Annotated in this window: 34 protein-coding genes; 17 read left to right on the forward strand and 17 right to left on the reverse strand. The window is 68.8% G+C overall.

What is annotated here, in order from left to right:
- A partial coding sequence (locus ACAM49_RS17375; RefSeq protein WP_369636557.1) for a DUF222 domain-containing protein occupies positions 1–315 on the reverse strand: 315 nt, incomplete at its 3' end.
- A gap of 349 nt (positions 316–664) precedes the next feature.
- On the opposite strand from ACAM49_RS17375, the gene ACAM49_RS17380 reads away from it, so the two are divergent.
- The 3 genes from ACAM49_RS17380 (at position 665) to ACAM49_RS17390 (ending at position 4,707) form a co-directional block, all read left to right on the forward strand.
- Positions 665–2,362, forward strand: coding sequence for a protein kinase (locus ACAM49_RS17380; protein ID WP_369636558.1), 1,698 nt, complete (start codon positions 665–667; stop codon positions 2,360–2,362).
- Between the two features lie 129 nt (positions 2,363–2,491).
- Positions 2,492–3,895, forward strand: a complete 1,404-nt coding sequence (locus ACAM49_RS17385) for a polysaccharide pyruvyl transferase family protein (RefSeq protein WP_369636559.1) — start codon at positions 2,492–2,494, stop codon at positions 3,893–3,895.
- Positions 3,892–4,707, forward strand: a complete 816-nt coding sequence (locus tag ACAM49_RS17390; RefSeq protein ID WP_369636560.1) for a glycosyltransferase family 2 protein — start codon at positions 3,892–3,894, stop codon at positions 4,705–4,707. The genes ACAM49_RS17385 and ACAM49_RS17390 overlap by 4 nt, the downstream gene beginning before the upstream one ends.
- Positions 4,708–4,762: 55 nt before the next feature.
- Here ACAM49_RS17390 and ACAM49_RS17395 read toward each other — a convergent pair whose 3' ends face one another.
- Both ACAM49_RS17395 and ACAM49_RS17400 read right to left on the reverse strand, forming a co-directional pair.
- Positions 4,763–5,386: an MspA family porin gene (locus ACAM49_RS17395; protein ID WP_369636561.1), complete on the reverse strand. Its 624-nt coding sequence runs from the start codon at positions 5,384–5,386 to the stop codon at positions 4,763–4,765.
- 241 nt (positions 5,387–5,627) lie between these two features.
- Positions 5,628–6,725 carry a class I SAM-dependent methyltransferase gene (locus ACAM49_RS17400; protein ID WP_369636562.1) on the reverse strand — a complete coding sequence of 366 codons (1,098 nt, stop codon included), beginning with the start codon at positions 6,723–6,725 and terminating at the stop codon, positions 5,628–5,630.
- A gap of 14 nt (positions 6,726–6,739) precedes the next feature.
- On the opposite strand from ACAM49_RS17400, the gene rfbC reads away from it, so the two are divergent.
- Positions 6,740–7,309, forward strand: a complete 570-nt coding sequence (gene rfbC, locus ACAM49_RS17405) for a dTDP-4-dehydrorhamnose 3,5-epimerase (RefSeq protein WP_369636563.1) — start codon at positions 6,740–6,742, stop codon at positions 7,307–7,309.
- Here the strand turns inward: rfbC and ACAM49_RS17410 are convergent.
- From ACAM49_RS17410 to ACAM49_RS17425, 4 genes are read right to left on the reverse strand one after another with little or no spacing between them, the layout of a single operon-like run.
- Complete coding sequence (locus tag ACAM49_RS17410) at positions 7,293–8,321, reverse strand: NAD-dependent epimerase/dehydratase family protein (RefSeq protein ID WP_369636564.1); 1,029 nt, start codon at positions 8,319–8,321, stop codon at positions 7,293–7,295. The two genes, rfbC and ACAM49_RS17410, sit on opposite strands and share 17 nt — an antisense overlap.
- A gap of 3 nt (positions 8,322–8,324) precedes the next feature.
- Positions 8,325–8,975 (reverse strand): PIG-L deacetylase family protein, encoded by a 651-nt coding sequence (locus ACAM49_RS17415; protein ID WP_369636565.1) that lies wholly within the window; start codon positions 8,973–8,975, stop codon positions 8,325–8,327.
- The gene (locus ACAM49_RS17420) at positions 8,972–9,772 is read right to left on the reverse strand and encodes a glucose-1-phosphate cytidylyltransferase (protein WP_369636566.1); all 801 of its coding nucleotides are present in this window, start codon (positions 9,770–9,772) and stop codon (positions 8,972–8,974) included. The genes ACAM49_RS17415 and ACAM49_RS17420 overlap by 4 nt, the downstream gene beginning before the upstream one ends.
- Positions 9,769–11,034 (reverse strand): methyltransferase domain-containing protein, encoded by a 1,266-nt coding sequence (locus tag ACAM49_RS17425; RefSeq protein ID WP_369636567.1) that lies wholly within the window; start codon positions 11,032–11,034, stop codon positions 9,769–9,771. The genes ACAM49_RS17420 and ACAM49_RS17425 overlap by 4 nt, the downstream gene beginning before the upstream one ends.
- A 523-nt stretch (positions 11,035–11,557) precedes the next feature.
- Here ACAM49_RS17425 and ACAM49_RS17430 point away from each other — a divergent pair.
- Positions 11,558–13,054 carry a sugar transferase gene (locus ACAM49_RS17430; protein ID WP_369636568.1) on the forward strand — a complete coding sequence of 499 codons (1,497 nt, stop codon included), beginning with the start codon at positions 11,558–11,560 and terminating at the stop codon, positions 13,052–13,054.
- A gap of 13 nt (positions 13,055–13,067) precedes the next feature.
- Here ACAM49_RS17430 and ACAM49_RS17435 read toward each other — a convergent pair whose 3' ends face one another.
- From ACAM49_RS17435 to ACAM49_RS17450, 4 genes are all read right to left on the reverse strand, one after another.
- Positions 13,068–13,904 (reverse strand): polysaccharide lyase, encoded by an 837-nt coding sequence (locus tag ACAM49_RS17435; protein ID WP_369636569.1) that lies wholly within the window; start codon positions 13,902–13,904, stop codon positions 13,068–13,070.
- 79 nt (positions 13,905–13,983) lie between these two features.
- Entirely contained in the window at positions 13,984–14,913 is a 930-nt protein-coding gene (locus ACAM49_RS17440) for a GDP-mannose 4,6-dehydratase (RefSeq protein ID WP_369636570.1), read from the reverse strand.
- A gap of 83 nt (positions 14,914–14,996) precedes the next feature.
- Positions 14,997–16,151: a glycosyltransferase family 4 protein gene (locus ACAM49_RS17445; RefSeq protein ID WP_369636571.1), complete on the reverse strand. Its 1,155-nt coding sequence runs from the start codon at positions 16,149–16,151 to the stop codon at positions 14,997–14,999.
- A gap of 85 nt (positions 16,152–16,236) precedes the next feature.
- On the reverse strand, positions 16,237–17,469 hold the full coding sequence (locus tag ACAM49_RS17450; RefSeq protein WP_369636572.1) for a GNAT family N-acetyltransferase: 1,233 nt from the start codon (positions 17,467–17,469) through the stop codon (positions 16,237–16,239).
- A 141-nt stretch (positions 17,470–17,610) separates the two neighbouring features.
- Between ACAM49_RS17450 and ACAM49_RS17455 the strand changes: the two genes are divergently transcribed.
- The 6 genes from ACAM49_RS17455 to ACAM49_RS17480 are packed head-to-tail and all read left to right on the forward strand — an operon-like array spanning position 17,611 to position 25,485.
- Positions 17,611–18,996, forward strand: a complete 1,386-nt coding sequence (locus ACAM49_RS17455) for a polysaccharide pyruvyl transferase family protein (protein WP_369636573.1) — start codon at positions 17,611–17,613, stop codon at positions 18,994–18,996.
- Positions 18,989–20,668: an oligosaccharide flippase family protein gene (locus ACAM49_RS17460; RefSeq protein WP_369636574.1), complete on the forward strand. Its 1,680-nt coding sequence runs from the start codon at positions 18,989–18,991 to the stop codon at positions 20,666–20,668. Before ACAM49_RS17455 ends, ACAM49_RS17460 begins: the two co-directional genes overlap by 8 nt.
- Positions 20,665–22,080: a Wzz/FepE/Etk N-terminal domain-containing protein gene (locus tag ACAM49_RS17465; RefSeq protein ID WP_369636575.1), complete on the forward strand. Its 1,416-nt coding sequence runs from the start codon at positions 20,665–20,667 to the stop codon at positions 22,078–22,080. Before ACAM49_RS17460 ends, ACAM49_RS17465 begins: the two co-directional genes overlap by 4 nt.
- On the forward strand, positions 22,077–23,147 hold the full coding sequence (locus ACAM49_RS17470; protein WP_369636576.1) for a glycosyltransferase family 4 protein: 1,071 nt from the start codon (positions 22,077–22,079) through the stop codon (positions 23,145–23,147). The genes ACAM49_RS17465 and ACAM49_RS17470 overlap by 4 nt, the downstream gene beginning before the upstream one ends.
- Positions 23,144–24,280, forward strand: coding sequence for a glycosyltransferase (locus ACAM49_RS17475; protein ID WP_369636577.1), 1,137 nt, complete (start codon positions 23,144–23,146; stop codon positions 24,278–24,280). Before ACAM49_RS17470 ends, ACAM49_RS17475 begins: the two co-directional genes overlap by 4 nt.
- 5 nt (positions 24,281–24,285) lie before the next feature.
- Positions 24,286–25,485, forward strand: a complete 1,200-nt coding sequence (locus ACAM49_RS17480; RefSeq protein ID WP_369636578.1) for a glycosyltransferase family 4 protein — start codon at positions 24,286–24,288, stop codon at positions 25,483–25,485.
- Here ACAM49_RS17480 and ACAM49_RS17485 read toward each other — a convergent pair.
- The 4 genes from ACAM49_RS17485 to ACAM49_RS17500 are packed head-to-tail and all read right to left on the reverse strand — an operon-like array spanning position 25,482 to position 30,409.
- A complete protein-coding gene (locus ACAM49_RS17485; protein ID WP_369636579.1) occupies positions 25,482–27,047 on the reverse strand; it encodes an O-antigen ligase family protein in 1,566 nt (521 codons plus the stop codon). The two genes, ACAM49_RS17480 and ACAM49_RS17485, sit on opposite strands and share 4 nt — an antisense overlap.
- Positions 27,044–28,420, reverse strand: a complete 1,377-nt coding sequence (locus ACAM49_RS17490; RefSeq protein WP_369636580.1) for a hypothetical protein — start codon at positions 28,418–28,420, stop codon at positions 27,044–27,046. Before ACAM49_RS17490 ends, ACAM49_RS17485 begins: the two co-directional genes overlap by 4 nt.
- Positions 28,421–28,434: 14 nt before the next feature.
- Complete coding sequence (locus ACAM49_RS17495; protein WP_369636581.1) at positions 28,435–29,007, reverse strand: hypothetical protein; 573 nt, start codon at positions 29,005–29,007, stop codon at positions 28,435–28,437.
- A gap of 37 nt (positions 29,008–29,044) precedes the next feature.
- Positions 29,045–30,409 (reverse strand): phenylacetate--CoA ligase family protein, encoded by a 1,365-nt coding sequence (locus ACAM49_RS17500; RefSeq protein WP_369636582.1) that lies wholly within the window; start codon positions 30,407–30,409, stop codon positions 29,045–29,047.
- A gap of 185 nt (positions 30,410–30,594) precedes the next feature.
- On the opposite strand from ACAM49_RS17500, the gene ACAM49_RS17505 reads away from it, so the two are divergent.
- Genes ACAM49_RS17505 through ACAM49_RS17520 form a run of 4 tightly spaced genes read left to right on the forward strand, consistent with a single transcriptional unit; the run spans position 30,595 to position 35,201 of the window.
- Positions 30,595–31,971: a nucleotide sugar dehydrogenase gene (locus tag ACAM49_RS17505; RefSeq protein WP_369636583.1), complete on the forward strand. Its 1,377-nt coding sequence runs from the start codon at positions 30,595–30,597 to the stop codon at positions 31,969–31,971.
- Positions 31,972–31,987: 16 nt separating this feature from the next.
- Positions 31,988–33,004, forward strand: coding sequence for a glycosyltransferase family 2 protein (locus ACAM49_RS17510; protein WP_369636584.1), 1,017 nt, complete (start codon positions 31,988–31,990; stop codon positions 33,002–33,004).
- Entirely contained in the window at positions 33,001–34,635 is a 1,635-nt protein-coding gene (locus ACAM49_RS17515; RefSeq protein WP_369636585.1) for a lipopolysaccharide biosynthesis protein, read from the forward strand. Before ACAM49_RS17510 ends, ACAM49_RS17515 begins: the two co-directional genes overlap by 4 nt.
- The gene (locus ACAM49_RS17520; protein WP_369636586.1) at positions 34,632–35,201 is read left to right on the forward strand and encodes a YdcF family protein; all 570 of its coding nucleotides are present in this window, start codon (positions 34,632–34,634) and stop codon (positions 35,199–35,201) included. The genes ACAM49_RS17515 and ACAM49_RS17520 overlap by 4 nt, the downstream gene beginning before the upstream one ends.
- Here ACAM49_RS17520 and ACAM49_RS17525 read toward each other — a convergent pair.
- Positions 35,185–37,302, reverse strand: coding sequence for an alginate lyase family protein (locus ACAM49_RS17525; protein WP_369636587.1), 2,118 nt, complete (start codon positions 37,300–37,302; stop codon positions 35,185–35,187). The two genes, ACAM49_RS17520 and ACAM49_RS17525, sit on opposite strands and share 17 nt — an antisense overlap.
- Before the next feature lie 117 nt (positions 37,303–37,419).
- On the opposite strand from ACAM49_RS17525, the gene ACAM49_RS17530 reads away from it, so the two are divergent.
- A complete protein-coding gene (locus tag ACAM49_RS17530; protein WP_369636588.1) occupies positions 37,420–38,007 on the forward strand; it encodes a DapH/DapD/GlmU-related protein in 588 nt (195 codons plus the stop codon).
- Between the two features lie 118 nt (positions 38,008–38,125).
- Positions 38,126–39,967 (forward strand): asparagine synthase (glutamine-hydrolyzing), encoded by a 1,842-nt coding sequence (gene asnB / locus ACAM49_RS17535; RefSeq protein WP_369636589.1) that lies wholly within the window; start codon positions 38,126–38,128, stop codon positions 39,965–39,967.
- A gap of 50 nt (positions 39,968–40,017) precedes the next feature.
- Here asnB and ACAM49_RS17540 read toward each other — a convergent pair whose 3' ends face one another.
- Positions 40,018–41,526, reverse strand: coding sequence for a sugar transferase (locus tag ACAM49_RS17540; RefSeq protein ID WP_369636590.1), 1,509 nt, complete (start codon positions 41,524–41,526; stop codon positions 40,018–40,020).
- Between the last annotated feature and the right edge of the window lie 743 nt (positions 41,527–42,269).

Consider the following 42,269-nt stretch of genomic DNA (forward strand, 5'->3'; position numbering starts at 1 on the left):
CCCGAGCTGCTCGGCGGCATTCACGCGCGCACCGGCTTCGGCGTGGCCGAGGCGCAGCACCTGCTGCAGGTACTTGCCGGTGTGATTCTTCCAGCCCGCCTTCTCCGGCAGATTGCGCTGACGCACTTCGCCGACGAAGCGGTGATCGACCGCGGCCAGGCGACGCTTGGCGGCCTCGAATTCCTGCATCTGAACCACGAATTCGGCATCGGAGAATCCGCCCAAAGAATCGGTGAGCAGGATGTCGGTGACGGCAGCGAGCATCGCGATCGCGTCTGCGATCGTGCTGCCGGAAACACCTCCACCGCTGGTCATGCCTCCATTCTACGCTTCTCGATCATCCTTTCGAACCGAATTACCAAGTGATATAAGGGTTTTCACTAATTCGCATTTGCCTGAATCAATAATATGTCAACCCATTTCGCCGATGCCGGGCCGATGGCGTCCACGGCACTCCTCGGCGTATTGGTCAGTGCGCCCGCATTATCCACTCTCGGTAATGCAGATAAACAATTGAGGATAGTCGATAGGTAGTACCCTTCCGGCTGTCGCTCGGTAGCGGCCTCCACCTCCTCGCGGTGGTCCGCGATTAACGCCGGAGCCGCGTTGCCGGATCTGGGATACGGTGAGCGGCGAGCATGACGTGGTCGGAGGTAGGCAGGCTGTGGGGAGGACACTCGCGCAGGGGCAGGTATTCGCGGGCTACACCGTGGAGCGGCTGCTCGGCGTGGGCGGGATGGGGGAGGTGTACCTCGCTCGGGACAAGGATCTGCCGCGGCCCGTCGCGCTGAAGCTGCTGGCCGCGGGCAAGGCCGATGATCCGGAGGTGCGGGCGCGGTTTCTGCGGGAGGCGGATACGGCTGCGCGGCTGTCGCATCCGAATATCGTGGCCGTCTACGCGCGGGGCAATGACGAGCATCGGCTGTGGATGGCCATGCAGTACGTCGAGGGCACCGATGTGTCGGCGGTGCTGCGGGACGGGCCGGTGCGGCCCGATCACGCGGTGCGGATCATCGGGGAGACCGCGCGGGCCTTGGATTTCGCGCATCGGGCCGGTGTGCTGCACCGGGATGTGAAACCGGCGAACATCCTCCTGGCCTGGGGTCCGGACCAGCGGGTTTATCTGGCCGACTTCGGAATCGCGAAGGCGATTGATCACACCAGTGCGCTGACCCGCACCGGCGAGATGTACGCGAGTTTCCAGTACGCCGCACCCGAACAGTTCGAGCTGCGCACCGACACCGACCACCGCGCGGACGTCTACGCCCTGGGCTGCACCCTGTTCCACATGCTCACGGGCGAATTGCCGTACCCGGGGGAGTCGACCGCGCAATTGGTCGCCGCACACCTGGGCGCTTCGATTCCGCGTCCGAGCCAGGTGAATCCCGGAGTGCCCGCGGCTTTCGATCACGTCATCGAACGCGCCCTGGCCAAGAATCGGGACCAGCGCTACGGCAGCTGTGGCGAGCTGGCGGCCGCCGCCGCGCAGGCGCTCGCGGCCGGGTCGGGGTCGATCGGGCCGTGGTACCACCAGAGCGGCCCGGCCCAGCCGATCAGCGGACCGCTGAATGTTCCTGCGCCACACCCGCACGCGGGCCTCGATCCGAGCCGATTCACCGGGGCTACGACCAAACCAAGCATGCCCACCCAGTCCGGGATGGTGCCCACCCAGACCAACCCGCACCGGTCGGCCTTCGCCGTCCCGCCGACGCAGCTGAATTCCCAGCCGAATCACCTCCTATCGCCACCGCAGCGGTATCCCGACACGACGGGCCCCGGCCCGCGCCCGGTCGACGCTGCGCCCACCGAGCTCGCGCAGCAGAATCCACCGACCCACCGCGGCCGCAAACGGCTGATCGCGGCCTTCGTCGTGGTGCTCGGCGTAGCCGGTGGTCTCGGTGCCGGATTCGGCACCGGCGCAATCCACTTCGGGTCCGGTAAGACCGGCAACTCGATCGCGCAGCCGCCGACCGCCACGGACGAGCCATCCAAGGACGCCGCCATCAAGGCCGCCTGCGATTACGGGCAGCTGATGGAGACCTACGACTACAGCAACGGCGACGCCTGGCAGGCCAAGGTGGAGGCCGGGGCGACCGGAAGCTGGAAGAGCACGCTCCAAACCTTGCTGCCCGTCCTGCGGCTGATGGTGGAAGCCGGTACCCACACCCGATCCACCGGCGGCAAGTGCACCATTACCGAGGGCGGCGACAAGCATTACGAGCTGAGCGGGACCTTCGATCTGGTGGACACCGTGAACGGCAAGGACACCAATCAGCGCACCCAGACGGTGCCGATGGCCATGGACTACGTGGACGGCCGGTGGCTGTGCAGCAAGCTCGTCATGTCAGGTCTCCCGAGCTGACCCGCACTCCCGAATGATCTTGTGAGTACACTGCTTTCGCACGGCCGAGCCATCGCCAGCCTGGCGCGGATAACGGTCGTGCGATAGATTCGCGGCAGCTTGCTCGGGCCGTGTCGGAAGGAATCGAGCGTGGGGAATTTCGGCGCGGGGGACGGTGCCGGGACAGTGCGGGTGCTCATCGAGAACGGTGAGTACGCGCTGCGCAATCGGGGGGATATCGCCATGCTGGCCATGGCCGTCGAACATCTGCGGCAGCGATGGCCCAAGGCCCGAATCGGTGTGCTCACCGAGGAGCCCGGCATCCTGCGCGGCCTGCTGCCGGGTGCCGAACCCGTGGTCGCGAATACCGGCGGCCAATGGGGCAGAAGCGGTCTCGCCGGGCTGTTGGACGAACAGGCCGGGATCCGCCTGCTCGGTCCCGCCGCCCTGCAATGGCGGGCCGCCACCGAAGGTCCCAAGCACTACCTGCGCGGCCTCGCCGATCGGGCGCGACAAGAAGTCAAGCAGTACACCGGCATCGGCTCCGATGCCGCCAGCCCGCCGAGTCTCGCGCCGATACCCGCCGCGCTCGCGGAGTCGGATCTCGTGATCGCCCTAGGTGGCGGCTACCTCACCGACTCCGACCGCCACCAGGCACACCGCGCCCTCAATCTGCTGGAAGCCGCACAGCACCAAGGCATTCCGACCGCCATGATCGGCCAGGGCATCGGTCCGCTGCAGGACGGCGAGCTGGTGCGCCGCGCCGCCGAGGTGCTGCCCGGCGTCGACCTCATCGCCGTGCGGGAGCGCCGCCGCGGACCGGCGCTGTTGGACGAACTCGGTGTCGACCCCGAGCGGGTGCTGCTCACCGGCGACGACGCCATCGAGTTCGCCTACCGCTCGCGGCGGCCCGGTATCGGCGCGGATCTCGGTGTCTCCCTCCGCATTTCGAGCCGATCCCAGGTGAGCGACGCGGCCCGCGAAACCCTGGGCGAGGTGCTGCGTCGAGAGGCCGCCGCCCTCGATACCGCCCTGGCTCCGCTGATCGTCGCCGAGGGCATGGGCGGCGACCGCCGCCACACCCTGCCCCTGCTGCATGGAGCGCCCCGGGCCCGCGAGCCCATTGCCCGCACCGGTACCGCCCAGGACGTGGTCCGTCAGGTCTCGCGCTGCCGGGTGGTGGTGACCAGTGCCTACCATCTGGCCGTTTTCGCGCTGTCGCAGGGCATTCCGGCGGTGGCTGTAACGGCCTCGCAGTACTACGACGACAAATTCTATGGGTTGGCCGATATGTTCGACGCCGACACTGCCGACGCCACCGCTGAGTCCGGGCTGCGGATCGTGCACCTGGACGCGGACGATCTCGACACGGAATTGACGCGTGCGATTCGCCGGTTGTGGGAGTCCGCGCCGGAAGTGCGGGATACTCTGCAGCAGAGGGCAGTTGAGCAGATCGACGCCGGTCGCGCGGGTCTGGATCGAGTGTACGGACTCGTGGCGGGAGGTGATGGCCTGCCCACCCGAACCGTCCAACCAGCTCAGGGGGCTCGATGAAGAACCTCTCGGTGTGCGTCCCCGTCGACGACGGGCGCACCCTGGCCGCGACACTGCGCTCGATCCTCGTCCAGGACACCGACGTCGAGGTGATCGTGCTGGACAATTCACCCGGCCGCAACGGTCCGGCCGATGCCGCCGACGACACCGTGGTGGCCGTCGCGCGATCCTTCGAGGACACGCGGCTGCGCGTGCACCGCAATGCCGAGGCCCTGCCCCTCGGCGAGAACTGGAACAAGGCCGTCTCGCTGAGCTCGGGCCGCTTCGTGAAGCTGGTCCGGCCGGGCGACACCCTGCTCCCGGATGCGCTCGACAAGCAGCTGGCGGTCATGGGCGACAATGGAATCGCCCTGTGCGCGTCCAGATTTCAGCTGATCGACGAGCACGGCACGGTCGTGGCCACCGACCTCGGCCTGCCCGGCCTGCTGGGCCGTCGCGACGCCCGCGCCCTCATGCGCACCCTCGTGCACCGGGGCCCCGAACAATTCGGCCCGATCACCACCGCCGTCTTCCGCCGCCAGGACTTCGACCGCGTCGGCGGCTTCCGCGGCGGCCAACCGGGCTTCCCGATGGACGCCGACCTCTTCGCCCGCGTCACCGCCTTCGGCGATTTCCACGGGCTGCCCGAAATCCTGGTTGCCCGAAGCGATTCCACGGCCGATCCCGCGGCCTCCACGGTGACGGCCCTGACCGAGATGCTGCGTTTCCATCACCGTCTCGGTTCGGAATACCCGCAATACGTCGGCCGGGCCGCCGTGCTGGGCGGCGACTGGCGGCTGGCCCGCGCCGCCGCCGCACGGGTCCGGCGGTAGACAGCGGCGGGCCCGGGCGGTCGCTGAGGCGCGGCGACCGCCCGGGCCCGGTGGATCAGTTCTGCGACAGCGGACCGTACGCGACGACCACGTCGCCGCTCCCGCTCACCAGGCGCACGAACGGCCGGATGGTGGTGGTGCCCAGGACGCCGGTGACGGTGCCGTGGAACCCGGACATGGTGATGCAGCCCTCGTTGCCGGAGACATCGCCGCCAGCGGTGTCCACGGACTGGATGCCGGGCCCGAAGCCGACATCGAGCTGGATGCCCAGGGTAGGAATCAGATTGAAGAGGTCGACCTTCGGGTCATTGCCGATCTCCAGTTCCAGCCCGGGCGTCTGGTACTGGAAGGAGATCTTGCCGGAGAGCGTGGCCGGGTAGCCGACCTGGTAACCCATGGTGATGTGGCCGTTCCACGAATCCCCCGCGGGAACGTCCACCTTGAAGCAGGCCTTGCCGCTGTGGAACCACTCGCGGGTCAGCGGGTTCCCGTCCAGCGGGGGCACCCAGTCGATGCGGGTGTCGGCCGAGATGGCCTCGACCGCGCGACCCTTCTGGTCCACGATCGTATTGGTGGCGTCCACCGCGGCGGCGCCGGTGCCGGCGCTCATTACGAGTCCGATGGCGCCCGCAGCCGCGATAATGGCGGTGCGCGAAAGCGCAGTCTTGTTGTTGCGCATGATGAATCCCATTCCCTCATCAGGTATTGCTGCGTAATGCCTACGCGTGCTTGATGATTCCCCAGTACTACTGGAACGTGGGCATACGTCCCCCGTCCCCCTCGGTCGATGATCGACCCCACGCTGAGACTATCCCACTCAATTGTCCTGCGTGTGACCGCAATCGAATGATCGGTATCACAGGCCGACGAGTTGCGGACCCGGCGAAGTCATGCGGGTGCCGGGCTAAGGTCGCTGACTTTCATAGTCGTTCAGGCACTTCGGTCACCCACTTTCCGCTGAGTTCGGGCCACCGGGACGACACTTCCGGTAGTAGGTCGGGCAAGGTCAGGAACACCAGATCCGGCTGCGCGGCAACGAGTTCGGCCGGAGACAGGATCGGGATATCGGTACCGGGCATGCGGCGGCCCTGTTTGCCGGGCGAGGCGTCGGCCACCCCCGCCAGCAGCCCGCGATGCGCGCCCGCCAGATGCAGCAGGGCCACCGCCCTCGAAGCCGCGCCGTAGGCGTAAACCCTGCGGCCGGAAGCGTTTTGATCCTCCAACCAGCGGCGCAGCGCCCGCGCCTGCCGGTCGGCGGCCTGCTGGAGCCCACGCACCACCGCGGGATCCGCGACGGACGCCTCCGTCGCGCGAATGCGGGCCAGGGAGGCATCGGCCTCGGCGGGGGCGTGCACCGCCGCCACCAGGATCGTGCCGCCGTAGAGCGGGAACTCCCAGGCCGTCACCGCGACCAGGCCCGCCGACCGCAGCAGCTCCTGCAGCGCGGCCAGCGAGTAGTACGCGAAATGTCCGTGCCGCAAGGCATTCCACTGTCCCTGTCGCACGATGGCATGCAGCGAGTGGAACTGGAGTAACAGCACCCCGCCCGGGGCCGTGGCCGCCGCCCGCTGCGCGAAGGCCACCCGCTGGTGCGGTTCGTGCATGATGCCGAAGCAGTCGATCACCACATCGGCGGGCCGATCGGTCACGGTGTAGCCGCGCTCGGTCAGCAGCGGCAGCCAGGTGCCGCCGTGCGGGCTCCCGAACTCGCGCACGGTGCCGCCGCCGGGCAGCCAGCCGCCCGCCGCCACCCGCGACACCGCGTCGGCGGCCTGCTCCCGCAGCGCCCGCGGCTCCACGCCGCGCGGTTCCGCGGTGACCGTATCGTCCTCGGCCAGCTGCGCCAGCCCGCACATCGCGCACAGATCCATGGCGAGCGGATGCGCCGAATCTTCCGCCCCGCCGGCCGATTCGAGGCTCGGAAAGTCGTCCGCCGCAGGCATTTTCCCGAGATCCAGCACCCGCGCCAGCGGCCCCAGCCCGCACCCTCGACACCCGTACAATGGCTCCCCGCTCATGGCACGATGACCCGGTGCGCATCGAATCGACCGACCTCGCCGACGTCCTGCTGCTGACCCCGCAGCCGTTCCGTGACGACCGCGGCCTGTTCACCAGGACCTTCGACGCCGAGGAGTTCGACGCCCACCTGGGCGTCCCCGGCCTGTCCGCGAGCTTCGTGCAGGACTCCCAGTCGCGCTCGCACGCGGGCGTGGTGCGCGGCATGCACGGCCGCTCCGGGCGCGGCGAGGCCAAGCTGGTGCGCTGCGCGCACGGCGCGGTCCACGACGTCCTCGTCGATATTCGCCCCGATTCGCCGACCTTCGGCCGCCAGCAGGCGTTCCTGCTGGACGACACCGACTTCCGCCACCTCTACGTCCCGCCGGGCTTCCTGCACGGCTTCCAGGCGCTGACCGAGGTGGCCGACGTCTGCTATCGCATCGACCGCCCGCACGACCCGGCCGAGGACCTGGGCGTCGCCTACGACGACCCGGAGCTGGCCATCGCCTGGCCCCAACCGGTGACCCTGGTGTCGGCGCGGGACGCGGGCGCGGGCTCGTGGCGCGAGCTGCTCGCCGCCCTTCACCTCACACCCCGGTCCTGATCCGGCGCAATTCGTCGTCGAGCACCCCGGCCTCCTTCAGCGACTTCAGATGCGCCAGGCGTGTGAAGCGCTGGAAGAAGGCCTCGGAGGTGAGCCCGCGCGCGGTGTACTCCCGATACAGCTCGGCCGCGCCGTCGGGAATGCTCCACTTCGCCTCGAAGCCCAATTCCTTGCGGGCATACCCGAAGTCGACCCGGTAGGAGCGCGGGTCCGCGCCGCTCTCGCCGGTGATGACCAACGTGGATTCCGGCACCACGTCGACCACCGCCTGCGCGATCTGCGCCACGGTGAGGTTGTTGGCCTCGGTGCCGACGTTGTAGGCGCGGCAGTGGATGGCCTCGCGCGGCGCCTCCAGGCAGGTGGCGAAGGCGGCGGCGATGTCCTGCGCGTGCACCAGCGGCCGCCACGGCGTGCCGTCGGAGAGCACCTTCACCTCACCGGTGAGCACCGCGTACCCGACCAGATTGTTGAGCACGATATCGGCGCGCAGCCGCGGCGAGAAGCCGAAAGCGGTTGCATTGCGCAGGAATACCGGGGAGAAGCCGGAGTCGGCGATGGCGGCCACATCGTCCTCGACCCGTACCTTCGACTCGGCGTAGGGGGTGAGCGGACGCAGCGGCGCGTCCTCGGTCACCAGCCCGTCCCCCGCCGCCCCGTACACCGAACACGTGGAGGCGTACAGGAACCGTTGCACCCCCGCCTCTTTCGCGAGCAGCGCCAGCCGCACCGAGGCATGGTGGTTGATGTCGTAGGTGATCTGCGGCGCCAGCGCGCCCAGCGGATCGTTCGACAGCGCCGCCAGATGCACCACCGCGTCGAACCCGGCGAGCTGCTCGACCGTCACATCGCGCAGGTCCACGCTCAGCGTGGGCGGCGCGGGCGGGGCCTCGCCCAGTACGCATTCCGCGAAATACCCGCTGTCCAGGCCGGTCACGTCGTGACCGGCCGCCTGTAGCAGCGGCACCATGACGGTGCCCAGATACCCCTGATGCCCCGTGACCAGCACGCGCATGACTTATGCACCTCCGAAGGTAATGGTGGCCTTGTCCAGCAGGAACGCCTCGGCGTGCCGGGCGCGGCACTGCACCCCGCGCAGCCGGGACAGGCCCAGGAACGACTGCTCGTCGAACCAGTCGTGATCACGTTGCGAGGGATAGTGTTTCATCAGCAGTTCGGCCTTGCGCTCCGCGCAGCCCTCGGGCAGCGGATGGAACACCGTCGGCTGCGGGGTATCGCTCTCCCACTTGAGAATCTCGTAGCCGAGGATCAGGTGATCGCGAAATATGGTGGGCGCCAACTCCGCCAGCAGCCGATGATCCTGATGCGCGTCCCCGCGCTGCGGCGCGAACACCAGCTGGGCGGAGCTGCCCCGGCGCAAACCGGCGACCGCGTCCTTGGCTCGCTCCCAGTGGGCGGGCGCGTACCCGTCCGGTACATCGAGAATCCGCAACTCCAGATCCGCGCCGGGACAGAAGGCTTCGAGCGCGCGCTCCTCCTCGCGAGCCCGTTCGGTGCCCGCGCCGGTGAGGATCAGCGCCCGGACCCGCAGTCCCGGAACGGTTTCGGCCAGCGTGAGCAGCGTGCCGCCCAGCCCGATGGCGAGATCGTCGCAATGGGCCGCCAGCAGTGCGATCTCGGTGACCGCGCCGGTGTCGAGTCGGATCATGCGCCGCCCACACCCTCCGCCGCGGGACGCTCCCACACCATCCACGGGCGGTCGCCGGTCATATACCCGGCATCCAATTCGGCGCGCTCCTTGAAGGTGTCGGCCGGCTTCCAGAACCCGTGGTGCTGATAGCCGAACAGCCGCCCCTGCCCGGCCAGCGCGCCGCAGGCGTCCTCCACCAGATCGCCGCCGGGCGGCAGATGGTCGAAGATCTCCTGGGTCAGCACGAAGTAGCCGCCGTTCTCCCAGATGGGCAGCTGCGAGACCGGGGTGATGTTCTTGACCTCGCCCGCGGAGTTCACATCCACGCAGTGGAACGAGGACTGCGGCGGCACGATCATCATCGAGGCCGCGGCCCCCGACGCCTGGAACTGCGAGATCACCTGATCCAGCGGCGCGTCGGTCAGCACGTCGGCGTAGTTGGCCAGGAAGTACCGCTCGCCCTCGAGATGCGAGCGAACCCGGCGCAGCCGCTCACCGATGGGCGACTCCACCCCGGTGTCGACGAAGGTGATGGTCCAGTCGCTGATATCGGACTGCAGCAGCTCGACCTTGCCGCCGCGGATCACGAAGTCGTTGGACACCGACTCCTGATAGGTGAGGAAGAAGTTCTTGATGTGCGCGGCCCCGTAACCCAGGCACAGCACGAAGTCCTTGTGCCCGAAATGCGCGTAGTAGCGCATGACGTGCCAGATCAGCGGGCGCGGACCGACCATCTGCATGGGCTTGGGAACGACATCCTCGCTGCCGTTGCGCATCCGCATGCCGTAGCCGCCGCAGAACAGAACGACCTTCACTGGCCTTGCCTTCCTTCGGAAATGAGTGCGGCGGCATCGTCGGGCGTCGCATGGTGGAGATGGGGGAGCGGGTACACCAGATCGCCGCCGCGGGCGATGACCGGGCGCAGCTGGGCGGTGATCTCCTTCTCCAGATTCCAGGGAAGGACGAGCACCACGTCCGGGCGGTCGGCGTCGATCCGCTCCGGTTCGTGAATCGGGATCCGGGTGCCGGGTGTGAACCGGCCGTGCTTGTAGGGATTGCGGTCCACGGTGTACTCGAGCAGATCGGGCCGGATGCCGCAGTAGTTGAGCAACGTATTGCCCTTGCCGGGCGCACCGTAGCCGACCACGCGTCGCCCGGATGCCTTGGCGTCCAACAGGAATCGCAGCAGCTCCTGGCGCACCAGCTCGGCACGCGGGCGCAGCTCCAGGTATCCGGCCACCTCGTGCAGCCCGGCCTCCTGCTCCAGGCGCAGTGCCTCGGCCACCCGCGGCGAGGGCTCGGCGACGGCGTCGGGGCGCGCCCACAGCCGCAGCGAACCACCGTGCGTCTCCAGCAGTTCCACGTCCACCACGGTGAGACCCGCTGTGGCCAGGGCACGTTGGGCCGAAAGCACCGTGTAGTACTGGAAGTGTTCGTGATAGATGGTGTCGAACTGGCCCAGCGTCACCAGGTTCAGTGCGTGGTGCACCTCGATGGACAGCCACCCGTCGTCGGCGAGCAGGCCGCGCAGCGAACGGGTGAAGCCCAGCAGATCGGGGATGTGCGCGTAGACATTGTTGGCCACCACCAGGTTTGCCGGACCGTGCTCGGCGCGCACCGCGGCGGCCAGCGACTCGTCCAGGAAGGCGGTGCGGGTCGGCACGCCCTTCTCCCGCGCGGCCGCCCCGACGTTCACCGACGGCTCGATGCCCAGGCAGGGGATGCCGGCGGCGACCGCGTGCTGCAGCAGATAGCCGTCGTTGCTCGCCACCTCGACGACAAAACTATTTCCATTCAGACATAACTGATCAATAGCTTGGTCCACGAAGAGTTTCGCGTGCCGAACCCAGCTGTCCGAAAACGACGAAAAGTAGGCATATTCGGTGAAGGTTTCATCCGGAGTGATGAGCGCCGGAATCTGCAGCAGCAGGCAGCTCTCGCAGAGCCGCAGATGCAATGGATACGTCGGCTCCGGCAGATCGAGCTCCTCGGCGGTGAGGAATTTCTCGCAGGGCGGAGTGGCTCCGAGATCAAGAACGCTGATCAGCCGATCGGAGTCGCACAGACGGCAGTGCACGAAGATTTCCCCACCTTTCACCGAGACCGGCGCTGCCCCTGCAGCGCCCACCTGACCACAGGTCGGCTCGGTCCGGCCTTACGTTACAACAGCTTCGATCGTGTTCGGGGTGCCGATCTGGTGACGAACAGTGCCAAAACAGGCGAATTTCTGCGACCCGCAGAATCTGGTGTCCTGCTGGCAAACCCAAGAATCTTGCAATGCAAGGGTTTCGAACAGCAGACTCTGCGGAGTCTGTGGAGCGCAACCTGCGATGTTGCGAATAGGGGAATTAGGGGGAATCGGCCCGGGCGACGGTCTGGCTACCCGCCGTTAATTTCCGGAAAATCCGGCGCCGCACGTGATTCGGCGTTGGCGACGGTTTGGATGTGTAACATTCGGCATCTGGTCCCCGAAACATTCGGTGACCGCATCGGTTGTCATGGTCCTGAAAGCCCTTGGGAAACCGGCGTCAGCCCGTTCTGCGTAACTGATCAGTGGGGATCGGAACCGAGTTCTCCCGTGGGGGAGGTGCGTTCGTTTCATGAGCTTCGAAACTTCGGCCGTTCGCGCCCTGCGCGCGTATCGCCCACCTCGCCCCGAGCCGCGCTCGGATCGTGAGCGCTGGCAAGCGGATTACGCCAAGCGGCTACTGCTCAGCGATTGGTGCGTCACGCTGCTCGCGGTCGGAATCGCACAGGCGATCCGGTTCGGGAGCAACGCGGACGCGAACCTCACCGCGCACTGGTCGATGGGTATCCGGTACTGGGTGGTCTCGGCCGTGCTCGTGCTGACCTGGATGTGCGTCCTGACGCTGAGCGGCACCCGGTCGCCCCGGGTAATCGGCAGCGGCCCAGAGGAATACCGGCGCGTGGTGGGTGCCTCGCTCAAGCTGTTCGGCGTCATCGCGATCCTCTCGCTGCTGCTCCAGATCGATCTGGCCCGGATCTACCTCGCGATCGCCCTGCCCCTGGGCACCCTCGGCCTGGTGCTCGAGCGGCGGCTGTGGCGGCGCTGGGTCGCGGGCAAGCGCGCGCACGGCAGTTTCCGCACCGCCATGCTGGTCGTCGGCAGCCCCGACGCGGCCCGGGCCATGGTGGGCGCGTTCACCCACGATCCGACCTCCGGGTATCAGGTGATCGGGATCTGCACCCGCGACGAGGGCGCGGTGAACGATCGGTTCCTCACCGTCGGCGCGCGTGAAATCCCGGTCGTGGCAAGCGATTACGACGTCGTCGACGCGGTCCGCCGCACCGGCGCGGACACCGTCGCGGTGACCGCCACCGAGAGCCTGGGCCCCGCGGACTTCCGCCGCATGGCGTGGGAACTCGACGAACTGGGCGCGGAACTGATCGTCATGCCCGGCCTGGTCGACATCGCCGGCACCCGGCTCACCCACCGGGTGATCGCGGACATGCCGATGCTGCACGTGGAGAAGCCGCAATACGACCGCGCGAAGTCGATTCGCAAGGGGCTCTTCGACTTCTGCTTCGCCCTGGCCGCGCTGTGCGCCATCGCGCCGGTGCTCGGCGCCATCGCGCTGGCGGTCAAACTGGACAGCCGCGGGCCGGTGTTCCATCGCTCGGAGCGGATCGGGCGCGACGGGCGGCCCTTCGGAATGATCAAGTTCCGCAGCATGTACGCCGACCCGGACCCGCACCTGACCGCGTTGCTCGACAGCGACGGCGGCGATCCGCTGTTCCACCGCCCGCCCGACGATCCGCGGGTGACCGGGGTCGGCCGGGTGATCCGCCGGTACAACCTCGACGAGCTGCCGCAGTTCTTCAATGTGCTGCGCGGCGAGATGAGCATTGTCGGCCCGCGCCCGCAGGTGCGGCGGGTGGTCGACGCCTACGACGGAATGATGCGGCGCACCTTGCTGGTTCGGCCCGGGATGACCGGGCTGTGGCAGGTGCGGAGCCGGGCGAGCATGACGCCCGAGGACGTCATGCGGCTGGACCTGTCCTACGTCGAGAACTGGTCGACGATCCTGGATCTGTCGCTGATCGCGAAGATGATCGGCGCGCGCCGGGCGGCCTGACGACGCGCGAGACTCAGAGCGGCGCGAGCCCGGCCTCGGTCGGGGCCATCGAGAACCCGTCGTGGAACACCACGCCGTTGGGCACGATCTCCGGGTCCCGGTAATAGCCCTGCTTGAAGTAGATGCCGCCACCGCCGGGCATGAGAGTGCGGACCGTGCACCGGGTTTGGCCCACGCACGGCGCGGCGTCGAACACCTGCGGCACGCCCCCGATCCACAGTTCGACGAACCCGATGTCGTCGTACGCCGACCACTTCACATGCATCTTGATGTCGGTCCACACGTCGGGCACGATCGGCGCGCTCCACGGCGTGTACGTCTTGCCCGGATGCCCGGGGGAGTTCCACGTGGAAACCACCACACCCCAACGCCCGTCGGCCACATTGGTCGGCCCGGCCGCGATCGCCAGCGGCGGCGGGCCGTCCTGGTCGGCGTGCCACTGCGACAGCACCGTCCATCCGTGATCGGACGGGAAGCCGGCCTGGAAGCGGGTGCTCCACTGGTACCAGCGCTCGTCACCCTCGTCGGCGCGGGTGTAGTCCTCGCCGCTGACCTCCGCCCGCGCACCGCAGCACAGCCCGAACGGGACGTCGCCGCGGTGCAATTCGAAGCGCCCCGCGTACTTGCCCTGGCGCACCAGATTCGACTCGACCTGCATGCGGTCATTGGAGATGTGGAATTTCACGCACGGCACGCTGGGCAGCACCACGTTCTGGCACTGCGCCCACTGATCGAAGTTCCCGGTCTCGAAGTCGCCGACGAAGGGCTCGGTGCCGAGGGTGGTGTGTGCCGGGGCGCAGGCGGTGATGACCGCCATCATGACCGCGCCGAGGCCGGTGACCAAGCTCAACGGAGAACTCCTACCTGAGCGTGCGCGCGGCGCACGAGTGGATGTCGTTGGGGTGGACCGGCTTTCGGCCATCGAGGAGCTACCGCCAGGTCGCACCGGTCAAGGATGCGTACCAGGCTACCGTCCGGGTCAAGCCCTCATCGAAGTCGACACTCGGCTCGTAGCCGATGGCGCGCAGCCGGGAGATGTCGACCACCAGCTTCTCCGGATCACCCGGCCGATTCGCGCCGCTGTAGTCGAAGGCCGGACTGGTGCCGGTGATCTCGCACAGCGACTTGGCCAGCTGATCGATGGTGTACTCGCAGCCCGCGCCCACGTTGTAGGCCTCACCGCGCAACGGCGAATTGGCCGCCACGATCATGGCTGAACGGGCGGCGTCCTCGACGAAGAGAAAATCGCGCACCTGGGTGCCGTCGCCGTGGATGAACAGCCGCTCGCGATCGCGGTCGATCTTGGCGAGCAGATCGAACACCACCTGCTTGCGCTGGCGCGGGCCGAACGCGGAGAAGAACCGCACCGCGCCCAGGCGCAGGCCGTAGAGCTGGGCGAACACCGCGAGATACCGTTCGGCGGCGAGCTTTCCGACCCCGTAGGGCGAGATCGGCACCGTCGGATCGGATTCGCTGATGGGAATGCGCACCGAGTTCCCGTACACCGCGGCGCTGGAGGCGAAGACCATGCGGCCTGGCCAGTGCAGCGTGCGCAGCGCCTCGAGCAGGCGGAAGGTGGTGGCGAAGTTGAGTTCGTAGTCGAAGGCCGGGTCCTCCACCGAGGGCGGGACATACGCGTTGGCCGCCAGATGGAAGATGATGTCGACCGGATGCTCGGTCAGGTACGAGACCCAATCGATGCCGCGGATGTCGGTTTCCCGCAGGGTGATCCGGTCCGCGACGGCGGCCAGGTTCTCGCGGCTGCCCGAGGCGAAGGTGTCGAGCACGGTGACCTGGGCCCCCGCCGCGACGAGCAGTTCGACCAAGTGCGAGCCGATGAATCCCGCGCCCCCGGTCACCAGGACCGATGCTGTGGCCCAATCGATTTCATGATCTTGTTCGGGCATTCTTGCCTTCCCCCGGGTGAGTGCTGGGTCGTTCTCTACATCCCGGCGACGCGTAAATATGTTTCGACCGTGCGGCGCGCGACGGCGTCCGGTTCGAATCGGTCGAGCGCCATCAGGTGCCCCCGCGCGCCGAATTCCAAGGCCAGTTCCTGGTTCCGCAGCAGCTCGACCATGCGTTCGGCCAGCTCCGCGGTATCGCCGGGCTCGACCAGATAGCCGTTGACCGCGTCGGTCACCATCTCCGGGATGCCGCCCACCCGGGCCGAGATCACCGGCTTCCCGGCGGCCATGGCCTGCGCGAGGATCGTCGGCGAGGTCTCCTCGTGCGAGAACAGCACCACCGCGCGCGCCAGCGCGATCTCCTCGCGCAGCCGCTCGTTGTCGACCATGCCGACGAATTCCACCGCGTCGTCGAGTCCCAGATCGGTGGCCTGGGCGCGAATCGCGCGGGCGTATTCGGCGTCGGGTTGCGGACCGACCATGATCAGCCGCGCCTTCGGAACCTCCCGCAGCGCAAGTGAAAAGGCGGTGAGCAACCCTTCCGGATTCTTGCGCGGCGACAGCACGCCCGCGAACAGCAGCCGCGGTTCGGTCGGGGCCGACGGCGACAGCGCGAAGAACTCCGGCGCGGTCGGGTTGGGAATGCTGATGTGCTCGCCGCGCACCATGCCGCTCAGCGCCCGCGCGTCGTAGTCGGAGATGGAGATGACGGCCTTGGCGCGGCGCAGCACCCGGCGCACCATCGCCTCGACCAGGTAGTAGCGCACCCGCTCCTTGACGCTGGTGCGGGCATTGAGCCGGGTCTCGAGATGGATCAGCCCGTGCACGGTGACCACCGTCTTGTCGCTGACCTGGGTGGCGATATCGCCGCGCAGCCCGATCTCGTGCGCGTGCACCACATCCGGGCGCAGTTCGGCCAGCACCTTGCGGGTCTGACGGACATCCAGGAACGAACCGGTCGCGACGCCGAGGCGGCGCTGCCCACGCAGATAACGGATTTCGACCTTCGGTCCTTCACGCCGGGACTCGACGGTGGCCTCACCGGTGTGGAAACGCAGCACGGTGAGCGAATCGATCTCCTCGCGGGCCGCGAGCGCGGGAACCAAAGTGCTCGTCACGGACTCGATCCCACCCACCACCCGGCCGGGTTCGAGGGGATACGTCGCGATCATGACCACGTTCAGGCCCACATGTGCTCCTCGAGATTCCCCGCCACCGCATCCCCCGTCGGTCGGCTGACGGGAACTCTACCGTGTCGGATGTGCCTGCGCGCGACTACTTCTGGACGGTCGCGGCCCACAGTTCGACATCGTGGAACCGGCCGTCCGGTCCGCGCCGGGCGCCGCGCAGGAGGCCCTCGCGGCGCAGGCCGCCGGCCTCGGCGAGTGCGGTGAGCGGGGTGTGGTCGGGATCGATCAGGGCCTCCACGCGTTCCTCGCCGAGCTCGTCGAAGGCGGTGGCGAGCAGCAGCGCGATCGCGGTGGCGGCCGACTTCGTTTGCGCGGCCTCGGGGGTGATGCCGATGGCCAGTTCCGCGTTCGGGTGTCCGGGCGTGAGGTCGAGGTGGCCGATCGAGCGCCCGTCGGCGAGGACGTCGTAGCGCTGAGCGGTCACTCGACGCCTCGGATGATGGGATGTCTCCCGACGCAATGCAATTGGTCGATTGTCCGGATCGACGCCCTCGATCGTGGAAGGCCACACGACCGCGCCCCGGGTGGCCGCGGCGAGCTCGTGCAGCAGCGTGCCGAGGGCGTACTTCGCGCCGACCGCCAGCACGGCCGCCGTCCAGCGCGCCGCGTCGCGCAGGCGTTGCGCGGTCGGGCCGTCCGCCGCGGTCGCGTCGGTCGCGACCGGCTCTGCCCGGACACCCCCGAAAGCGATGAGCGCGGCCACCCAGCCGCCGGGCGGCACCCGGTCGGCGGTGACGGCCCAGAGTTCGTGATCGCGCCGCTGCCCGCCGACCGCGCGGGCGCGAATCATGGTGGCCTCCAGCGTCATCCCGCCCCGGTCGGTCGCCTGGTGCGCCCGTCGATTGCTCACGGCGGTGGGCGCGGTGACGCGATGCAGGCCGAGCGGCTCGAACGCGTAGTCCACCAGCAGCGCGCCCGCGAGCGCGCCCACGCCGTGGCGGGCATGCCGTGAATCCATCCAGATGCCCATCTCCCCGGCGCGATGCCGCCGATCGATGGGATTCAGCGCGCACTGCCCGGCGAATTCGCCGTCCACCACGATGCTCAACGGCAGCACCCGCCCCGTGGCCCAGCCCCACCGCAGCCGCAGATACTCCCGGATCCACCAGGCCCGGGTGTGCCGGTCCGCCCAGCTCAGTGCCGAGGAGTTCCAGTACGGTTCGATGAGTTCCCGGTCCCGCAGGCGAATCTCGCGCCAGCGCTCGAAATCTGACAACCGGGTGTTCCGGACAGCGACTCGATGGCCGTCGACCAGCAGCGGACCGAGTCGGACCCGGCGCAGAGCGGATCCCCGGACCGCGGCGAGGGCATGCGGCATACCGAAAAGCTACCGGACAGCCCGCAGGTGCGCGAGAAGTTGCAAAGACTCTGCGGTTGTGGCTAATTGAGTTACGGTTGGCAAGCAAGCCACGCCAGTTCGCAAGGTTCGGGGCCTTGTACATGACCGGGGGAGGTCGAGATGGGAGCCGGGCTGCCGTGCGGTGGGGCCGGACACCGCGTTCTCATCGAGAACAGTGAGTACTGGCTGCGCAATTACGGTGACCTGGCCATGCTCGATGTCACCGTGCGCCGCATACGCGCGCGCTGGCCGCTGGCCACCGTCGGCGTCATGACCGAGTCGCCCGCACTGGTAGCGGCATATTTCCCAGGGGTGCTGGGCATTACCGTCGGGAGCCGCGATCCGTGGGGTGCGCCGGTCCGGGTGGAACGGCTGGCCGCCGCGGTCGGACCCGCCGTGGCCGGACCGCCCGCCGTGGCCGCGCTCCGCGCCCGGGCCTGGCTGTTGCCCAGGGCCATCCGGGTGCGGGATCGGCTGCGGGACTTGCGATCTCGTGGATCCTCGGCCGACGAGCCACAGCCTGCGCCCGAACCCTCGCACGCCGAGATCCTGGTGCCCCGGATCGAACGCAGGCATCCCGGCGCGGCGCGCGCGGTCCGCGAGGCATCGCTGGTCGTCGCGCTCGGCGGCGGATATATGACCGATGCCGACATTCCCCAGGCCGGTCGCGTGCTGGATCTCCTCGAATACGCCTGCGGAGTGGGCGTTCCCGCCGCCATGGTGGGCCAGGGGATCGGCCCGCTGCGCGACCCGGAACTGCGGGAGCGCGCGACCCAGGCGCTGGGCAAGTTGCCCCTGATCGCGCTGCGCGAGCGGCGGCGCGGACCCGAACTGCTCGAATCCCTGGGCGTGCCGTCGAGCGCGGTCGTGGTCACCGGTGACGACGCCATCGAGCTCGCGCAGGACGTCCGAAATGTTAGTCCCGGCAATGATATTGGCGTGTGCTTGCGGGTAGCCAAGTATTCGCCCGTTGCCGCGCGCGCCCAGGAGACCGTCGGTTCCGCCCTGCGCGCGGCCGCGGTCGAATTCGATGCGCGACTCGTCCCTCTGATCATCGCCGAGACCCCGGGCTCCCCGGATCGCGCGACCACGCTGCCGCTGGTGCGCGGCAGCGCGAATCCTGTCGAACCGGTCGGTAGCTTCGTGCGTCCCGCCGAGGTGGCCGCCGAGGTCGGGCGCTGCCGCATCCTCGTGACCGGCGCCTACCATCTCGCGGTTTTCGCATTGAGCCAAGGCATTCCGGTGGTCGGTCTCACCTCCACCGAATACTACGACGACAAATTTCTGGGCCTCGCCGATATGTTCGGCGGGGGCGTGCGGCTGGTCCACCTCGACGATCCGGAGCTGAGCGAGCACCTGCCCGCCGCCATCCGGGCCGCCTGGGACGAAGCCGATGACGTCCGTGCAGCGTTGCGCGCTCGTGCCGATGAACAGGTCCTGGGTAGCCGCAACGCCTTCGAGCGACTATTCGGTCTCCTCGAACGGACTCACACCGAGCATGCATAGATTCGACCGCGAGGATCGGGACCGGGTCACCATCCGGGCCTACGAGATCATCGGGAGGTACGACGACACCGTCGAACTCCCGCGTTACGATCTCGCCCCCGCCATCGAACCCGCGCAAGCCGAGGGCACCAATCTCGGCAAGCGAATCGGCAAGGTGGCGGCGGCCTCCGCGCTGGCGCTGATCTTCGGCGAACTGGTCTCGCTGGCGCAGACCGTGGCGCTGGCGCGGCTGCTCAGCCCCGCCGAGGTCGGCATGTTCGCCGCGGGCACCGTGATCACCATGCTGCTGACCACCTTCGTCGAGGGCGGCCTGCGCTCCGGGCTGGTGCAGCGCGAGGACCATGTGGCCGATGCCGCCGAAACCGTGTTCCGGGCAACGCTGCTCAACGGCGTGGTGGTCACCCTGGGCGCATTGGCCGCGGCGCCGGTCATCGGCCTGCTCTTCCACAGCCGCACCATCGGGCTGATCGCGGCGACGACATCGGGCTTCCTGCTGATGTTCTCGCTCACCAATGTCCCGGAGGCCCTGCTGCAGCGCGAGTTCAGCGTCAAGCGCCGGGTGATCGTGGGCCCGGCGGTCTCGGTCAGCTTCGCCGTGGTCTCGGTGGTGCTGGCCGCCTGCGGGTTCGGCGTCTGGAGCATGGTCGTGGGCACCTATGTGTCCTATGTGGTCTGGGTGATCGCGGTCTGGTGGCTGGCGCGCTGGCGACCCGGGCGCGGGCGGGCCACCGTGCGCATGTGGCGCGAACTGGCGCGCTTCGGTTCCCCGGTCGTGGTCAACATGATCGGGGCCCGGGCGCAGACCATGATCGAGGCCGCCGTCGTCGGGCGCGGCCTCAATTCCGCGTCCCTGGGCTTCTACCGCTACGGGCAGCGCATCGCGCAGATCCCGGTCCGGTTCATCGTGGAAGTCGGTGCGGTATCGCTGTTCCCGGCCTTCGCCCGGATCGCCGAGGAGGGCGATCCGAGCCGGTTGTCGGGTGCGTATCTGCGGGCCATCCGGCTCACCACCTTCGGCGCGGCCGCGCTGTCGGGACTGATCATCGTCTTCGGCGAGCAGACGGTGGTGCTGGTCTTCGGCGCGCGCTGGCGCGAGGCCGGTGCGGTGGTGGTCGCCATGGCGGGCCTGGGTCTGGGCAAGGCGTGGATGAGCGTGGGCGAGGAGGCCATCAAGGGCGCCGGGCGCACCGCACTGCTCAACTGGCAGACCGCGGTCGAACTCGGTCTCGGAATCGGCCTGCTGTTGCTCGGTATTCACTTCTTCGGTCTGATCGGGGTCGGTCTGGCGACCTCTGCGACCATGTTGATCGTCGGTGTGCTGGTGACCGCGTTGGCGCGCTCGGTGATGGGTGTGCGGATACGCGATCTGATCCGGGCGGTCGGTCCGCCACTGCCGGCGGCGGCCATCGCCATCGGCGTCACCTGGGTCCTGGAACACCGGGTGCTGCACTCCGACCATCGGCCGATCCTGCTCGGGCTGGCTCTGCTCAGCACCGGCGTGCTCGCGTTCGTGGTGCTCTACCTGCTCGTCATGTATGTCCTGGCACCCGACATCATCGTTGGAATCTTCCGGCTGGCAGGCCGGTTGACCGGCCGGTTGCGCCGTAACAGCGGGGCCCCGCGCGCGATAATCCCCAACGCGCGGCTCCGAACTTCGAGGGAGACGAATTGAACAGCGCCACAACGGTTCACCTGCGCAGACTCTGGCGCCGGAAATGGGTGATATTGGCGATCATCGCGCTGGCGCTGGCGTTGGGCTTCGTCTCGACCCGGGACCTGCAACCCAGCTACACCAGCCGGCTCACGCTGACCATCGGCTCGCCCAACCGCGCCCCCGATCAGGACGCCGTGCTCTCGGTCGGCTACGCGCAGTACTTCATGGACCCCGCCTACCAGTCCAAACTGCGTGCGGCCGGGGCGGTTCCGGCGGGGGCGACGCTGACCGCGCGGACCGTCGCGTCGAGCCCCATCCTGTATCTCGAGGCGACCGCCGCGAAACCGCAGGTCGCCAAGGATGCGGCGACCAAGGCGGGCAGCGCCTTCCGCGACGAGATCAATACCAGCCTGCGGGCCGCGCAGGACGCCGCCATCGCCGCGGTGCGCAAGCCCTTCGACGATATCCGCGCCGCCAACGGCGCGGTCAGCGATGCCTCGCTGACCCAGATGCAGGACCAGATCAACCGCATCAATGCCGACACCTCGAACAAGCTCATCGATCTGCAGGCCGCCTCGGACCCGGTGCGCAACGAGCCGTCGCGGCTGCCGGGGTTGCTGACCTACGGGGTCGGCGGGCTGCTGGCCGGGGTGGTCGTGGCCTTCGTGCTGGGCCTGACCGCGCGGCGGCTGCGCACCGCCGACGATATCGAGCAGAAGCTCGGCCTCGACGCCATCGCGGTGGTGCCGGGACGGTCGGGCAAGCGAGCGGGACTCCGCGACAAGGCCTTCCAGCAGATCGCCACCGCGGTCGGCCTGGCCGTCCCGGCGAAACGGGCGACCGTGGTGGTCACCGCGCCCGAATCCGATGACGGCATCGCCGCCGTGGCTCGCGCCGTCGCCGAGGAACGCGCGCGCCAGGGGATGCGCACCATCCTGGTGCACGCCGATCTGCGCCGTCCCTCGGGCACCGGCGTCGCCGAGGTGGTGGCCGAGCGCCTGGAGCTGGACGGGGTGCTGATGGGGACCCGCATGCCGCAGCTGCGGGAGCTGGCCCCGGGCAGCACCGGCGAGGATCCGTTCACCGCGCTGAGCCGGGAACGCGTCGCGCGCTTGCTGTCCGGGCTGTTCGAGCGCGCCGATCTGGTGGTGATCGTCGCCCCGCCGGTCAATGACGCGGTCGAGGTGCAGGTGCTGGCGGCCGAGGCGGGATCGACCGTCCTGGTGCTGGACCGGAACACCACGGTGGCGGCGGCGCGGCGGGCGCGGCGCGTGCTCGAGGGTGTCGACGCCGAAGTACTGGGCGCGGTGCTGCTCGAGGAATCCGAACCCGAGGAAAAGGTGAGCCCGCCGGAATCGGCGGACCCGCCGACCGAGCGCATCCGCTGGACCCATACGCCCCCCGCGCAGCCGATCAGTCCACGAAAATGACGAAACAGCAACGGGCCCTGTGGGTCTCGACGAGCATGGGGACGCGCGGCGGGGTGGCCTCGTTCGTCCGCGATATGCGGGCCACCCCGCTGTGGGACGAGTGGCACATCGACCACGTGGCCACCCATCGCGACGGCAGCATCGCCACCAAGCTGGCGGCGTTCCAGGTGTCGATCTTCGTCTATCTCTATCGGCTGCTGGTGCGCCGTCCGGCGGTGGTGCACCTGCACATGTCCTCCTACGGCAGTTTTCCGCGCAAATACCTGTTCGAACTGCTGGCCCGCGCGCTGCGGATTCCGGTGGTGCTGCATGTGCACGGCTCGGATTTCAGCGTGTTCTACACCGAGGCCTCGCGGGCGCTGCGGGCCGCGATCCGCGACTCGCTCAGCGGGGCCGCGGTGGTGATCGCGCTGGGCGAACCGTGGGCCGAAGCGCTGCGCGGGATCTCCCCGCGGGCGCGAATCACCGTGGTATCCAATGCGATCCGGCCGAATACCCCCGTCGAGCAGGGTTCGGGGCGTCCGGTGCAGGTGCTGTTCCTCGGTGAGGTCGGCGAGCGCAAGGGCACCTTCACGCTGCTCGAGGCCTGGCATCGGATGATGACCGAGCACGCCGCGGTGCCGCCGCCGCGGCTGCTGGTCGCCGGGGACGGCGCGGTGGAGCGCGCCCGCAAGATGGTCGCGGATCTGGGCTGCGCCTCCAGCGTCGAGATCGCCGGATGGCTGGAGCCGCACCGGGTTCCGGAACTGTTGAACGCCTCGCAGGTGCTGGTGCTGCCCTCGCATCGGGAGGGGCAGCCGATGGCCATCCTCGAGGCGATGGCCCGCGGACTGTGCGTGGTGACCTGCCCGGTCGGCGGCATCCCGGATCTGATCGACGAGCGGTGCGGGGTCATGGTCGAGCCCGGCGATGCCGAGGAACTGGCCGACGCGCTCGGGCTGGTCATCGGTGACGATGCGTTGCGAGAACGCCTGGGAGCGGCGGCTTTACAGCGGGTCCGCGAGGAATTCGATATCGATGTGGTGTGGCGGCGCTTCGACGGGCTGTACCGGGAGATCACGCGGTGAGCGCGGTCGGACCGGGTCCGCTGCGCGTGCTCTACCTGGTTCCCGATCTGCGGGTCGGCGGGGCCGAACGGCACGTCACCACGCTCATGCCGCATCTGGACCGCACCCGGTTCACGCCGTCGGTGCTGTGCATCGGTGAGGAAGGCGCGCTGTTCGGCGACCTCGTCACCGCCGGTGTGCCCGCGCGGGCGCTGCACCGCACCAAACGCCAAGCAGCGCGGGCGCTCTGGGATATCGTTCGGCATCTTCGGCGTGAGCGCCCCGACCTGGTGATCACCCGCGGCTACAACGCCGAGGGTCTCGGTCGGGTCGCGGCCTGGCTGACACGGGTGCCGAATTCCATTGTCTGGGTGCACAATCACGGCGATATCGAGCCGCGCGGCCGGGCCCGGGAGCTGGCCGACCGGGTACTGGACCGGTGCACCGCCGCCTACTTCGGGGTGGCGCGGGCCCAGATCGACTACATGACGGGCGATCTCGGCTACGCCCGGGACAAAATCCGGATCGTCCACAACGGGGTGGATCCCGCTCTGTACGAGACCGGCGACGATCGCGGTGCCGTCGCCGCACTGGGCCTCGGACCCGACGACCTGATCGTCGGGATCGTGGCCGCGCTGCGACCGGAGAAGGACCACGAGACCTTCCTGCGCGCCGCCCGCCGGGTGGCCGACGCCGTCCCGCGCGCCCGCTTCCTGATCGTCGGCGACGGTCCCGAGCGAGCCCGGATCGAGGCGCTGACAAGCGAATTGGGCCTGGGCGACCGGGTGGTCCTCGCCGGCTCCCGCCCCGACGTGCCGGACCTGCTGCGCGCCATGGACGTGGTGGTGCTCAGCTCGCACAGCGTCGAATGCTTCCCGATGGCGCTGCTCGAGGCCATGGCCGCGGCCCGGCCCGCGGTGTGCACCGCGGTGGGCGGGGTGCCGGAACTCGTCGACGACGGTGTGACCGGCTGTCTGGTCCCGCCGCGTGATCCGAATGCCCTGGGGGACAAGCTGATCGCCGTGCTGTCGGACGAAACGCGACGCCGGGGCATGGGTGCCGCCGCAAGGGTGCGGGTGGAAACCGAATTCAGTCTGAAGACCAGTATCACGGCCGCCGAGCGAGCCGTGGAGGAAGTTGCGCGCAGGGGATGAGAAGTATGGCGGGACAACACATTCTGATCTTGGTGGAGAACCTCTCGGTGCCCTTCGACCGGCGGGTGTGGCAGGAGAGCCGCGCCCTGGTCGACGCCGGATACCGGGTCACGGTCATCTGCCCCAAGGGGACCAAACAGGATCGCGAGGCCGAGGCGACCATAGAGGGCGTCCACATCCTGCGCTATCCGCTGCGGGCCGCCACCGGCGGCCCGGCCGGATATCTGCGCGAGTACTCCCTCGCGCTTTTCCACACCCTGCGCCTGGCGCTGCGGGTGCGCCGCGCCGGGCCGATCGACGCGGTGCACGCCTGCAATCCGCCCGACCTGCTGTTCCTCATCGCCCTGGTGCTGCGCCTGGGCGGCACCCGCTTCGTCTTCGACCACCACGACCTGGTGCCGGAACTGTTCCTGTCCCGCTTCGAGGGCGGCGGCAAGCTGCTGTATCGGGCGTCGATGCTGCTGGAGCGCTTGACCTTCGCATGCGCCGACGCGGTCATCTCCACCAACGAGAGCTACCGCCGCGTCGCCATCGAACGCGGGCACATGGATCCGGACAAGGTGACGGTGGTGCGCAGCGCACCGGACCTGTCCCGCTTCATCCCACGCGATCCGCAACCCGCGCTCAAGCACGGAAAGCCCTATCTGGGCGCGTATCTGGGCGTGATGGGACCCCAGGACGGCGTGGACTACGCGCTGCGCGCCATCGCCCACTTCCGCGATGTGCTCGGCCGCAATGACGCCCACTTCATCTTCATGGGCGCGGGCGACGCCTTCGACGATCTGGTCGCGCTGTCGAAGGAACTGAAGCTCGACGACACGGTGGAATTCACCGGCCGCGTCTCCGACGAGTTCCTGCAGACCTGCCTCTCGACCGCCGATATCTGCCTGTCGCCGGACCCGTACAACCCGCTCAACGACGTCTCCACCATGAACAAGGTCGTCGAATACATGGCCATGTCACGGCCTTTGGTGTCGTTCGAGCTGACCGAGGCGCGGGTGTCGGCGGGCGAGGCGGCGGTCTACGTGCCCGCCAATGACGAGGCCGCCTTCGCCGTCGCCATGGCCGAACTGCTCGACGACCCGGTGCGCCGCAAGCAGATGGGCGAACTCGGCCGCGAGCGGGTCGAGCGCGAATTGTCCTGGGACACTTCGCGACAGCACCTGCTCGGCTTCTACTCCCGGCTGTTCGAGCGGAACAGCTAGACCCGCGCCGCCCGCAGTTCCTCCCGGTGGGCCCGGCCCGCTTCGAGCGGGTCCACCTTCGGGGGCCGGGGCAGCCGATCGGCCGCCCCGACCGCCGCGCCCACCAGTGCGAACACCATGGTGCTGGGATAGTCGAACAGCCGCAGATCCACGAAAACACCACCGAGCACCAGCGATACGAAGGCCGCGGCGGCGGTGAACGCCAGCGGGCGGCCCATCAGCCCCTCGGTCGGCAGCCGCAGATAGGCGAGCAGCAGCTTCCGGGTCAACAGCGCCAGCACCGTCAGCCACAACAGCAGCCCGACGATGCCGAGCTCGGCGAGAATGCCCAGCTCGGTCTCGTGGGCGGGAATGCCCAGCCCGCGCTCCCACGGCGTGGTCGGCGAATACTGCTGGTGCCGATAGGTGTTCACCATGACGAACCGGCCCAGACCCCACCCGCTGAACGGCTTCTGGGTCCACGCCCACACCGCGGTCATATCCGCATTGAGCCGGTCGTAGACCTCGTTGGTCGAGGCCACTCCGCCGGCCTTGCGGTCGGAGGAGGTGAAGGTGGACCAGTTCAGGGCGATGACGGTCACCGCCGCGATGGCGGTCACCACGAATCCGGTCCGAAAGCCCTTGCCCACCACGATGGCGATCAGCACCACGACCGCGAAATCCAGCCAGATCGACCGGGTGTGGGTCAGATACACCGAGAACGCGCACGCCGCCGCGATCACCGCCAGCCCGATCCGCTGCCAGCGCGGCCGCTGCTCACTGCTGATCAGCACCAGCGACAGCACGAATCCGACGATCAGGATCAGGCCGTTGACCTCCGGCTGATTGGGCAGCCCGCAGGCGCGCTCGGCCCAGGCCGGGGCGTAGGCGATGTACTTGGGCCAGATCAGGCTGCGCGGCCCGTAGAACTGCAGGATGCTCACCCACGCCGAGTACGCGCTGCACCCGAGCAGTGTGCCCACCAAGAATCCGGCGGCATCGCGGCGGGCGAAGATCATGCGCGCGATCAGATAGGTGGCGAACGGCATGACCGTGCCGATGATGAGATAGCGCCGCAGATCCAGCATCTCGCCGGTGAGCGGGTACAGGATGGGCGCGTACTCGTGGTCCTGCAGAATCGAATTCAGGTTCCACAGCACGTACAGCAGCATCGCGATCTCGATCGGCCCGATCGACACCCGCCGCTCCGGGCGGCCGCGAATCCAGGCCAGCGCCGCGATCACCAGCCCGCCGAAGGCCAGCACGAACGGGTCGGTGACGGGCAGGATCTTGGGAATCGCCGGGCGCAGGAACGTCGCCAGCATCATGAAGACGAAGGCCCAGCGCGGATCCCGCAAGCCGATGACGACCAGGACCGCGGCGAAACCGCCGGCCGCGGCCACCACGCCCAGACCGCCGGGCGCCTTCTTCGACAGCTCGAGCATCACGCCGAGCCCCAGCAGCAGTGATACGCCGATGATCACGAACATCTTGGCCCGCTCCGCGAACCACGACCGCTCGGGCGGCGCCGCGGGGTCCGGCGGCATGGTGCGCTCCAGCAGCGCCGGGAGCTCGGGCGTCATCGGGACATCCAACGGCTCAGCGGCCCACGGCGTTCGGCCGAATCGATCAGGATCGCGCCCAGCACCTCCGCGCCGACCTGATTGATCGCCCGCACCGCCTCGGTCATCTCCCGCACCCGGGTGCGCCCGCATTCGACGACCAGAATCGTCAGATCCGCGACATCGGCCACGATCTGCGCCTCCGGCGCCACGCTCAGCGGCGCGACCCGCACCACCACGAGATCGGCTGTGGCGCCGGCGGTCTGGAGTAGCTCGCGCACCCGATGGCGGTCGAACAGGCGGTACGGATCGCCGCCGGAGGCGCCGGAGGCGATCTCGGCGAAACCGTCGGTCCCGGCGCGCGTGACCTCCCGCAGTTCGCGGATCCGGCCCTCCAGATAGTCGACGATGCCCGCCCCGCCGGATCCCGTATCGCGCAGATCGGTGTCCAGATAGATGGTCTTGGTCCCCTGCGCCGCCCGATGCTCGGCGAGCGCCCGCGCCACCTCCGCACCGCCCGGTCCGGGCGAAACCGGTGCCACCGCAATCGAAGTCGGCGTCCGCGTGCATTCCCGTGCGACCAGATTTGCGACATGCCGCAATGCCACCTCGCGGCGGGCATCGCGTTTCGCGCCGCCCCCGGCCGGGATCACGTCCAGCGGCCGCACCCCGGTCTTCTCCGCCACGTCGTAATCGGTGTACAGCCGCCGCGTGCCCGCGCCCGCCATGAGCGCCACCACGCAGCCCAGAATGATCCCGCCGATGATGCCCGCGCCCAGCGTCTTGGTCTTGCCAGGACCGATCGGGGTCGCGCCCGCGCCGGATTGCAGCACGGTGAGCCGGTTCTCGGTGCCCGCGTTGAGCTGATCGATGACCTGCTGCAACTGGATCTGCGCGCTGTAGGCATTGGGGTCGTTGGCCGCCAGGCGGTCGCTCCACATCTTCATCATGGAGGCGGTCATGGCGTCGGCGGTCGCGGTGCGGCTCGCGTCGAGCCGCCCGTTCACGTCGTCGACGTAGAGCTGCGCGATCTTCGGCGCGGCGGCCACCGCCACAGCGGCCGTATTCGCGCTCACCTGCACATAGAACAGCGGGCTCGCCGTCACGTACTGCGCCGAGAAACCGTTGATGCCATCGGGAAATCCGGCCTTGTGCCCGAGCGCGGCCTGATACGACGGATCGTTGAGGTAATAGGTGAACCCCTGCGCGAGGATCGCGTCCTGGGTCGGCGGCCGGTTCGAGCCGGCCGAGACCAGCACGCGCGCGGTATAGGTCGTGGTGCGGTCGTGCACGGTGTAGAACGCACCGAACATCACCACCAGCGCGACCGCCGCGACCAGCCAGCGGCGCTGCCAGATCCGGTCGATAACGACGCTGAGCGTACTTCTTGTCATGGTTCCCCCGGTCGTCATCGGTGATCGACCTCCAGCACCACCCGCGTCGGATTCGTCAGTCCGGTGAGCCGGAACTTGCGCTGCGGGGTCTGGAGTCCGATGAAAGCCTGTGTCACGCCGCGTAGCTGACTGGCATAGCGCACCTCGCCGACCGTCGTGGTGCTCGGATCGGTCACGGTCGGCGGGCCGGAATAGGGAGCCGCGCCGGAGGTGAACGGATTGGCCGCCTCGCGGATCAGCACCTCGATCACGGACTGGCCCGTCACCGCGAACGGTGTCCGGGTGCCGTTCTGCACGGGCTGGTTCACGTAGTGCACCGACCAGCCCGGTACCGCGCTTCCGGTGAATTCGAAGGTCACCTGATCGGCCGTGTTCGTATGCCCCAGCGTGATTCGGGTCAGCCCGATGCCGACCGCACCCGGCTGCGGCGTCTGGTTACGGGCCGCGAACTCGTCGACGGGCACGGTCGTACTGACCGGCACCTTCTGGTTCGCCGAATCACCGGATCCACCACACCCCGCCACACTCCCCACCGCGACCAGCGAAACCGCCGTCAGCACCGCCATTCTCGCGCTGCGACCCAACACCGCGGCCCCACCTCTCTCTTCACGCGCCCCCTCGCCACTACGTCCGCTTCCCGGGTATCGTGTCCCGCCCGAACGATGTTTCGTCCTTGGGCGGCGCCGGGTCGACCACCGCGGTCTTGAGCTTTCCACTCGGCGGCCGGGGCAGCATCTCGAACACCCGCACCCGCAACTCCTGGCCGGAACCGAACTGCCGCAGGATGTTCCGGCGCGCGTGCGCAGTGGTGCGGGCCTCGGAGAATCCGGTGCCCGGTACCACGCGCAACTCGAAAACGCCCGGCCGCAACTGAGCGATCTGCGCCTCGCGCAGGCCCGTCAGGTCGTCCACGATGCTCGACGGCAGCGGCAGCGGCCGGCCGTCCGCGGAGGTGAAGGTGTCCTCGACCCGGCCGTCCACCACGCCCAGCAGCGGGAACGCGCGACCGCAGGGGCACGGGCCCGGCGCGGCCGGGCGGACCTCGTCGCCGGTGCGATACCGGAACAGCGGGAATCCCCGGTTCTGCAGGGAGGTTCCGACGATCTCCCAGCGGTCGGGCGCACCCTCGACCGGCAGCAGTTCCACGATCCCGTAATAGGGGAAGACGTGGTAGCCGCCCGCCTCGCAGGCCCCGGCCATGGCCGCGCGTTCGGTCTGGCCGTAGTGGTCGATGATGGGCGCCTCGAAAACCTGCTCGATCAGCGCCCGTTGACCGGGGGCCATGACCTCCGAGGAGGTGATCACCGCGCGCACCGGAATGCGAATCTGCCGGTCGCGCAGCAGCGCGGCCAGCAACGCGATGCTCGACGGCCAGCCCTCCACGACATCGGGGGCGAAGTGGCGGATGTCGGCGACGATCCGGTCCACCCGATCCGGGGTCAGGTGATAGCTCGATACCAGCAACTGCCGAGCGCCCCGCACCGCCAGGGTCGGAGCCTTACCGCCGGTAGCGAAGGTGTTGCCACGCAGCACGATTCGACGCGAATTCTCCGGTACCCCGAACCAGCTCCACTGCCGTTCCAGGGCCGCCAGCTCGAACATGGTCGAGGCGAGGGTGCGATGGCATTCGATGGGCACCCCCGAGGTGCCGCCCGAACGCACCGAGCGCATCAGCCAGCGCGGCAGCGTGCGGAAGTCGTCGGAGCGCCGCGCCAGGTCCTCGCGCGATAGCAACGGCAGTTTCGGCAGGTCGTCGAGGGTCCTGATGGAGCGCGGATCGATGCCCGAGTTCCGGAAGTACTCCCGGTAGAACGGCGAGCGCCGGGCCGCCAGGCGCACCAGCTGGCGTAGCCGTTGCTCCTGATATGCCCGAATCCCGTCCGCGTCAGCGTGTTCCAGCGCGTCCAGCCGTCTTTGCAGCCGACCTCGTTGCGGATGGGTACGTCGTAGCTGGTACTTCACCGTCAAGGCGACTGTCGATAATGCCATCAATCCGCGATCCCCCAGCCGGCACTCGTGGTTGCTCCGGCGTCGTCTCCACCCCCGACCGCAAGATACACGACAGACACGGGAGCCGTCGCGTACCGCACCGGCCGATGATAACGCGGGCGAATCTCGGAATACATTGGTATAAAACAAATCGGCGGTAGCGACGATCCCTGGTGGTGGGCAGCGTGGACGAGCAAGACCCGCGGGTGGAAGACGGACGAACACGGCGAATGGGCCGCGAACTGGGGGTGAGTGTCTTCGGACTGGGCTACGTCGGCTGCGTCTCGGCGGCTTGCTTCGCGGCGCGCGGGCACGCGGTGATCGGTGTCGACGTGAACCCGCAGAAGATCGAGTTCATCCGGCAGGGCCGGACCCCGGTCGTGGAGGAGCGCATCGGCGAACTCATCGCCGAGGTGGTGGCGTCCGGGCGGCTGACCGTCACCGAGGACATCACCGAAGCTGTTGTAAACAGTGATGTTTCGATTGTTTGTGTCGGTACACCGTCGGGCAGCGGCGGCGGGCTCTCCATGGCCTACCTCGAGCGGGTCAGCGAGCAGATCGGGACCGCGCTGGCGGGCAAGGACGGCTGGCATGTGATCGCCTACCGCAGCACCATGGTGCCCGGCACCTGCGAGGACAGCCTCATCCCGATCCTGGAACGCGCCTCCGGCAAACGGGTCGGCGTCGACTTCGGCGTCTGCGTGAATCCCGAATTCCTGCGCGAGGGCAGCAGTGTCCGCGACTTCGAGAATCCGCCGAAAACCGTTATCGGCGAGAGCGATGCGCGCACCGGCGAGGAGATGACCAGCCTCTACGAGGGGCTGCCCGGGCCGCGTTTCCGGGTGCCGATCGCCGTCGCCGAGATCACCAAATATGTCGACAACAGCTTCCATGCGCTCAAGGTAACGTTCGGCAACGAGATCGGTGCGCTGTGCGCGACACTCGGGCTGGATTCCCATGCGGTGATGGACATCTTCCTGGCCGACACCAAACTCAATATCAGCCCGGCGTATCTGCGGCCCGGTTTCGCCTTCGGCGGCTCGTGCCTGCCCAAGGACGTACGGGCCATCAATCACACCGCGCGCCAGCACGATCTGGAACTGCCGGTGCTGCAGAACGTGCTGGTCTCCAACGAGGCGCAGATTCGGCGCGCGGTCGATCTGGTGATCTCGCTGGGGCGCAAGCGGGTTGGCATTTTCGGCCTGTCGTTCAAGGCCGGGACCGACGATCTGCGCGAGAGCCCGATGGTGGAGTTCGCCGAGCGGCTCCTCGGCAAGGGTTACGACGTGCGGATCTACGACGCCAATGTGGCGCTGTCGCGGCTGATGGGTGCGAACCGGGCCTTCATCGAGGAGCGGCTGCCGCACATCGGCGAACTGCTCACCGATGACATCGATGCCGTTGTGGCGCACGGGGAGATCTTCATCGCGGGGTCCAAGGAGCCCGCGGTGGTCGCCGCCGTCGACGGCATCGGTCCGGACCGGACCGTCATCGATCTGGTGCGGCTGCCCGAAGCGGAGAAGCGGCGGCAGCGGCCCGGCTATGTGGGTATCGGGTGGTAGCTCTGAGGGGGTATTCATGGCGGAGGCGACCGCTCCCGCGTTCAGTTTCCTGACAACGGCCTACAAGACCGAGGCGTATCTGCGCGACACGATCGAATCGGTGGTGGCGCAGACGTTCTCGGACTGGGAGCTGATCGTCGTCGACAACGGGATGTCGGACGAGATCGCGGCGATCGTCGAGTCGTACTCCGCCGATCCGCGCATCCGGCTGGTCCGGCAGGAGAACAAGGGATACGACGGCGGCGTCATGGCGGCGTCGGCGGTCGCGACCGGGCGCGCCATGGTGGTGCTAGACAGCGACGATCAGGTGATGCCCGAATTCTGCGCGACCATCCAGGCCGCCTTCGACGCCGATCCCGGCATCGACGCGATCGGTTGCGACGCTTACCGATTCGATGACACCGGGGCCGACCTGCCCGTGCCGTACTACCGCTCGACCAATGTGAAGGTGAAACCGGATCCGGCGCATCGGCTCACCCTCACCGATCTGCTCGGCGGGCTCATGCCGTACTACACGGCGGCCGTGCGGCGGCCGGCCTGGGACGCGGTCGGCGGCTACGACCGGGGCGGGCAGGAGCTGCACGAATCGGTGGCCATCTGGATTCGGATGGTGGACCGCTACGACATCCGGGTGCTGCCGCAGCGGTTGGCGCGCTTCCGGATTCGCGGCGACTCGATCACCCGGGACCCGGCCAAGGTGGACGCGTTCATGGCGGAGCTCGAGCGCTCGTTCTCCTGGGCCGCCCCGACCGATCCGCAGGCCAAGGCCGCGCTGGACAAGACGCTGCGCACGTTCCGCTACTGGGTGCTGCTGCGCAAGGCCCGGGAGGCGCTGCTGGCCAATGACGATCGGGAAGCCCGGCGGGCGGCCCGGGACGCGTTCGGGCAGCGCAAGACCGTGCGGGCGGCGGCGGTCACGGCCGCGGTCACCGTGGCGCCGGGCGCGCTGCGCCGGGTGCACCCGCTCAAACAGCAACTCTCCGAGGCGTTCACCCACGTCGCGGGCCGCATCGCCGCCGCAGCCCGACGGTGACGGCCGGCGATTCGGCCGCGCGATCGGGCGATTCGGTGCGGCGGCCGACGCCGGAGAGTCCGGCGGGGACGCCGCCGGAGGTCGGCAGGCAGGTGGCGGATTCGGCCGGATGGCCGGAGGATGCGGTGGTGCTGTCGCGGGATCCGGAGGAGCCTCCGGAAGGGCCTGCGCCGGGCGCGGAGTCCGGCGGGCTGCGGGCGGTGCTCAAGCGCGGGGCGGTGCTCTCGGCCATCGGGGTCGGGGCGGTACAGATCATCGCGCTGGTGCAGACGCTGGTGCTGGCGCATCTGTTGTCGCCCGGGCAGATCGGTGTGTTCACCGCCGGTTCGGTGTTGACGACCTTCGTGGTGGTGTTCTCGCACAGTTCGCTGAGCCATGCGCTGATCCAGCGGCGCGACGAGGTCGAGGACGCGGCCGAGACGGTGTTCTGGGTGACGCTGGGGTCGGGGGTGCTCATCGCGGGGGTGCTGCTGGCGACCGCGCCGGTGCTGGCCTCGGTGTTCGGGGACACTCAGGTCGCGGCGGTCGCGGCGGCCTGTTCGGGCACCGTGCTTTTCACCTCGCTCATGTCGGTGCCGGACGCGATGATGCAGCGGTCGTTCCAGTTCCAGCGGCGGGTGATCGTGGATCCGGCCAATGCCGTCGCCTTCGCGGTCGTGTCGATCACCCTGGCGGCCTGCGGGTTCGGGGTGTGGTCGCTGGTGGCGGCGTATTACGCGTCGGTGGTGGTGGCGGCCGTGGCGGCGTGGCGGTTGTGCGGGTGGCGGCCGGGGCGCGGGCGGTTCCGGGTCCGACTATGGCGGGAGTTGGCGGCGTTCGCGTTTCCGCTGCTGATCGAGAGCACGGTGGAGCGGGCCATCGAGGCATTCGAGGTGCTGTTCGTCGGGCACCGGCTGCGGACCGACGCGCTGGGTAATTACCGCAACGGTCGTCGGCTGGCGTTCCTGCCGGTGATGGCGATCATTCAAATCTGTTCGTATGTCCTATTTCCGGCGTTTGCGCACATCGCGCGGGATCGGGAGCGGTTCGGCCGGGCCTTCCAGACCGCGCTGAGCTGGATGTGGCTGGCGGTGGTGCCGTCCTCGGCGCTGCTGGCGGTGCTCGGCGAGCCCGCGGTGGTGCTGTTGCTCGGCCGCCCGTGGCACGGGGCCGGGGTGCTGGTCGAATCCATGGCCGGGGTGGGCATCGGTTTCGCGCTCATGTCGGTGTGCGCGGAGGCGCTCAAGGGTGCGGGACGGCCGCAGGCGATCAACTGGATGACCGGCGTCGGCGCGGTCACCGCGGTCCCGCTGGTGTTGATCTTGGTGTCGCACGGCCTGTTCGGGGTCGGCATCGCGCTGTCGGTATCGGCCCTGCTTACCGGACTGACCGGTCTGGCGCTGTCGCGTACCGTGATCGATGTGACCCGTTGTGAACTGGCGCGTTGCTTACTTCCGCCGCTGGCGGCCGCACTGCTCGCCGCGGTCGCGGCGGGGCTGCTCGAGCATCTGGTCCTGCACGCGGGCGACCGGGCCGTCGCGCCCGGACTGGGCCTGCTCATCGTCGAAGTGCTGGCCTTCGCCACGCTGTTTCTCGGTGTGCTGCGGGTGATTTCGCCCGCGAGCCCGGTTTTCGCGGTACGGCGGCGGTGACGGGGCGACTACGCGGGTGGCTGACCCGTCGCCGGTGGGTGCTCGCCGGTCTCGCCCTCGCGATCGTCGCGGCACTGGTTGCCGCGGGTTATCCGGTGTACGTGCGCCCGCAGGTGGATGAGTTGCGGCGCGCGGACGCCATTCTGGTGCTCGGCGGCGAGGGGGTGGACCGCTACGGGTACGGGCTGGAACTCGGGCGGCAGGGGTACGCCTCGACGGTGCTGTTTTCCAATCCCTATGGGGAATGGACCGATATCGACGAGGTCCGCGAACCGTGCCACACGCCGCAGACCGGATTCACGCTGATCTGTTTCGCGCCGGATCCGTCGACGACGGTGGGGGAGGGCCGGGAGTTACGCCGGCTGGCCAGCGAGAACGGTTGGAAGACGGTCATCGTGATCACCATGCGGCCGCACCTGTCCCGGGCGCGCTACATCCTGGAACGGTGTTTCGACGGTGAACTGATCATGCGGCCCAGCCCGTTCGACATCGCACCTTGGTACTGGGTCTGGTCCTATGCCTATCAAACGGCCGGGTACGCGCGGGCGGTCATCGATCGGTGCTGAGGTCGGCGGCGCCGTCGCGGGTGGTGTCGATGACCAGCGTGTACCGGGTGTCGCCGTCGGTCCAGTGCGCGCGGATCCCGCCTCCGCTGTGTTCGATGCGCAGGTCACCGACCGTGTCCGGGCCTCGGCCCAGGACCGTGACCACCGCGAAAGGCGCTGAGCCCGAACAGCGTGCGCTGATCAGCCAGGCGGGCTCGCGGGATTCGAGACGCTCCGACCACCAGCCCAGATCGGTCGTCTCGTCACCGCGCACCGAGTCGGTGACCACGGGGACGGTCGCGGCGTAGGTCAGCGAGAGCAGAGCGTCCCCGTTGGCGGTCACCAGATGGCCGTGTTCGGACTCCTGGACGTCGAGTGCCGGATGCAGCGGCCAGGACACGTCCGCGGTGTGCATTCCCTTGCCGGAGAGCAGGTCCACCACGACGATCGACTGGTGCTCCGGGGGCGCGACCAGCCAGCGTCGGTGCGTGACCGGGTCCGGCAGCCGTAGGTAGCCGTCGTGTTCGGCGTCGACCACGCCGCGCTCGGTGTCCACCGCGCGCACCCGCACCCGCGCGTGCGTGCTCCACATGAACGGCCCGGCCTTCACCGACTGGTCCGCGCCGTCCACGCTCACCGTCGGATGCGCGCGCGTACCGCGGTGCGCCGCACGCCAACCCGGATGCCCGTAGTAACTCGCCGTGCCCGGATCGCCGATCAGGTCGGTGCCGTCGGCGGCCAGCGTCACCGCGAGCGCGTCCGCGTGCCCGTGCGCGGCGATCGACAGATAGCCGAGCGGGCCGACGTCCATGGTGAGGCGGCGGCGTCCGGCGCGCAGCACCACCAGCCCGCCGTCGGCGGCGTAACCGCTGCCGGGAGGTTCCGGCGCCGCCGTGGATTCCGTGCCCAGCGCGGCGCGCCACCAGGCGGCGGTCACGGTGTCGGTGGCGGCGCGCGCGGCCTCCGGCGCGGGGATCAGGGCGTCGACGATGCCCAGATGCTCGCGCACGGTCCGGACCTCCTCGGGACCCAGGCGCAGCGCGAAACCGCCGTCGTCATCGCCGAAGCGCGGCTGCGGGTCCTCGTCGCCGACCAGCAGGGCCAGATACCGCGCGCTGCGGGCCAGCGCCGCGCCGAGCGGCTGCGGTGGCGTGCCGCGCAGGGCCAGCAGCCCGTACACGATCGACAGCAGCTCGACGGTGAAAAGCTGATACGCCACAGCCTGTTCCGCGCCCGCGCCGTCGGGCAGCAGCTGCCGGTCGGCGTGCTCGATGAGCGCCGCCAGGGCGTCTCGTTCCCAGCGGGCCGCGCGCGGCAGCTCCGGCACCAGGATCGCCACCGTCGCCAGTCCGGTGAGCTCGCCGATCAGATGATTGTTGGCCGAACTGAACAGTGACCGCTCCGCCCAGCAGCGCCGCGCGCTCTCCCCGAGCAGCGTCACGATGCGCGCGTAGCGCTCGGGCGTCAAACCCGGTGCGGCGCACAGGCCCTGCACCGCCAGCGCCACCGAGATCGACCGCAGCCCGCATTCGAAGGCCCCGCGCCACGCGATGCCCGTGCCCGGGGGCTGCTGTTCGATCCAGCTGTCGAGGTGCTCGAAGGCGGCCTCGGCGAAGCGGTCCTCACCGGTGAACAGCCACGCCTGGGCCAGCCACGGCAGATGCTGCAGCCGGTTCAGCTCCCAGATCCACTTGGGGTCGCCCGCGGCGGTGCGATGGTCGATGCGCTCGGAATTCGTGCTGGGCCAGCGGATTCCGGACAGGGCATCGTGATTCCAGTCGATGCTGCCGCCGATGCCGACCAGCGGGTACCCGAAGAATCGAACCTTGCCCTCGAGGATCTGCTCGGCCGCGGCGAGCACGGCGGCGACCTCGTCGGGGCGTTGCGCGGCAAGGATTTCGGCGCGCGAGCGATTCAGCAGCACCGGTCGTTCGGCTCCCGCGCGGAAGCGCTCCAGCAGCACCGCCCAGTCGGGTTCGTGCCTGCCGAACAGTGATTGCCGGGCGGTTTCCCAGCTGACCGGACGGTTCAGTGCGCGATGCCGCAATCGGCTTGCGCGCCAGATGATCTCCGGTCCGCTCATGGCGCGCAGGCGGTGCAGATACCAGTCCAGGCGATTCACCTGAAGGCCCCTTCCAAACGGAGTGTGCACGCCACCCCCGGGTCGAAACACAACGCTGTGGAACCATACCGCGACTAGCGGTTGTGGACCTGCTGACCGGTGAGGGAGGATCAGCGCGTGATCGACTCCAAGGAGAGTCTTCGGCAGTACCTCGCCGAGGATCTGGCCGCCAACGGCCTCACGCGCTGGCGGCTGAGGTACCGCCTGACCCAGCGGCCTGTGTACTTCCAGCGACTGCTGCGCAAGTCGGAATACTGGGCCAATGTCCGTACCGATCCGGTCGGTCGGCTGGCGTTCGCCTGGTATGCGCTACGGGTCAAGCTGCTCGGCGAGCGGCTCGGATTCACGGTGCCGCGCAATGTGTTCGGCCCCGGGCTCTCGATCGCCCACACCGGGCTGCTGTGTGTGAACTCCGGAGCCAGGGTCGGAGCGCGCTGCCGGATCCATCACGGGGTGTCACTGGCCAGCGGTGCGCCGGGACGCTGGCCGATCATCGGGGACGATGTGTGGATCGGGCCCAACGCCATCGTCGTCGGTGTCACCATCGGGGATAGGGTGGAAATCAAGGCGGGCGCGGTCGTGACCAAGGATGTTCCGGCGGGGGCGCACGTGGCCGGAGTGCCCGCCAAAATCATCCGGTTGCCCAACGGCGAGCGTCCGGGCGCCGCGGATATCGATCACCCGGCGCTCGGGATCGCGAATTAGGCGATGCGACAACGGTTTACAACGACTGACAGCGGCACCGGGGCGCGACTACTCTGAAACGCAGGGTGGCACACAGGGGGAGGAAGCACGTGAGGTTTGACGGCGAACTGGAGACGATGTGTGTGGAATAGCCGGTGTGCGCCGCTTCGACGGCGCACCCGTGAGCAGGGAGCTGCTCGCGGAGATGGGCCGGAGACTGCACCATCGGGGGCCGGACGACCAGGGCATCTGGATCGACGGATCGGTCGGTTTCGCGCACACCCGGCTGGCCATCATCGACGTGGCCGGCTCGGCGCAGCCGATGGCGGGCTCGGGCGGCAACACCCACATCGCCTACAACGGCGAGGTGCTCAACTACCGCGAACTGCGGGAGGAGCTGGAGTATCCGTTCACCACCCGCGGTGACACCGAGGTGCTGCTCGCGGTGTACGAGAAGCACGGGCCGCCGGGAGTCGGGGCGCTGCGCGGGCAGTTCGCGTACGCCATCCATGATTCGCGCAGCGACGAGACGCATCTGTTCCGGGATCGGCTGGGCATCCTGCCGCTGTACTACTACCGGACCGAGAGCTTCCTGGCCTTCGCGTCGGAGATCAAAGCGCTGCTGCCGGTGATCGACTCGCCGGAGGTTGACACCGCCAGCCTGCACGACTTCCTGGCACACCGGTCGGTTCCCGCGCCCTACACCTTCGTCGAGGGTGTGCGGAAGGTGCCGCAGGGGCATCACCTCACCGCGCGGGCCGACGGGACCGTGCGCATCGAGGCGTTCTGGAAGCTGCCGGCGGCGGGGGAGACCCTGACCGTCACGCCCGAGCGGGCCGTCGACCTGCTCGATGACGCGTTGATGGATTCGGTGCGCGACGCGCTGGTCGCCGACGTGCCCGTCGGGGCCTACCTATCCGGCGGCGTGGACAGCAGTCTCATCTGCGCGCTGGTGGCGCGGCAGCGCAATGGCGAAGGGCTGCACACGTTCTCGGCCGCGTTCGGGGACGAGCGGGTCGACGAGACCGAGTGGGCGCGGGTCGCCGCCAAGATCGTGGGCAGCGATCATCACGAGACCATTGTCAGCCCCGCCGATTTCGAGGAGAACTGGGCGCGGCTGAGCTGGAATCGGGACTCGCCGCTGTCCGAACCGGCCGATGTCGCCATCTATCGGCTGGCCGAGCTGGCGCGCGATCACGTGAAGGTGGTGCTGTCGGGCGAGGGCAGCGACGAATTGTTCGGCGGCTACCCGAAATACCGGTACGCGCGCACCACCTGCTACGCGGGCGCGCTGCCCGGCGGACCGCTGCGGGCGCTGGAGGGGCGGCTCTCACCGCGGCAGGCGCGGCTCTCGGTGGCGCTGCGCGCGCTGTCCGAACCCAGCTACGCCGAACGCATGCGGGGCTGGTTCGCCCCGTTCACCGCCCGCGAGCGCACCCGGCTGCTGGGCGGGCCGCCCGAGCGCACCGTGCTCGAGCCGTACCTGGACGGCCGGGGAGACCCGTTGCGGCGCATGCTCTATGCCGACGTGCACACCTGGCTGGCCGACAACCTGCTCGAGCGCGGGGACCGGATGTCCATGGCGGCGTCGCTGGAACTGCGCCCGCCCTTCCTCGACCATCGGGTCGCCGAACTGGCGTTCCGGCTGCCGAGCACCTTCAAGGTGCGCGGGGGCACCACCAAATGGCTGGTGAAAGAGGTGGCGCGGCGGCATCTTCCGGACGAGCTGGTGGATCGGCCCAAGGTCGGATTCAAGGTGCCGTTGGACGCCTGGTTCCGCGGCCATCTGCGCGAGATGGCCTTCGACCTGCTGACCGGACCGTCCTCGTTCGTCGGCGGCATCTGCGACGTGGGGGAGGTGCGCCGCCTGCTGGAGGGGCATATCGCGGGGCTGCGCGATGAGCAGCCCCGGATCTGGACGCTGCTGTCGCTCGAGGTCTGGCACCGCGAATTCCAGCGGCAGATCGGCTCGCTGAGCTGAATGGGTTGTGCCGCCCGGTTTCCCGGGCGGCCGTACCGTTTCTGGGACGGTCAGTACGCGCCGTCGCTGCGGGCGACGGCGAAGATGGTCTTCCGGATGATCAGCAGGTCCTGCACCATGGACCAGTTCTCGACGTAGGACAGGTCCAGGCGCACGGATTCCTCCCAGGACAGATCCGAGCGGCCCGACACCTGCCACAGTCCGGTCAGGCCCGGCTTGACCAGCAAGCGCCGCCGGACCTTTCGGTCGTAGCGCTCCACCTCGCCGCGCAGCGGCGGGCGCGGGCCGACCACGCTCATCTCGCCGCGCAGCACATTGATGAACTGCGGCAGTTCGTCGAGGCTGTACTTGCGCAGGATTCGGCCGACGGAGGTGACGCGCGGATCCTCGCGCATCTTGAACAGTGGTCCGGCGCCGTCATTGGCGGCCAGCAGATCACCCAGATCCCGGTCCGCGCCGGTGCGCATGCTGCGGAACTTGATCATGCGGAAGGGCTCGCCGTCCAAGCCGATTCGCTCGGACAGGTAGAAGACCGGGCCCGGGCTGGTGAGCTTGATGGCGACGGCCGCGATCACCATGACCGGCAGGGCGGCCAGCAGCGCCGCCGCGGCGAAGAGGAAATCGAAGGCCGCCTTGCCGAAGGACTTGGCGCGATCGTATTGCGGGCGGCCGATGTGCAGCAGCGGCAGGTTGGCCACCGGGCGGATCGAAAGCCGTTGATCGGCAACATCCACCACGCCCGGGGTGACCACCAGATCGATGCCGCGCGGGGACAGCTGCCAGACCAGATCGTTGATGCCGGTGGTGCCGAGGCGCTCGGTGGCGGCGATGGCCACCGTGTCCGCGCCCGTCGCCTCGATGGCCTCGATGATCGTCGACTCCCCGCCCAGGACCGGCAGCCCGGACTCCTCGATATCGGTGAGCTCGTCCTCGGCGGCATACGGGCTGTAGACGCCTACCACGCAGTAACCCACGGCGGGATCGCGTTCGAAGCAGCGCATGATCTCGTGCGCCGAATCATGGCGTCCCACAACCAGGACGGAGGTCAGGAACCGGCCCTCGCGATGCTGGCGGGCGGCGAACTTGCGCCACAGCATCCGGTTGACCATCAAACCGAGCAGACCGACCGGTAGTGCGATGGCCAGATAGCCGCGCGCGAATTCGATGCGCAGCAGCAGGGAGGCGATGGCGATCAGACCGAATAGTCGCATCGTGGCGCCGACCAGGCGCCGATACTCCTCGGAACCGGATCCGATGACCGCCGTCGACCACGCGTTGCCGAGCGCGAGGAAGCCGAGCCACGCCACGACGAGCAGCGTCGAGATCGCCGAATATCCGACCCGGGCGCCCCCGGCCCAATCCAGCTGCGAATCATTGTGGTTGAGACCGTCGAATCGGATGAGCTGGGCTCCCGCCACGGCCCCCGCCACCACCAGCGCATCGCTGATCCGCAACCGCCGGCCGTATTCCGCCTGCCAGCGCCCCTGCCCGGACCGATGCAGGCGTTCCCCGCGGCGGTTTCGGAGTAATTCCTGGTCCTGTTCGATCTGGAAGGCCATTCCGGAGCTCCATCGTGTGCACACTGCGCATCATGGCCGTCCCCCCTGATCTGGACGCCAGAGCTGAATCCTACTGTGTTCGCCAACCGGAGGGCGAGTATTGACCTGAGACTGAATAGTCTGGATGCCAACGGTTTTCGCCCGCCGTTCGGTTGGTCCATCGGGTGCGCCGACGGGCTCGTTACCGGGCTTTCCGTCGGCTTCTCACCGCACCATCCCCCAATACGGAGTTCCCGCGGACCTGCACCCGGGCGAGCCACCGAAATCGGTGTCTGGCAGCGCTCTTCACCGGTGCGCCAGAATGAGCCATGTTCAGGAAATCCGGCATCTTCGCCGATCCGCCGGTCGAGTTGACCAGCGCCCAGTTGGCGTCGGCCCTCCGCGGGGCCAGGCGAGCCGCGCGGGAAGCCCGCCGGTCGTTGCGCACAGCCGGTGGACAATACCGGCGGTACCGCAAGAGCGCGGGTGCCATCTATCTGGATTGGCCACGGTGGCACACGGAATACCTCCGCGAGTACCGCCATGGGTCCGATTGGGTCTCGCCCGATAACCCGGGCGGTGTCAGCGGGGCCGCCGCCTCGCTCGGATCGCTCTGAGCGACTTCCCTCGATGCGTGGGTGCGGCGACACGCCCTCCGGAGCCGGGGTGGTCCGGGCGCGGCGGCCACGCCGAACATAATGCGCTGATGGAGATCGTCGCCGCGTGGTGCGGGTTCGTCGGTGCGTGGGTGCTGGTGGCCGGGC

Origin of the sequence: Nocardia sp. JMUB6875 (genome assembly GCF_041154655.1) — a bacterium.
In the GTDB taxonomy this organism is placed as follows: Bacteria; Actinomycetota; Actinomycetes; order Mycobacteriales; family Mycobacteriaceae; genus Nocardia.

Coding starts and splice junctions, on each gene's coding strand:
- ACAM49_RS17390 (WP_369636560.1), top strand. CDS start 3,892: ATGAAGAACCTCTCGGTGTGCGTCCCCGTCGACGACGGGCGCACCCTG.
- ACAM49_RS17395 (WP_369636561.1), bottom strand. CDS start 5,386: ATGCGCAACAACAAGACTGCGCTTTCGCGCACCGCCATTATCGCGGCT.
- ACAM49_RS17400 (WP_369636562.1), bottom strand. CDS start 6,725: ATGAGCGGGGAGCCATTGTACGGGTGTCGAGGGTGCGGGCTGGGGCCG.
- ACAM49_RS17410 (WP_369636564.1), bottom strand. CDS start 8,321: ATGCGCGTGCTGGTCACGGGGCATCAGGGGTATCTGGGCACCGTCATG.
- ACAM49_RS17415 (WP_369636565.1), bottom strand. CDS start 8,975: ATGATCCGACTCGACACCGGCGCGGTCACCGAGATCGCACTGCTGGCG.
- ACAM49_RS17430 (WP_369636568.1), top strand. CDS start 11,558: ATGAGCTTCGAAACTTCGGCCGTTCGCGCCCTGCGCGCGTATCGCCCA.
- ACAM49_RS17450 (WP_369636572.1), bottom strand. CDS start 17,469: ATGCCGCATGCCCTCGCCGCGGTCCGGGGATCCGCTCTGCGCCGGGTC.
- ACAM49_RS17455 (WP_369636573.1), top strand. CDS start 17,611: ATGGGAGCCGGGCTGCCGTGCGGTGGGGCCGGACACCGCGTTCTCATC.
- ACAM49_RS17460 (WP_369636574.1), top strand. CDS start 18,989: ATGCATAGATTCGACCGCGAGGATCGGGACCGGGTCACCATCCGGGCC.
- ACAM49_RS17470 (WP_369636576.1), top strand. CDS start 22,077: ATGACGAAACAGCAACGGGCCCTGTGGGTCTCGACGAGCATGGGGACG.
- ACAM49_RS17480 (WP_369636578.1), top strand. CDS start 24,286: ATGGCGGGACAACACATTCTGATCTTGGTGGAGAACCTCTCGGTGCCC.
- ACAM49_RS17485 (WP_369636579.1), bottom strand. CDS start 27,047: ATGACGCCCGAGCTCCCGGCGCTGCTGGAGCGCACCATGCCGCCGGAC.
- ACAM49_RS17490 (WP_369636580.1), bottom strand. CDS start 28,420: ATGACAAGAAGTACGCTCAGCGTCGTTATCGACCGGATCTGGCAGCGC.
- ACAM49_RS17500 (WP_369636582.1), bottom strand. CDS start 30,409: ATGGCATTATCGACAGTCGCCTTGACGGTGAAGTACCAGCTACGACGT.
- ACAM49_RS17510 (WP_369636584.1), top strand. CDS start 31,988: ATGGCGGAGGCGACCGCTCCCGCGTTCAGTTTCCTGACAACGGCCTAC.
- ACAM49_RS17540 (WP_369636590.1), bottom strand. CDS start 41,526: ATGGCCTTCCAGATCGAACAGGACCAGGAATTACTCCGAAACCGCCGC.